General features: G+C 63.8%; 54 protein-coding genes and 2 tRNA genes (2 of these 56 running past the window's edge). 31 read left to right on the top strand and 25 right to left on the bottom strand.

Annotated features, from left to right (window positions below; translation table 11 throughout):
- The 6 genes from purH to htpX form a co-directional block, all read right to left on the bottom strand.
- On the bottom strand, positions 1 to 1,042 hold the 5' portion of the coding sequence (purH, locus tag ACZ5TH_RS10705; protein WP_464793891.1) for a bifunctional phosphoribosylaminoimidazolecarboxamide formyltransferase/IMP cyclohydrolase. The gene continues 548 nt to the left of window position 1, outside the view; only the first 1,042 of its 1,590 coding nucleotides appear in the window; its start codon is at positions 1,040 to 1,042; the stop codon falls past the left edge of the window.
- 96 nt (positions 1,043 to 1,138) lie between these two features.
- A complete protein-coding gene (locus ACZ5TH_RS10700; RefSeq protein WP_464793890.1) occupies positions 1,139 to 2,908 on the bottom strand; it encodes a heparinase II/III family protein in 1,770 nt (589 codons plus the stop codon).
- On the bottom strand, positions 2,905 to 3,567 hold the full coding sequence (gene rpe / locus ACZ5TH_RS10695; protein WP_449474414.1) for a ribulose-phosphate 3-epimerase: 663 nt from the start codon (positions 3,565 to 3,567) through the stop codon (positions 2,905 to 2,907). The genes ACZ5TH_RS10700 and rpe overlap by 4 nt, the downstream gene beginning before the upstream one ends.
- A 91-nt stretch (positions 3,568 to 3,658) precedes the next feature.
- Complete coding sequence (locus tag ACZ5TH_RS10690; protein WP_464793889.1) at positions 3,659 to 4,144, bottom strand: diguanylate cyclase; 486 nt, start codon at positions 4,142 to 4,144, stop codon at positions 3,659 to 3,661.
- Positions 4,145 to 4,197: 53 nt separating this feature from the next.
- Positions 4,198 to 5,484: an RsmB/NOP family class I SAM-dependent RNA methyltransferase gene (locus tag ACZ5TH_RS10685; protein ID WP_464793888.1), complete on the bottom strand. Its 1,287-nt coding sequence runs from the start codon at positions 5,482 to 5,484 to the stop codon at positions 4,198 to 4,200.
- Between the two features lie 156 nt (positions 5,485 to 5,640).
- Positions 5,641 to 6,573 carry a zinc metalloprotease HtpX gene (gene htpX, locus ACZ5TH_RS10680; RefSeq protein ID WP_464793887.1) on the bottom strand — a complete coding sequence of 311 codons (933 nt, stop codon included), beginning with the start codon at positions 6,571 to 6,573 and terminating at the stop codon, positions 5,641 to 5,643.
- 88 nt (positions 6,574 to 6,661) lie between these two features.
- Here htpX and ACZ5TH_RS10675 point away from each other — a divergent pair, with 88 nt between their 5' ends.
- The 3 genes from ACZ5TH_RS10675 (at position 6,662) to ACZ5TH_RS10665 (ending at position 8,445) form a co-directional block, all read left to right on the top strand.
- Positions 6,662 to 6,835 carry a DUF1674 domain-containing protein gene (locus ACZ5TH_RS10675; protein ID WP_196224799.1) on the top strand — a complete coding sequence of 58 codons (174 nt, stop codon included), beginning with the start codon at positions 6,662 to 6,664 and terminating at the stop codon, positions 6,833 to 6,835.
- Between the two features lie 195 nt (positions 6,836 to 7,030).
- A complete protein-coding gene (locus tag ACZ5TH_RS10670) occupies positions 7,031 to 7,459 on the top strand; it encodes a hypothetical protein (protein ID WP_464793886.1) in 429 nt (142 codons plus the stop codon).
- A gap of 86 nt (positions 7,460 to 7,545) precedes the next feature.
- A complete protein-coding gene (locus tag ACZ5TH_RS10665) occupies positions 7,546 to 8,445 on the top strand; it encodes a UTP--glucose-1-phosphate uridylyltransferase (protein ID WP_449474409.1) in 900 nt (299 codons plus the stop codon).
- Between the two features lie 315 nt (positions 8,446 to 8,760).
- On the opposite strand, the gene ssb is transcribed toward ACZ5TH_RS10665, so the two are convergent.
- The 4 genes from ssb to ACZ5TH_RS10645 all read right to left on the bottom strand — a co-directional run bounded on the left by ssb (position 8,761) and on the right by ACZ5TH_RS10645 (position 12,243).
- Positions 8,761 to 9,330, bottom strand: a complete 570-nt coding sequence (ssb, locus tag ACZ5TH_RS10660) for a single-stranded DNA-binding protein (protein WP_464793885.1) — start codon at positions 9,328 to 9,330, stop codon at positions 8,761 to 8,763.
- Positions 9,331 to 9,379: 49 nt separating this feature from the next.
- On the bottom strand, positions 9,380 to 11,239 hold the full coding sequence (feoB, locus tag ACZ5TH_RS10655) for a ferrous iron transporter B (protein WP_464793884.1): 1,860 nt from the start codon (positions 11,237 to 11,239) through the stop codon (positions 9,380 to 9,382).
- Positions 11,236 to 11,490, bottom strand: coding sequence for a FeoA family protein (locus tag ACZ5TH_RS10650; RefSeq protein WP_449474405.1), 255 nt, complete (start codon positions 11,488 to 11,490; stop codon positions 11,236 to 11,238). The genes feoB and ACZ5TH_RS10650 overlap by 4 nt, the downstream gene beginning before the upstream one ends.
- Before the next feature lie 87 nt (positions 11,491 to 11,577).
- Entirely contained in the window at positions 11,578 to 12,243 is a 666-nt protein-coding gene (locus ACZ5TH_RS10645) for a COQ9 family protein (protein ID WP_464793883.1), read from the bottom strand.
- A 153-nt stretch (positions 12,244 to 12,396) separates the two neighbouring features.
- Here ACZ5TH_RS10645 and ACZ5TH_RS10640 point away from each other — a divergent pair, with 153 nt between their 5' ends.
- From ACZ5TH_RS10640 to ribH, 6 genes are all read left to right on the top strand, one after another.
- Positions 12,397 to 13,077, top strand: a complete 681-nt coding sequence (locus tag ACZ5TH_RS10640; protein ID WP_464793882.1) for an energy transducer TonB — start codon at positions 12,397 to 12,399, stop codon at positions 13,075 to 13,077.
- 8 nt (positions 13,078 to 13,085) lie between these two features.
- Positions 13,086 to 13,598, top strand: coding sequence for a hypothetical protein (locus ACZ5TH_RS10635; RefSeq protein ID WP_464771469.1), 513 nt, complete (start codon positions 13,086 to 13,088; stop codon positions 13,596 to 13,598).
- A 38-nt stretch (positions 13,599 to 13,636) separates the two neighbouring features.
- The gene (ribD, locus tag ACZ5TH_RS10630; RefSeq protein ID WP_464795101.1) at positions 13,637 to 14,590 is read left to right on the top strand and encodes a bifunctional diaminohydroxyphosphoribosylaminopyrimidine deaminase/5-amino-6-(5-phosphoribosylamino)uracil reductase RibD; all 954 of its coding nucleotides are present in this window, start codon (positions 13,637 to 13,639) and stop codon (positions 14,588 to 14,590) included.
- Between the two features lie 32 nt (positions 14,591 to 14,622).
- The gene (locus ACZ5TH_RS10625) at positions 14,623 to 15,234 is read left to right on the top strand and encodes a riboflavin synthase (RefSeq protein ID WP_464793881.1); all 612 of its coding nucleotides are present in this window, start codon (positions 14,623 to 14,625) and stop codon (positions 15,232 to 15,234) included.
- A gap of 73 nt (positions 15,235 to 15,307) precedes the next feature.
- Complete coding sequence (gene ribB, locus ACZ5TH_RS10620; RefSeq protein WP_460986949.1) at positions 15,308 to 16,591, top strand: 3,4-dihydroxy-2-butanone-4-phosphate synthase; 1,284 nt, start codon at positions 15,308 to 15,310, stop codon at positions 16,589 to 16,591.
- A 14-nt stretch (positions 16,592 to 16,605) separates the two neighbouring features.
- Positions 16,606 to 17,028 carry a 6,7-dimethyl-8-ribityllumazine synthase gene (gene ribH / locus ACZ5TH_RS10615; protein ID WP_464793880.1) on the top strand — a complete coding sequence of 141 codons (423 nt, stop codon included), beginning with the start codon at positions 16,606 to 16,608 and terminating at the stop codon, positions 17,026 to 17,028.
- A gap of 119 nt (positions 17,029 to 17,147) precedes the next feature.
- Here the strand turns inward: ribH and ACZ5TH_RS10610 are convergent, their stop codons facing one another.
- The 4 genes from ACZ5TH_RS10610 to ACZ5TH_RS10595 all read right to left on the bottom strand — a co-directional run bounded on the left by ACZ5TH_RS10610 (position 17,148) and on the right by ACZ5TH_RS10595 (position 24,018).
- Positions 17,148 to 18,230: an alkene reductase gene (locus ACZ5TH_RS10610; RefSeq protein ID WP_464793879.1), complete on the bottom strand. Its 1,083-nt coding sequence runs from the start codon at positions 18,228 to 18,230 to the stop codon at positions 17,148 to 17,150.
- Between the two features lie 99 nt (positions 18,231 to 18,329).
- On the bottom strand, positions 18,330 to 19,595 hold the full coding sequence (locus ACZ5TH_RS10605) for a DUF445 domain-containing protein (RefSeq protein ID WP_464795100.1): 1,266 nt from the start codon (positions 19,593 to 19,595) through the stop codon (positions 18,330 to 18,332).
- Between the two features lie 67 nt (positions 19,596 to 19,662).
- Entirely contained in the window at positions 19,663 to 22,824 is a 3,162-nt protein-coding gene (locus ACZ5TH_RS10600) for an efflux RND transporter permease subunit (RefSeq protein ID WP_464771465.1), read from the bottom strand.
- 24 nt (positions 22,825 to 22,848) lie between these two features.
- Positions 22,849 to 24,018, bottom strand: a complete 1,170-nt coding sequence (locus tag ACZ5TH_RS10595) for an efflux RND transporter periplasmic adaptor subunit (RefSeq protein WP_464793878.1) — start codon at positions 24,016 to 24,018, stop codon at positions 22,849 to 22,851.
- 175 nt (positions 24,019 to 24,193) lie between these two features.
- Here ACZ5TH_RS10595 and ACZ5TH_RS10590 point away from each other — a divergent pair, with 175 nt between their 5' ends.
- Positions 24,194 to 24,442: a GlsB/YeaQ/YmgE family stress response membrane protein gene (locus ACZ5TH_RS10590; protein WP_460986944.1), complete on the top strand. Its 249-nt coding sequence runs from the start codon at positions 24,194 to 24,196 to the stop codon at positions 24,440 to 24,442.
- A 67-nt stretch (positions 24,443 to 24,509) separates the two neighbouring features.
- Here ACZ5TH_RS10590 and ACZ5TH_RS10585 read toward each other — a convergent pair whose 3' ends face one another.
- The 3 genes from ACZ5TH_RS10585 to ACZ5TH_RS10575 form a co-directional block, all read right to left on the bottom strand.
- Positions 24,510 to 24,764: a GlsB/YeaQ/YmgE family stress response membrane protein gene (locus ACZ5TH_RS10585; protein WP_449474394.1), complete on the bottom strand. Its 255-nt coding sequence runs from the start codon at positions 24,762 to 24,764 to the stop codon at positions 24,510 to 24,512.
- Between the two features lie 210 nt (positions 24,765 to 24,974).
- Positions 24,975 to 25,274, bottom strand: a complete 300-nt coding sequence (gene sciP / locus ACZ5TH_RS10580) for a CtrA inhibitor SciP (RefSeq protein ID WP_097092542.1) — start codon at positions 25,272 to 25,274, stop codon at positions 24,975 to 24,977.
- Positions 25,275 to 25,381: 107 nt separating this feature from the next.
- Complete coding sequence (locus tag ACZ5TH_RS10575) at positions 25,382 to 25,678, bottom strand: hypothetical protein (protein WP_196224785.1); 297 nt, start codon at positions 25,676 to 25,678, stop codon at positions 25,382 to 25,384.
- A 123-nt stretch (positions 25,679 to 25,801) separates the two neighbouring features.
- On the opposite strand from ACZ5TH_RS10575, the gene mnmA reads away from it, so the two are divergent.
- From mnmA to ACZ5TH_RS10490, 17 genes are all read left to right on the top strand, one after another.
- Positions 25,802 to 26,908 carry a tRNA 2-thiouridine(34) synthase MnmA gene (gene mnmA, locus ACZ5TH_RS10570; RefSeq protein ID WP_464793877.1) on the top strand — a complete coding sequence of 369 codons (1,107 nt, stop codon included), beginning with the start codon at positions 25,802 to 25,804 and terminating at the stop codon, positions 26,906 to 26,908.
- Between the two features lie 41 nt (positions 26,909 to 26,949).
- On the top strand, positions 26,950 to 27,612 hold the full coding sequence (gene hisG, locus ACZ5TH_RS10565) for an ATP phosphoribosyltransferase (RefSeq protein WP_464793876.1): 663 nt from the start codon (positions 26,950 to 26,952) through the stop codon (positions 27,610 to 27,612).
- Positions 27,602 to 28,891, top strand: a complete 1,290-nt coding sequence (hisD, locus tag ACZ5TH_RS10560; RefSeq protein ID WP_464793875.1) for a histidinol dehydrogenase — start codon at positions 27,602 to 27,604, stop codon at positions 28,889 to 28,891. Before hisG ends, hisD begins: the two co-directional genes overlap by 11 nt.
- A 93-nt stretch (positions 28,892 to 28,984) precedes the next feature.
- Entirely contained in the window at positions 28,985 to 29,431 is a 447-nt protein-coding gene (nusB, locus tag ACZ5TH_RS10555; protein ID WP_460986942.1) for a transcription antitermination factor NusB, read from the top strand.
- Positions 29,432 to 29,550: 119 nt separating this feature from the next.
- Positions 29,551 to 30,465: a thiamine-phosphate kinase gene (gene thiL, locus ACZ5TH_RS10550; RefSeq protein ID WP_464793874.1), complete on the top strand. Its 915-nt coding sequence runs from the start codon at positions 29,551 to 29,553 to the stop codon at positions 30,463 to 30,465.
- Between the two features lie 252 nt (positions 30,466 to 30,717).
- Positions 30,718 to 32,841 (top strand): sodium-translocating pyrophosphatase, encoded by a 2,124-nt coding sequence (locus ACZ5TH_RS10545; protein ID WP_464793873.1) that lies wholly within the window; start codon positions 30,718 to 30,720, stop codon positions 32,839 to 32,841.
- Between the two features lie 200 nt (positions 32,842 to 33,041).
- Complete coding sequence (locus ACZ5TH_RS10540) at positions 33,042 to 33,722, top strand: DUF2490 domain-containing protein (RefSeq protein WP_460986939.1); 681 nt, start codon at positions 33,042 to 33,044, stop codon at positions 33,720 to 33,722.
- Positions 33,723 to 33,828: 106 nt separating this feature from the next.
- Positions 33,829 to 34,953 carry an 8-amino-7-oxononanoate synthase gene (locus ACZ5TH_RS10535; protein ID WP_464793872.1) on the top strand — a complete coding sequence of 375 codons (1,125 nt, stop codon included), beginning with the start codon at positions 33,829 to 33,831 and terminating at the stop codon, positions 34,951 to 34,953.
- Positions 34,950 to 35,564: a dethiobiotin synthase gene (gene bioD, locus ACZ5TH_RS10530; protein WP_464793871.1), complete on the top strand. Its 615-nt coding sequence runs from the start codon at positions 34,950 to 34,952 to the stop codon at positions 35,562 to 35,564. The genes ACZ5TH_RS10535 and bioD overlap by 4 nt, the downstream gene beginning before the upstream one ends.
- 102 nt (positions 35,565 to 35,666) lie before the next feature.
- On the top strand, positions 35,667 to 37,688 hold the full coding sequence (locus ACZ5TH_RS10525; RefSeq protein WP_464793870.1) for a M13 family metallopeptidase: 2,022 nt from the start codon (positions 35,667 to 35,669) through the stop codon (positions 37,686 to 37,688).
- Between the two features lie 210 nt (positions 37,689 to 37,898).
- Entirely contained in the window at positions 37,899 to 38,294 is a 396-nt protein-coding gene (locus ACZ5TH_RS10520) for a DUF4168 domain-containing protein (protein WP_464793869.1), read from the top strand.
- 66 nt (positions 38,295 to 38,360) lie between these two features.
- Positions 38,361 to 39,650, top strand: a complete 1,290-nt coding sequence (locus ACZ5TH_RS10515; protein ID WP_464793868.1) for an adenosylmethionine--8-amino-7-oxononanoate transaminase — start codon at positions 38,361 to 38,363, stop codon at positions 39,648 to 39,650.
- A gap of 59 nt (positions 39,651 to 39,709) precedes the next feature.
- Complete coding sequence (gene infA, locus ACZ5TH_RS10510; protein ID WP_003049127.1) at positions 39,710 to 39,928, top strand: translation initiation factor IF-1; 219 nt, start codon at positions 39,710 to 39,712, stop codon at positions 39,926 to 39,928.
- Between the two features lie 12 nt (positions 39,929 to 39,940).
- Entirely contained in the window at positions 39,941 to 40,513 is a 573-nt protein-coding gene (locus ACZ5TH_RS10505; RefSeq protein ID WP_449474383.1) for a Maf family protein, read from the top strand.
- A gap of 4 nt (positions 40,514 to 40,517) precedes the next feature.
- Entirely contained in the window at positions 40,518 to 41,507 is a 990-nt protein-coding gene (locus ACZ5TH_RS10500; RefSeq protein ID WP_464793867.1) for a ribonuclease, read from the top strand.
- Complete coding sequence (locus ACZ5TH_RS10495; RefSeq protein WP_464793866.1) at positions 41,497 to 41,691, top strand: DNA gyrase inhibitor YacG; 195 nt, start codon at positions 41,497 to 41,499, stop codon at positions 41,689 to 41,691. Before ACZ5TH_RS10500 ends, ACZ5TH_RS10495 begins: the two co-directional genes overlap by 11 nt.
- 51 nt (positions 41,692 to 41,742) lie before the next feature.
- Positions 41,743 to 41,818, top strand: a tRNA-Phe gene (locus ACZ5TH_RS10490).
- A gap of 45 nt (positions 41,819 to 41,863) precedes the next feature.
- Here ACZ5TH_RS10490 and ACZ5TH_RS10485 read toward each other — a convergent pair.
- From ACZ5TH_RS10485 to ACZ5TH_RS10450, 8 genes are all read right to left on the bottom strand, one after another.
- Complete coding sequence (locus ACZ5TH_RS10485; RefSeq protein ID WP_460986931.1) at positions 41,864 to 42,253, bottom strand: hypothetical protein; 390 nt, start codon at positions 42,251 to 42,253, stop codon at positions 41,864 to 41,866.
- 218 nt (positions 42,254 to 42,471) lie between these two features.
- The gene (locus tag ACZ5TH_RS10480; RefSeq protein WP_449474379.1) at positions 42,472 to 43,158 is read right to left on the bottom strand and encodes a response regulator; all 687 of its coding nucleotides are present in this window, start codon (positions 43,156 to 43,158) and stop codon (positions 42,472 to 42,474) included.
- Complete coding sequence (locus ACZ5TH_RS10475; RefSeq protein ID WP_464793865.1) at positions 43,155 to 45,821, bottom strand: DUF4118 domain-containing protein; 2,667 nt, start codon at positions 45,819 to 45,821, stop codon at positions 43,155 to 43,157. The genes ACZ5TH_RS10480 and ACZ5TH_RS10475 overlap by 4 nt, the downstream gene beginning before the upstream one ends.
- Positions 45,818 to 46,408 carry a potassium-transporting ATPase subunit KdpC gene (gene kdpC / locus ACZ5TH_RS10470; protein WP_464793864.1) on the bottom strand — a complete coding sequence of 197 codons (591 nt, stop codon included), beginning with the start codon at positions 46,406 to 46,408 and terminating at the stop codon, positions 45,818 to 45,820. The genes ACZ5TH_RS10475 and kdpC overlap by 4 nt, the downstream gene beginning before the upstream one ends.
- A gap of 11 nt (positions 46,409 to 46,419) precedes the next feature.
- Positions 46,420 to 48,450 (bottom strand): potassium-transporting ATPase subunit KdpB, encoded by a 2,031-nt coding sequence (gene kdpB / locus ACZ5TH_RS10465; RefSeq protein ID WP_464793863.1) that lies wholly within the window; start codon positions 48,448 to 48,450, stop codon positions 46,420 to 46,422.
- A gap of 14 nt (positions 48,451 to 48,464) precedes the next feature.
- Positions 48,465 to 50,168, bottom strand: a complete 1,704-nt coding sequence (gene kdpA, locus ACZ5TH_RS10460) for a potassium-transporting ATPase subunit KdpA (protein ID WP_464793862.1) — start codon at positions 50,166 to 50,168, stop codon at positions 48,465 to 48,467.
- A 15-nt stretch (positions 50,169 to 50,183) separates the two neighbouring features.
- Positions 50,184 to 50,273, bottom strand: a complete 90-nt coding sequence (kdpF, locus tag ACZ5TH_RS10455; protein ID WP_449474375.1) for a K(+)-transporting ATPase subunit F — start codon at positions 50,271 to 50,273, stop codon at positions 50,184 to 50,186.
- 568 nt (positions 50,274 to 50,841) lie between these two features.
- Positions 50,842 to 50,916: transfer RNA gene (locus ACZ5TH_RS10450), tRNA-Gly, on the bottom strand.
- Positions 50,917 to 51,164: 248 nt separating this feature from the next.
- On the opposite strand from ACZ5TH_RS10450, the gene paoA reads away from it, so the two are divergent.
- The 4 genes in view from paoA to ACZ5TH_RS10430 are tightly spaced (at most 58 nt apart) and all read left to right on the top strand, a layout consistent with a single transcriptional unit that may run on beyond the window.
- Entirely contained in the window at positions 51,165 to 51,800 is a 636-nt protein-coding gene (gene paoA, locus ACZ5TH_RS10445; protein ID WP_460986925.1) for an aldehyde dehydrogenase iron-sulfur subunit PaoA, read from the top strand.
- Positions 51,797 to 52,753 (top strand): FAD binding domain-containing protein, encoded by a 957-nt coding sequence (locus tag ACZ5TH_RS10440; RefSeq protein ID WP_464793861.1) that lies wholly within the window; start codon positions 51,797 to 51,799, stop codon positions 52,751 to 52,753. The genes paoA and ACZ5TH_RS10440 overlap by 4 nt, the downstream gene beginning before the upstream one ends.
- On the top strand, positions 52,750 to 54,966 hold the full coding sequence (gene paoC / locus ACZ5TH_RS10435) for an aldehyde oxidoreductase molybdenum-binding subunit PaoC (protein ID WP_464793860.1): 2,217 nt from the start codon (positions 52,750 to 52,752) through the stop codon (positions 54,964 to 54,966). The genes ACZ5TH_RS10440 and paoC overlap by 4 nt, the downstream gene beginning before the upstream one ends.
- A 58-nt stretch (positions 54,967 to 55,024) precedes the next feature.
- Positions 55,025 to 56,436, top strand: partial view of a TonB-dependent receptor plug domain-containing protein gene (locus ACZ5TH_RS10430; protein ID WP_464793859.1) — the 5' portion only. It continues 601 nt past the right edge of the window; only the first 1,412 of its 2,013 coding nucleotides appear in the window; the start codon lies at positions 55,025 to 55,027; its stop codon lies off the right edge, out of view.

Below are 56,436 nucleotides of genomic sequence, written 5' to 3'. Positions count from 1 at the left end.
AGATCGCCTTGGCGTCCTCGTCAGCGTCGGGCGCGGCGACGACTTCGGTAAAGATGCCGCTGATCGCTTCGGCGGTCGGGCCGTCGAGCGGGCGGTTGACGGCGATGATACCGCCAAAGGCCGAGACGCTGTCGCATGCGAGGGCGGCTTCATAGGCTTCGATCAGCGTATTGCCAGTAGCGACGCCGCAGGGATTGGCGTGCTTGACGATCACCACCGTTGGCGGGCCATCGCGGAACTCGCTGACCAGCTCCAGCGCGGCGTCGGCGTCGTTGTAATTATTGTAGCTCAGCTCCTTGCCCTGAATCTGCTTCGCCTGCGCGATGCCGTTGGTCGAAGGGCCGACGGGCAGATAGAGCGCGGCCGACTGGTGCGGATTCTCGCCATAGCGCAGGGTCGAACCCAGCTTGCTCGACACGGCCAGCGTCTCGGGGAAATCGACGCCCTGATCGGCAAAGGCGAACCAGCTGGCGATCATCGAGTCATAGGCGGCGGTGGCGGCATAGGCCTTGGCGGCAAGCATCCGGCGGAAGTCATAGCTGGTCGCGCCGCCCTTTTCCGTCATCTCCGCGATCAGACGGGCATAGTCGGCCGGATCGGTGACAATGGCGACACTCTCATGGTTCTTCGCGGCGGAGCGAACCATCGAGGGGCCGCCAATATCGATATTCTCGATGATCTCCTCGCGCTCTGCCCCCTTCGCGACCGTGGCGGCGAAGGGGTAGAGGTTGACGACGACAAGATCGATGGCGCCGATTTCATGTTCCTGCATGGAGGCGACATGGTCGGGATTGTTGCGCACGGCGAGCAGGCCGCCATGAACCTTGGGGTGCAGCGTCTTGACGCGGCCGTCCATCATTTCCGGGAAGCCGGTGAGGTCCGAAATATCCTTCACGTCCAGCCCGGCATCGCGCAGAGCCTTGGCCGTGCCGCCGGTGGACACCAGTTCGACGCCATGTTTGCCCAGCGCCTGACCCAGTTCGATGAGGCCGGACTTGTCCGATACGGAAAGGAGGGCGCGTTTGATGGTGACGTCTGACATGATGCTTCCTGCTGTTCGAAGTGCCGCTCAGGCTTGCCGCAGCCCTCTAGTCCTGCCGGGGCGATGCGGCAAGGACAGGATTCGGGGCAAGGGGGCTTAGCTCATCCGCTTGAAGAGCCAGCCGATGGTCGATCCGCCGGGCAGTGCTTCGGCGGTGATGACCAACTGGCGGGTCTCATGCGGGCGGCCTTCTCCATCCACCCAGAGGCTTTCCTCTATGGCGAGCTTCCCGGCATTGGCGCGGAACTGCCAGATAGGCCCCATCTCGATGCGCAACAACGCGCCCATGCCGTCGGCTGTGGCGGTCGGTTCTACTCCGGGCGCCAAGTGAAAGCGTAGCTCGGCGGGCAGCTTCACCGGCCGACGGCGGCGCGCGGCGGGCGTCAGCATGTCTTCGCCCCGGATTTCGCGGCCATCGATGCTGACGAGCAGCAGGCGGCGATGGACATAGCCCATGCGCCGCACATAGCCGTCATGGCTGATCTCTATTCGGCTGCCGCTTTCCTGTTCCTGCCGGTGAAATTCGACTTCGGTGACGCCGCGTCCCAGCGTGCCGTCGGGAAGCAGGGCGGTGGAATTGCTATTGTTCAGCACCAGTGTGCTGTGCGCCGCCGTGGTGCGCAGGCCCTGTGCGAGGCCGCCGGGCATCCATGCGCCCTCAAGCGCCGCGCCGCCGCAATTGACGATCAGCCGCTGCGGCCCGTCGCTGATCTCGATCGCGGTGGTGGAGGCGCATCCCGCCTCGGCCAGTCGGGCGACCGGTGGCGGCGCAGCATCGATCTGAACGATGGTCGAGCCCGCGACGAGCCGCTGATAGCCCCAGTCGCTCGCTTGTCGCAGCGGACGCGCACGCACGCGGCTCGCCCGGATCACGGCTTCTATGATGGCGGGGTCGATGGCGCCCGTGCCCTGCCAACTGCCAAGCCCGCCATCGCCATGGGTAAGGCTTAGCAGCGCGGGAACCATTCGCCCCTGCGCTTCGGCGAGGAAAGGCGGCACCTGTTCGCGGCGAACATCATAAACCGCCCGCACCATTGCCAGCAGCATGATGGCGTCCAATTGGTCACTGGGCGAGCGCGAGACAATGCCGCCATCGCCATGAACCGTGTTTTCGATCGCGCGCTTGAGACCCGCCTCACCGAAAATCTTCCGGGCAGCGCCGCCCGGCAGCAGCATCGAAGCCGCGACGATCCCGCCCCAGGCCACCAGACGAGGCAGGCCAAGCGGCGCCTTGTCCGCGCCGCGATCCAGATGCCGCGCCGTCCGTGCTATGCAGTTCAGCACCAGCGAGCGATAGACCAGATCGCTGGACGACAGGATAAGCGGCGCATGGGCCGACCAGAAAAGCAGCCGCCAACCGGCATTGTCGGCGCGCCATGCCGGTTCGCTCGGCGTTTCGGCATGCGCCTCCAGCCATTTGCGCAGCACGGCTTCGGCAATAGGCGCGCCCTGTTCGCGGGTAGCGGCCGACGACAGGTCGCGCAGCCAGGCAAAGCTGTGCAGATAATCGGCAAAGGCGGGAATGACGCTCAGTCGGTCGAATTCCAGCGTGTTAATCGGCTGCTTCAGCCCACGTAACAGGAAATAACCGGCGCGGATCGCCTGGCCAGCCTTCGCATCACCCGCAATCTCATCATCGGGCACCGCGAGCAGCTTGAGCGGATATTTCCCCTTGAGCCGCCGTCCGTGGATCGGCGTCTTCCAGCTCATCAGGTAAAAGCGGTTGGCGACCCGTTGAGCCAGCGACAGGCCCTTGTCATCCGCGACGCGGATGAGGCGCTTGCCCTGTTCGATTCCGTTTTCGGCTGGTTCTGATTCCGCCGTATCCGCAAGCGATGGGCTGGGGATGCGCCGCTTGTCGCTCACCCGCCCTTGAGCTTCCGGATATTGTCGGCATAGGCGGAAGGCCCGCCACGGAAGGTTGCGGTGCCAGCGACCAGCACGTCTGCGCCCGCTTCGATCGCGCGCGGGGCAGTGGCGAAATCGATGCCGCCATCGACCTGCAGGCGAATGTCACGCCCGCTCTTGTCGATCATCTTGCGGATCGCCTCGATCTTGCGCAGCTGATTTTCGATGAAGCTTTGCCCGCCGAAACCGGGATTGACGCTCATCACCAGGATCAGGTCGATATCATCGATCAGATAATCGAGCATCTTGGCCGGGGTGCCGGGGTTCAACACTACGCCCGCCTGCACGCCCAGCGACTTGATATACTGGATGGAGCGGTGAATGTGCGGCCCGGCTTCCGGGTGGACGGTCAGGATATCGGCACCTGCCTGAGCGAAGGCGTCGAGATACTGGTCCACCGGAGAGATCATCAGGTGAACGTCGAACGGCTTCTTGCTGTGCGGGCGCAGGGCCTTCACCACGGCCGGGCCGATCGTGATGTTGGGTACGAAATGGCCGTCCATCACGTCGATATGGACCCAGTCGCAACCCGCCTCGTCAATCGCGCGGACCTCCTCGCCCAGGCGGGCGAAGTCGGCGGAGAGGATGGAGGGCGAGATAAGGATAGGGCTGGTCATCAACAGTCGGCTCTAGCCGCGCCTTGGGTCAAGGGCAACGGCGCAGTTCGACCTTATCCACAGGCTTTTTCGGCGCTCGTTGGCGCGGGATTCAGGGCAGGTTGAAAATAGTGGGATTAAGGCCGCGTGACGCCACCGATCCGCGCGGCAAAAACTGCTTCACGCCGTGGAGCGCGACGACATGCGCGCCCTCCAATATCGGGGCGGCGATGAGGCGCATGGTGCATTCGCCGCCGTCGAGCGGCCGTATATCGACGTCCACGGTGAAGCCGCGGCGATGGCGAATGGCATAGGCGCGTAGCTGCTCCATCGCCTCGCGAGAGTCGGGTTGGTAGAGCGATGTGGCGAGCGGGCGCTGAACCGTCATGCCCCGTTCCAGGCCAAACAGATCATAGACGCCGCCTGTCCAACACAGGCTGTCGTCGTCAAGATTGCAGTGCCATAGGCCAATGCCCCGCTCCGCCAGCGCCTGATCATCGCGCGCGGTATGATCGTCGAGCGACACCGAGGCGAGATGCTGGTGCAGGTCGTAGAGCGGCCAGCTATGGTTCAGGGCAAGGGGCTCGGTCGGGCGCAAGCGATGCCTTTCAGACGTTGCCAGATCTCAGTTCTTACAGGGTTGATCTTAATTCATTGTGGCGCGCGGGCAAGCCGGGCAACGAAAAATCCGTCCGTTCCGCCTTGGTCGGCCAGCGTCTCGGGCAGGGTGCGCAGCCAACCGTCCGGACGGGCGGGGAGGCCCTGCGGCAATTCGGCCACGTTCGCGCTCTGAATGCTGAAATCGGGATGGGCGTGAAGGAAGGTTTCCAACTGATCTTCGCCTTCCGCTCGTTCCAGGGAGCAAGTGGCGTAGATCAGGGTGCCACCGGGCCTTAGCCATTGGGCCGCGCGGCTCAGCAACTCCGTCTGCAACTCGGCAAGTTCGGCGATCTGGCGGCCCCCAATGCGATGCAGCACGTCGGGATGGCGGCGATAGATGCCGGTGGCGGTGCAGGGGGCATCGAGCAGGATGGCGTCGGCGGGGGTGGCGGGCTCCCACTGGCGCAGATCGGCTTGAACGATCGTGGCGGAAAGGCCGGTGCGCGACAGGTTTTCGCTCAGCCGTTCCAGCCGCTTCTTCGACTGGTCGATGGCCGTCACCTGCCACCCTGCGGCGGCGAGTTGCATCGTCTTGCCACCGGGCGCCGCGCAGAGGTCCAGCACCGTGCGGCCCTCGCCCTGGCCAAGAAGGCGCGCGGGGCAGGAGGCGGCGATGTCCTGCACCCACCATGCGCCTTCGGTGAAGCCGGGAAGCTCCGTCACCGGTCCGTGATCGGGCAGGCGGACATGGCCGGGCGCAAAACTTTCGCCGCCAAGCTTTTCGGCCCAGCTCGCGGTTTCTGCCGGGTCGCGCAGGGTGACATCGACAGGCGGGCGCACGGCATAGGCGCGCGCGGCGGCAGCGGGCATGTCACTGCCCCACTGGCTTTCCCAGCGCGCCACGACTTCGTCCGGCAATGTGGGTGGATCGGGGAGGGTGGGTGTGGCGCGCGTGACAGTGCCGAAGACGCCATGGACCAGCTTGCGCGGGCCGCCATCGACGAGAGGCAGCGCGGTCGCAATGGCGGCATGGGGCGCAGTGCCGAGCGCCAGCACCTGAATGAGGGCGATGCGCAGGACCATGCGCGCCTTGGCATCCGGGGGCAGCGGCTGGCGGGTAGCGCCGTCGATCAGCGCGTCGAGATCGGGCAGGTGGCGCAGTGTCTCGGCGGCGATGGCATGAACGAGCGCCCGGTCGGGAGCGGGCAGGCCCTGTGCTGCGCCTTGCAGCGCCAACTCCAGCGGATCGCCCCGGCGCAGGACGGCGTCGAGCAGGCGCAAGGCGGCGCGGCGGGCGGGGAGGCCGGGAATATCTGTGGGTTGGGAAGGACGAGGCATGGCGATCACCTTACGCCAGTTTCGGCAAGAAAGTCATGACCCTTCCGCACCCTCGCTCACAACATTCGTCATCCCAGCGCAGGCTGGGATCTCAGGCCTTGATGCAGAGCGGCACGAGATGCCAGCTTTCGCCGGCATGACGGCAGAAGGCGGATCTCAGTCCCGGCCCAAAGGATCAAGCGCACTTGACCGCCGACGCGCTGGCGCCGCTACCGGGCTCAACGCCGAGGCCCGCGCCACGGCAGCCACTGGCATTCCCATGTCTCCCGCCATTTCCTCCAGCGCCGCGATGCGCTTTTCGGTCGCCGGGTGGGTGGAGAAGAGTTCGCTCACATGAACAGGGACGATGTAGAGCTGGGCGGCGGCGGGATTGCGCTCGGCCACATGGTTCGGGATCATCCCCGCCTTGCCGGAAATCTTGGCGAGTGCGGATGCGAGCGCGCGGGGATTGCCGCTGATCTGCGCTCCGGCGGCGTCGGCGCCATATTCGCGCGTGCGACTGATCGCCATCTGCACGATCATCGCGGCGAAGGGCGCGACGATGACCGCCATCAGCGTGGCGAGGATGTTGCCATGGTCATTCTCCTCATTGCCGCCACGGAAGAAGAGGCCGAAATTGGCGAGCATCGAAATGGCGCCCGCGATCGTCGCGACCATGGTCATGATCAGCGTGTCGCGATTCTTCACATGGGCGAGTTCATGCGCCATCACGCCCGCTACCTCCTCGCGGTTCAGCATCGAGAGAAGGCCAGTCGTCGCGGCGACGGCGGCATGTTCGGGATTGCGGCCAGTGGCAAAGGCGTTGGGATGAGGCTGGTCGATCAGATAGACGCGCGGCATGGGAAGACTCGCCCGCTGGGCAAGATCGCGCACCAGCCCATAATATTCGGGCGCGCTCTGCGCATCCACCTCACGCGCATTGTGCATCGACAGCACGATCTTGTCGGCGTTCCAGAAGGTGAAGAGGTTCATGCCCGCCGCCACCAACAGCGCGATCATCGCGCCGCCGCTGCCGCCCAGCGTATAGCCCAGCGCCATGAACAGCGCCGTCATTGCCGACAACAGCATCACCGTCTTGAAACCGCTCACTTGTCTTCCACTCCTTTGCAGCCCAGATAGCGGGTCATGCATGAATATGGGGTTGCCTACGCGGCGCCACAATCGAAAGGCTTTGGACATGGGAACATATAACGGCAAGCGTCCCGCGCATGTGAAGCCGCCCGCTCATCTGTCGAAGAGCCCGCCGGTGCCTGCGCCCGACCCGATCGACCACCCCTCGCGCCACGAGGAAGAATTGAGCCCCGTCCGCTACGGCGACTGGGAACGCAAGGGAATCGCTATCGATTTTTGAATGTCAGCAATTGCCCTTCGATCGGTTCATCGCTGATTATGCACGTCTTCCGCTGGCCTGTGCCCTCGCTGCGAGCGGCGCGGCGCGTTCCTCTAGCCTTTGCCATCCGCTTCCGTGCAGGATTCAGCGGGGCAAAGGAAGAAAACAAGCCGGGGGTGGGTCGTGAATCATATAGCCGAGATAAAGGTGAGGGCGGTGTCTGAATATGCGCCGGAAGATGCGGCGCTGCTTTGTGCCGTGGGTCGTCTGGTCTGTGGCTGGACGATGCTGGAACAGAGTCTGGAGGCGAAAATCGCCATGATGCGGGAAGCGATGGGTGACGTACGAACTGTCGGCACCCGGATGCGCCCCGGCATGGCGAAACTGATGACCGAGCTTCGGACGATGGTGGCGATGCGCGACAAGCGCAACGCCAGCGCGCTCAAGGAGATTTCGGATATCGAGCGACACATGCAGAGGATCGATCGCTTCCGATCGCTCATCATTGGCGGCTTTCAGCAGCCCGCGCCTGGCGGCTTTACGTGCCGCGACGCGCGGAACAATCATACGCATGTCTCGCTTGATCATCTCGATGCGGAGATATCTTCGCTCGAAACGGTGGCGCAGCGCCTGCTGGCCGTCTGACCGGGCGAGGTAATCCTCCCGCTATGCTTGACCTTTGACGCGTGGAGGGCGAAGCCTGTCCGCGCGTCTAGCGAGAATGGAGTACCATGCCCTACAAGCCTATCCGCAAAGCCGTGTTTCCTGTCGCAGGCCTCGGCACGCGCTTCCTGCCTGCCACCAAATCGGTGCCCAAGGAACTGTTGCCGGTCGTTGACCGTCCACTGATCCAATATGCCGTTGATGAGGCGCGCGAAGCGGGCATCGAACAGATGATCTTCGTGACCGGGCGCGGCAAAGGCGCGATCGAGGATTATTTCGACATCGCCTATGAAAGCGAAGCCACCCAGCGCGAGCGCGGCAAGGATCTGTCGGCGCTCGACGGCACGCGCCTTGCGCCCGGCAACGCGGTGTTCCTGCGTCAACAGGAACCGCTGGGCCTGGGCCATGCAGTCTGGTGCGCGCGCGACATCGTCGGGGACGAACCCTTCGCTATCCTGTTGCCCGACGAATTCATGAAGGGCGCGCCGGGACGGGGCTGCCTCAAGCAGATGGTCGATGCTTATAATCAGGTGGGCGGCAACCTGGTCTGCGCGCTTGAAGTGCCGATGGCCGATACGCCGAGCTATGGCGTGATCGATCCGGGCCAGCGCGATGGCGCGCTGACCGAGGTCAAGGGGCTGGTGGAAAAACCTGCGCCCGGCACCGCGCCCTCCAACCTTATTCTGCCGGGCCGCTACATCCTGCAACCTGAGGTCATGAAGATTCTCGCGACCCAGGAAAAGGGCGCGGGCGGCGAGATCCAGCTGACGGACGCCATGGCATCGATGATCGGGCAGCAGCCCTTCCACGGCGTGACCTTCGATGGACGCCGCTTCGATTGCGGGTCAAAGGCCGGCTATATCGAAGCGAACTTGGCGCTGGCTTTGGAGCGCGAAGATCTGGGCGAGCATATTCGCAAGTTCGCACTGGCGGAATTGGGCGCAACGACGATCGCTGCTGCTGCCTGAGAGTATTTCACTAAGAGAGTTGGTCCGGTGCTGCCGGGCCACCTTTTTTGTTTGGTACGGAGGGAGCCGTTCCTACCGCAGACCTCTCTATCATCTCCCCTCCCGCAAGCGGGAGGGGTCGGGGGTGGGCCAGCGCAACATCAGCCTTGTTTTAGGAGGGGTTATCGCGAGAGCTTGCCAAGCTCGCGCCCACCCCTAACCTCTCCTGCTTGCGGGAGGAGAATGTCTCCGGGCCGACCCTCCAAATATCCATCATCGACATGAAAAAGGCGGCCCTTCGCAGAGCCGCCTTTCTCATCCTTTCAGCGCGAAGCCTCAGAACGGCACTTCGTCGTCCAGATCATTGTCGAAATTCGGCCCGCCAGCGCCGCCCCGGGCACCACCGGACGAGCGCCCGCCGCTGCCGCCGCCAAAGCCGCCACCGCTGCCGCCGCCACCGCCGAAATCATCATAATCGCCGCCAAAGCCGCCCGAGCTGGCGCCCCAATCACTGCCGCCGCCCTGCGAGCGACCACCGCCCTGGCCACCACCAGGCGCGCCGTCGAGCATGGTCAGCACCGCGCCCGGCCCCTGCAAAACCACTTCGGTGGTGTAGCGGTCGTTACCCGACTGGTCCTGCCACTTACGCGTGCGCAGCTGGCCCTCGACATAGACCTTCGATCCTTTGCGCAGGAACCGCTCGGCGACGCCCGCCAGACCTTCGGAAAAGATCGAGACGCTATGCCATTCTGTGCGCTCCTTGCGCTCGCCGGAATTGCGGTCCTTCCAGCTTTCGGAAGTGGCGATGCGAAGATTGCACACCTTGCCGCCATTCTGGAAGCTCTTCACTTCCGGGTCAGCGCCCAGATTGCCTACCAGAATGACCTTGTTGACCGAACCCGCCATATTTCCTCCGATACTTTGGAGGTTCTTATAGTCGGCTGGCCTGCGGACGCTACCCTAAACCGAGGGCTGTTGCTGTCCAGTAAGTGACTCCCGCCGCGACATAAGCGAGCGCGAAAAGATAGCCGATCATGAAGAGCGGCCATTTCCAACCGTTGGTTTCCCGCTTCGTCACGGCGATCGTCGAGATGCATTGCGGCGCGAACACGAACCAGGCGAGGAAGGCGAGGGCGGTCGGCAGCGGCCAATTATCCTTCAGCCGATCGCCCAGGCTCCGTTCCAGCTTGGTCTCATCTTGATCCGCATCGAGCGAATAGACGGTCGCGAGCGCCGACACTGCTACCTCGCGCGCGGCCATCGCCGGAATCAGCGCGAGGGAAATGTCGCGGTTAAAGCCGATCGGTTCCAGCACGACGTTGAGCCCGTTGGCGATCCGTCCGGCGACCGAATAATTGACCTGGCTGACGCTGCTGTTCTCCGGCGTCTTGGGAAAGCTGAGCAGCACCCACAGGATCACGGTCGATGTGAAGATGATCGTGCCTGCGCGCTTTAGGAAGATCACCGCGCGCTGCCATAGGCCGAGCAATATGTCCTGCGGGCGCGGCCACTGATATTTGGGCATTTCCATCAGGAAGCTGCCGCTTGCGCCCTTGGTGACGGTAGCGCGCAGGATCAGCGCTACCAGCATCGCGCCGACGATCCCGGCGATGTAGAGGCAGAACAGCACGAGTCCCTGAAGGCCGATGCCCAGCCCCACGTTGCGCGCCGGGATGAAGGCGCCGATGATCACCGCATAGACCGGCAAGCGCGCCGAGCAGGTCATGAGCGGCGCGATCAATATGGTCGTCAGCCGGTCCTTCGGATCGGCGATGGTGCGCGTGGCCATGATGCCCGGCACGGCGCAGGCGAAGGAGGAAAGCAGCGGGATGAATGCGCGGCCCGACAGGCCGACACGGGCCATCAGGCCGTCCATCAGGAATGCCGCGCGGACCATATAGCCGGTCGCTTCCAGCATCAGGATGAAGAAGAAGAGGATGAGGATCTGCGGCAGGAAGACGACCACCGATCCGACGCCGTTGATGACGCCATCGACCAGGAAGGATCGTAGCAGGCCATCGGGCAACGCGTTGGTGATGATCTTGCTTGCCGTTTCGGCCAGCCCCTCGATCATGGCGATCGGCGCTGCCGACCAGGCATAGACCGCCTGGAACATGATGAAGAGCAGCCCGAGCAGCAGCAGCAGACCTGCAACGGGGTGGAGCGCAACCCGGTCGACCGCAGCGGTCAGGCGGCGCGAGGGCGTTTCGCGAACCACCGCCGCGCGTGCGATCCTGCGCGCCTCGCTGCGCAGGGCATCGAAGTCGAGAGGCGCGGCGGTAGGCCGGACCTTGGCACTGCCGTCGAACAGCGCGTCCAGTTCGGTGCGAAGATGGTCGAGCCCGCGTTTCCGAACCGCAACGGTCGAAATGACCGGCACACCCAGCTCGCGCGAGAGGATATTTGCGTCCAGTTCCAGCCCGTCGCGGGTGGCAAGGTCCACCATGTTGAGCGCCACGACCGTCGGCAGGCCAAGGGCGATCAACTCGAGCGCGAACCGCAGGTGATTGTCGAGGTTCGAGGCATCGACCACCACCACCAGCGCGTCCGGCAGCCGCTCACCATGTCGCTTGCCGAGGACCACGTCGCGGGTCACCTGCTCATCGGGGCTGGTGGGATTGAGGCTGTATGTTCCGGGCAGGTCGACCAGTTCAAGCGGGCGACCATCGGACAGCGACAGCCTGCCTGCCTTGCGTTCCACCGTGACGCCGGGATAGTTGCCCAGCTTCTGCCGCGCGCCGGTCAGGGCGTTGAATAGGGCGCTCTTGCCGGCATTGGGATTGCCGACCAGCGCGACCAGTGGCAGGCCACTCATGCCGCCTCCGCCGTACCCGTGCGGACGGTAATCGCGGCCGCATGATTGCGGCGCATCGCAATGGTCATGCGCCCGACCTTGCAGGCGATCGGACCCCGGCCGAGCAAACCGCCATGATGCAGCGCTTCGACGCTGGCGCCTTCGCACAGACCGAATTCACGCAAACGCTGGCCGTCCGATGCGGAAAGCGCGTCCCAGTCGATCAGGTCCACATAGGCTGGCTGGCGCAACGGCAGTTCGGACAGGCGCAAGGAAGTAATACTCGCTGAGATCACCTGCGAGTGACTATCAATATAGATAGGAAAAGGCCAGCCGGAATCGCGGCCTTTCGCGGGCAGTCAGATTGCGGGGTAGCGGAGCCTGCCGATGAAGCGAGCAAGGCTCAGCCGCTCGCCGCCGCCTATGCCTTTCCACCTCGCCTTGGCTCGTTCGAAGCGCATCACGCCTTCGATGCGCCGATCGAGGAAGGCGCGGCTATCCGCCCAATCTTCGCTTTCATCGTCCACGAACACCAGCAGCGTTGCGGCATAGACGGCCGCGAGCGTGAGGCGCTTGCTATAGTGATTGAGGTCGGTCGCGCTGTCGCCGGCCGCGCGCCACATCACATCGGCCGATCGCCAGCCCAGGCGGGCTGCGCGGACGCTGTTCTGTGGCAGGGCCATGATAGCGAGCGCGCGGCGCAAGGCTTCCCGGTCGCGCGCCAGCAGCGTCAGCCGTGCCGTGACCAGCGCGATGATACGCTGGCGAATCGACATGGTGACGAGCTTCTCTGGCGTCAGCGCCTCCAGCATGCGCGTGTCGATGCTGGCGAACCAGGCATCGATCATGTCCATCGCCCCCGCCGAAAAGGCAAGATGCGCGATGTCGGCATCCACGCGGCCTTCCGATGCAGCCATGGTGACCGCTTCGGCGTGCCAGCCGTCAAATGCGGCATGGCGAGGCAGGATCGGAGCGAGAAACGCCCGCACTTCGTCGAGGGTCGGGTCTTCAGGCAAGGTCGTCATGCCCCTTATGGTAGGGCGCGGCACGCCTGCACACAAGCGCAGGACTTCGATCAAAACATGATGTTGCAACATATCATGAGATATGATGTAACATCATGTCTGTGACGGGCAGAAGCTCGCGAGGATTCTAGGATGGAGGATGCGATGGCAGTAATGGCAATGCATGCAACTGGCGGCGGGACGCGGCCTGGCTATAGTGGCGGGGGCGGATCGCCCGTCGCGATCGGAGCGACCATCGCCGTCCACGCGCTGGTCGTGGGCGCTTTCATCCTTATACCCAAGGAAGTGATCGCCCCCTATGTGCCGCAGGTCCTGATCGGCAACCAGATTCCGCTCGACCCGCCGCCTCCACCCGAAGCGCAGCCCCAGCCGCCCGAGAGCAGGCTGCCGGTGCGGCCGACGACCGACCCGATCCCGACAAATCCCGATGATCTGGTGAAGCTGCCTGACAGCGAAACGGGGCCAATCGTGCCCGCCGGTGGCACTGGTACTGACACGGGCGGGGGTGTCACCCTCCCGCCGATTGAACCAGTATACGAGCCTCGGCTCGTCGAACCCGGTATCGACCCGCGCGCCATGTCGGCGTTCCAGCCCGACTATCCCGGATCGATGGTCCGCCAGGGGATGGAAGGCTCCGTCACCGTCCGCGTCAGCATCGGCGCAGATGGCAAGGTGACAGCCATCGAACGGCTCTCCGCCACGGACGAGGCCTTCTGGATCGCGACCCAGCGGCACGTCATGCGCAAATGGCGCTTCCGCCCCGCGACTCGGGATGGCGTGGCCGTGCCCGGCACCAAGGTGCTGACCGTCCATTTCAAGCTGACCGACCGTTGAATGCCGCCATGCCGGATGCAAGGCCCGGCTTTGCATCCGGCGCCGCCATCTCCTATATAGCGGCGATGGCGATCTTCCCCCGTCCGGTCTCTCCCAGAAGCGCTCTAGGCGATATGTGGAGCTATTTTCGCGAGAATCGGCCGCATAAATGGCCGCTGCTCGGGCTGTCGATGGCGATTACCTGGGTGATCATGTGGGTGTTCATGGTCGACGCGAACACCAACACGATGCCGACCCGCAACAAGATCATCTACGTCCAGAGCTGGGACGCGAGCCGGTCGGACGCGGCGATCATCCTGCAACAGAAGATCGACCTCGCAAAGAGTGAGGCTGCCTTGCAGAAGCGGCAGAAGCAGATGCAGGGATGGGCCGACTCATTCGGCATCGACTGGCGCACTGAAGAAGCCCGCAACAGCGCCCGGCGCAAGGAAGCGTTGAAGCAGATCAATGCCCAGCTCGATTCACGGCTGGCCAAGGCGGAAGCGGCGGAAAAGGCCGCGCCCCAGACCAGTCAGAATTGAATTTCCCTATGGCCGACCCTGCCGACGACCGCCGTTTCATGGCAGCGGCGATCGCCCTGTCCGAACGCGGGCGGGGTCTGTCCACCCCCAACCCCAATGTCGGATGCCTGATCGTCCGCGACGGCGCCGTGGTCGGCCGTGGCTGGACACAGAAGGGCGGCCGACCCCATGCCGAGGCGCAGGCGCTGGACGGGGCGCAGGATCAGGCGCGCGGCGCGACCGCTTATGTGACGCTGGAGCCCTGCTTCCACCTGTCTGCTCGTGGGCCGCGCTGTGCCGACCTGATGGCGCGAGCAGGCGTCGCGCGGGTGGTGATCGCGCTGCGTGACCCCGATCCGCGCACCGATGGGCAAGGCGCAGGACATCTGCGCGCGCGGGGCATAGAGGTCGAAATGGGCCTGATGGCGCATGAAGCTGCCGCAGCCATGCGTGGCTTCGTGCTGCGGCAGACGCTGGGCCGCCCCGCCGTCACCCTGAAGCTTGGCCTGTCGCTCGACGGCTGCATCGCGCTCAAGGACGGGTCGAGCCGCTGGATCACCGGCGCGGCGGCGCGCGCCCATGCGCATCTGGAGCGGGCGCGGCATGACGCCATCCTGGTCGGCGGCGGCACATTGCGCGCCGACGCTCCGCGCCTCGATGTCCGGCTACCGGGACTGGAGGATCGCTCGCCCCGCCGCCTGCTGCTGACTCGCGGCCGGGCGCTCAAGGGGTGGGAAGCCATTGCGCAGCCGGAGGATATCGCTGCGCTCGATCATGTCGACCATCTGATGGTTGAGGGCGGCGCGGCGGCGGCGGCGGCCTTCCTGCGCGCCGATCTGGTCGATCGCCTTCTACTATACCGCGCGCCGATCATCATGGGCGACGGCCTTGCGGGGATCGGCGACATCGGCCTGTCGGACCTCGCTCAAGCGCACCAGCGCTGGACCCTGACCGACGGACGCCAGCTGGGCGAGGACCGGCTGGAGGTTTACGAACGGCGGCGCGGCGCTTAGGAGCGTCACGGAACCAGCAGGATCGCATACCCATGTTCACCGGCATCATCACCGACATCGGCACCATTCGCTCCGCCGAGCAGCGCGGAGACCTGCGCCTCGTCATCGGCACCGCCTATGACATGGAAGGCGTTGCGATCGGCGCTTCGATCGCCTGCTCGGGTGCGTGCCTGACCGTGGTCGAAAAGGGCGCGGACTGGTTCGCCGTCGACCTGTCCGCCGAAACGATGGAGCGAACCGCGCCCGGCCTGTGGAAGCAGGGCGGCAGGCTGAACCTTGAACGCGCGCTCAAGGTGGGCGATGAACTGGGCGGGCATATCGTGACCGGCCATGTCGATGGCGTGGGCACATTGGTGTCGATCACGCCGGAAGGGGATTCCACCCGGCTGGTGATCGCCGCTCCCTCCGCGCTGGCGTCAGCGCTTGCCGCAAAAGGATCTATCACGGTCGATGGCATCTCTCTGACCGTGAACAGCGTTGATGATCAGCCGGACGGGTCCGTTCAGTTCGGTCTGAACATCATTCCGCATACGGCTGCGGCTACCACGCTGGACGATCTGGCGACTGGCCGGACGTTCAATCTGGAGATTGACGTACTGGCCCGTTATCTCGACCGGATGCAGAGCCTTCGCGGCGCGATGTGATTGGCGCTTGAAATAATCACATCATAATGTGATAACTGTGTCCCGAGGCCGATCTGGTCAAGGAGTCGCAGTCATGTCTTCCGCGCTTATCGATACCGTCCGTACTCTGGTCAACGAAGGCGGCATGTCCCGGTCGGGCCTCGCGCGCGCTGCGGGTCTTCATGCCAATTCACTGCGGAAGCTGGGCGAAACGGACTGGAACCCGACCGCCGAAACGCTGGGCAAGCTCGAAAATTATCTGGCGCGGCGCGAGGGCGGCACTGCGCTTGCCTCCCCGGAAGAAATCATCAACGAAGCGCGCAACGGCCGCATGTTCATCCTGGTCGATGATGAAGACCGCGAAAATGAAGGCGATCTGGTGATCCCGGCGCAGATGGCGACACCCGATGCGATCAACTTCATGGCGACGCATGGCCGGGGCCTCATCTGTCTCGCGATGACCAAGGATCGGATCGATCATCTGGGCATCGACCTTATGAGCCGCAACAACGGCACGCGGCATGAAACTGCCTTCACCGTGTCGATCGAGGCGCGCGAGGGCGTAACCACCGGCATCAGCGCCGCCGACCGCGCGCGCACCATTTCGGTGGCGATCGACGGCTCCAAGGGCCGCGATGACATCGTGACGCCGGGCCACGTCTTCCCCCTCGTCGCCAAGGATGGCGGCGTGCTCGTGCGCACCGGCCATACCGAGGCGGCTGTCGATGTGGCGCGTCTCGCCGGGCTCAACCCGTCGGGCGTGATCTGCGAAGTGATGAAAGACGATGGCACCATGGCGCGCCTCGACGACCTCATCCCTTTCGCGCAGAAGCACAAGATGAAGATCGGCACGATCCGCGACCTCATCGCCTATCGCCGCCGTCATGACCATATGGTCGAACGCCGCGCCGAAACGGTCTTCAACAGCAAGTGGGGCGGCGATTGGAAGGCGATCAGCTTCTATAACAAGGCGACGCAAAGCGAACAGCTGGTGCTGCAAAAGGGCCATGTGTCGCCCGACGAACCGACGCTGGTGCGCGTGCATCAGCTTTCGCTGCTCGACGATGTCTACGGCGCCAGCGGCCCCCGCTGCGAAATCCTGCGCAAGTCGATGGAGATCATCGCCAAGGAAGGCGCGGGCCTCATCGTCGTCCTGACCAGCAATTCGCCGGCCGATTTCCTGACCCGTATCCTGCGCCATCATGCTGGCCAGCCTGGCAGCGGCATGGACGAATTGCGCGACTATGGCGTAGGGGCGCAAATCCTCGCTGAACTCGGTGTGCACGACATGATCCTGCTCACCAATTCCAGCCACAGCCTGATCGCGCTTGACGGCTATGACCTTGCCGTGGTTGGGCATCGACCCGTGGAGCTATAAAAAGGATATCGGCCGTGGCGAAATTCCTGATCGTTGAAGCCCGCTTCTACGAACATCTCAATGACCTTCTGATCGAAGGCGCGGTGGCCGCGCTGGAGGCGGAAGGGCATAAATATGAAGTGGTGACGGTGCCCGGCGCGCTGGAAATCCCCGGCGCGGTGGCGCTGGCGGCGGAGTCCGGGCGCTATGACGGCTTCGTAGCGATCGGCGTGGTGATCCGCGGCGAAACCTATCATTTCGAGGTGGTGTCGAACGAGAGCGCACGTGGGCTGATGGCGCTCAGCATGGACGGCATTCCCATCGGCAATGGCATTCTGACGGTCGAGAATGAGGCGCAGGCGCTGACCCGCGCCAAGCCGGATGAGAAGGACAAGGGCGGCGAAGCGGCCAAGGCCGCGATCGCCATGCTGAGCCTGCGCGAGAAATTCGGCGCCTAGGCGCTTCTCGCTCTACATGGGCACCGCCTCTTAATCCGTTCGCCCTGAGCTTGTCGAAGGGCTTCACTTCTTTTTTGGAGAAAGGGCCGACCCTCGGAGCGGCCCTTTCTCCATAAGGCTCAGCCCGCCTTGGCGAGAACCGGATAATCCACATAGCCCTCGCTTCCCTGCGTGTAGAGCGTATCGGTACTCAAGGGGTTCAGCGGAGCCCCTAGCGACAGGCGATCCGGCAGGTCCGGATTGGCTATGAACGGACGGCCAAAGCTGATCGCCTGGGCAAGGCCGCTGTCCAGATCCTCCTGCGCCCGACCCGCGTCATAATCGCTGTTCAGCACGAGCGGGCCGCTGAAATGGCGGCGGACGAGCGGTGACTGGCGCGGGACGTCGCTAGCGCCTCGGCTGCCGTCCGGACGCAGCTCGCGCATTTCCAGAAAGGCGATGCCGATCGGGTCCAGCGCCTTGGCGATGGCGATGGCAAGGCTGGCGGGATCGCTGTCGTCCGTGCCCTGCGACGCGCCATTGATCGAAATCCGCACCGCCGTCCGGTCGGCGCCGATGGCATCGGCGACAGCTTGCGTGATCTCGCGTAGCAGCCGGACGCGGTTTTCGGGGCTGCCGCCATAGACGTCCTGCCGCTGGTTGACGCCGTCGCGAAGGAATTCGTCGAGCAGATAGCCGTTGGCGGCGTGAACCTGAACGCCGTCAAATCCGGCTTCGCGGGCATTGCGCGCGGCCGTGACATAAGTGGCGATCAGGGCCGGGATTTCCTCTGCGTCCAAAGCGCGGGGCTGTTCATAAGGCTTGTTGCCTTCATAGCTATGGGCGTGACCGGGCGCGGCGATCGGGCTGGAAGACACGGGCTGCTCGCCGCTGACGCTCGAATGGACGAGGCGACCCATGTGCCAAAGCTGCGCGAAGATGCGTCCGCCTGCTTCATGCACGGCCTGGGTGATCGGCTTCCATGCCTCCACCTGCTCAGTCGACCAGATGCCCGGTGCGAAGGGCCAGCCAAGTCCCTGACGGGACACGCCGGTCCCTTCGCTGATGATCAGGCCGGCCGAGGCGCGCTGGCGATAATAGTCGGCCATGATCGGCGTCGGCACATGATCGCGGCTGGCGCGGGCGCGGGTGAGCGGCGCCATCAATATGCGATTGCGGGCCTTGATGGCGCCCAACTGAACAGGATCGAAGAGGCTGGTCATGAAAATCCCCTTATCACGGTTGCAATTTGCAACGCATAAGCTTGCCGACGCCAGCTAGCGATCGGTGATCCGGCTTTCAAGCCTGTTCGTGGTAAAATGTCAAAACAGCGTGTCGATCGCGTGAATGGCCAACCCTACAAGGCCACCGACCAAGGTGCCGTTGATCCGGATATATTGGAGGTCACGGCCGACAGCGCTTTCCAGACGGTTGGTCACGGTTCCCGCATCCCAGCCGCGCACGGTTTCGCTCACCAGCTTCACGATGGAATCGCCATAGGCGGCCGTCGCGCCGACTGCCGCGCGGCGCACGAAGCGGTTGATCAGCAGGCGAAGGCGGGCATCGTCCTGAAGCGTGGTGCCCAACTGGCGCAGCGCCTCGCCCAGCCGTCCCGCCATCGCCTTGCCCGGATCGCGGACGGCGCGCAGCAGGCCGGATCGTGCTTGCTCCCAAAGTCCGTCGATCCACCGCTGCATCGCCGGATTGTCCACGATCTCATCACGAATGCGGGCAACCCGCTCCTGCATCGCAGGGTCGAATTGCAGGTCGCTTGCCAGCTTCGCCATGCCCTCCTCGGCCTTGAGGCGCAGGCTGTGGGCCGGGTCAGCCGCCATCTCGGCCAGCATACGCCGCAGTCCGTCGATAATGGCGTTGGACAGATTTTCATCCAGGCCCGTCCAGCGCAGAACCTTGCCTGCCCGGTCATGCACCATCTGACGGATAAGGTGGTCGTTGGCTTCCAGCGTGCGATCGGCCCAATGGATAATGCCGTCCATCACCGGCGCATGGCGGCCATCGCGCATCGCCGCCTCTATCGCCTGACCGATCAGCGGCGCGATGTTCATGCCCCGCAGCCGCTGCGCGATCGCGCCCTTTACCATGCCGCCAAGCCGTTCCTGATCCAAGGCCTCCAGCATGTCGGCCACCAGCCGCGACGCGCCTTCGCGCAGGCGGCCGTCCCCGCCTGACGGGCTGGCGAGGAAGCGCCCTGCGGCGGCGGCGACGTCCAGCCGCTGCATGCGCCGGGCAACAACGGCGGGGGTCAGGAAATTGTCGCGCAGGAAGAAGGCTAACGTATCGCCGATCCGGTCCTTGTTGCGCGGGATGATCGCCGTGTGCGGGATGGGCAAGCCCAGCGGATGCCGGAACAGCGCGGTGACGGCGAACCAGTCGGCAAGGCCGCCCACCATCGCGGCTTCCGCAAATGCCTGAACGAAACCGATAGCTGGATGCAGATGAACGGTAGATCGCGCGGCGAGGAACAGCAGCGCCATTGCGATCAACATGCCCGTCGCAACCACCCGCATGTCGCGCGGCGGCCGGACAGGCACGTCGGCCGCGATCGGGGGAGCGGGAAGTTGCTTCATCGTCCGTCCAACGGTTACGCCGCCGTTTCGTTCAGCCATGCGCTTCTTTCAGGCGATCCGACTGCCATCATTCCGCCGGTTGTGCATTTCCCTCATGCTTTGCATCGTCCCCCGGCTTGTATGTAAGCAGACGGCGGCTGAGGCGCGGACCCGCCCATCCTTCGATCTGTAGCGCCAGACTGAATGTCGCGGGCACGATCACAAGGGTGAGGAGCGTGGACAGCAGCAAACCGCCGATCACTGTGATGCCCATGGGCGCGCGCCATGCACTGTCGCCGCCAAGGGAAATGGCGGTAGGCACCATGCCCGCGACCATCGCCACGGTGGTCATGACGATGGGCTGAGCGCGCTTGTGCCCCGCATCGATGATCGCGTCGAACCGAGGCACGCCCTTCTGGATTTCCTCCAGCGCGAAGTCGATCACCAGAATGGAGTTCTTCGCAACGATCCCGAGCAGCATCAAGATGCCGATCATCACCGGCATGGAGATAGGGTGCCCGGTAAGATGCAGCGCCAATGCCCCGCCGAGCGGCGCCAGCAGCAGCGATCCCAGATTGACGAACGGCGGCATCAACCGCTTGTAGAGCAGTGTCAGCACCGCGAGCACCAGAAGGATGCCGGAAATGACCGCAACCGTGAAGTTCTTGAGCATTTCTGCCTGCCACTTCGATTCGCCGGTGTTGATCTTCTGAATGCCCGGGATACGGCCTTCACTGATTTCCTTCATCGTGGGCAGCGCGTTGATCTTCTTCATGGCCTGACTGCTGACGATACCGGGTGCGAAGTCGGCATCGACGACGATCCGGCGGATTTGGTTATAGCGACGGATTTGCGTCGGCCCGGCGCCGAATTCGATATCGGCGACGACCTTCAACGGAACCGAACCGCCGCTGACGGTCGGCACGGGCATATTCTCGATCGTCGCGATGTCGCTGCGGCTGTCCTCGGCCACGGCCACGCGGATGGGAATCTGGCGATCCGATAGCGAGAATTTGGCCGTATTCTGGTCTATGTCGCCGATCGTGGCCACGCGAATGGTCTGGCTGAGCGCGGCGGTGGTGACCCCCAGGCTCGCGGCCAGGTCGAATCGGGGTTTGATGATGATCTCGGGCCTATTCATGTCGCCCTGGACCCGGGGCGACCGGACTTCCTTCACGCCGCTCATTTCGGAAACCAGCTTGTTAGCGACACGATCCAGCAGCGCGGCATTGTCGCTGCCGAGCATGATCGTAACGTCACGGCCCATGCCTCCACCCGCTTGCGACTGGAAGTTCACACGGGCATCCGGAATTTGCTGGAAGCGGGGCGCCATGCTGCGTTCCCACTCGACCGAGGAAGCAGGCCGGTCCTTCTTCAGTGTAAGATAGATGTTGGCGCTGGTCGGTTGGATGTCGGCGAAGGCCGCGTTGACGAACTTGGTGTCGGCGGTCAACATGTCCGCAACGCGCCGGGCGACTGCGGTGGTTTGCTGTAGCGTGCTGCCGGGCACGGTTTCGATCTTCACCTGGCTGTAATCGGTGTTCATCGATGGCTGGAATGCCATTGGCAGCGTCCCGAAGGCGAGCAGCGTGGCGATGAAGGCCAGCCCCCCGATGCCGACGGTCCAGATGCGGTGGTCGCGCAGCCAGGCCGCAAAGCGGGGGCGGGCGCCTGATGCGCGATAGGCTTTGGCCCGGCTTTCATCGAGCGACCAGTGCAGCACACGCATATAGACGTCCATCAGCCAGCCCTCGCCATGGCTTTCCTTGCCGTGCGCCTTGAGGAAATAGGCCGCGACCATGGGCGTAATGAGGCGAGCGACGGCCAGGCTGAGCAGCACCGCGACCACGACGGTCATGCCGAACTGGATGAAGAACTGGCCCGAAACGCCGGGCATCAGCGCAACTGGCAGGAATACCGCGACAATAGCCATCGTCGTCGCCAGCACTGCCAGGCCGATCTCGTCGGCCGCGTCGATCGATGCCTGATAGGCTGTCTTGCCCATGCGCATGTGGCGCACGATATTTTCGATCTCCACGATGGCATCATCGACCAGCACGCCCGCGACCAGGCTGAGCGCCAGCAAGGAGGTCACGTTGAGCGTGAAGCCCATCATGTCCATGAACCAGAATGTCGGGATGGCTGACAGCGGGATTGCCGTGGCGGCGATAATCGTCGCGCGCCAGTCACGCAGGAACAGGAACACGACGACGACCGCCAGCACCGCGCCTTCGATCATGGACTGCATCGCCGCATGATATTGGCTCTTGGTATAATCGACGCTGTTGAAGAGTTCCTTGTAGCGGATCTTCGGATTTTCTTTCTTAAGCTGGTCCAGCACCTTGATCGCATTGTCGAACACGGTGACGTCGGATGACCCCTTCGCCTTTTCCAGGCTGAAGCTCGTCACCTGCATGTCATTCATCAGCGAAAGCGACCGTTGTTCGCCATACATGTCGCGCACATCGGCAAGGTCGGACAGCTTGACGGTGCGGCCGCCGGAGATGGCGATCTGGGTCTGGCCCAGGGCATAGGCGTCCTGCGCATTGCCGAGCACGCGGATCGCCTGCTCGGCTCCCGCGATTTCGGTGCGGCCGCCCGCCGCGTTCAGGTTGACCTGTTGTAACTGCTGATTGACTTGCGCAGCCGTGACGCCGTGCGACTGCAGCTTGGCGGGGTCGAGGATAACGCGAATTTCGCGGGTGACGCCGCCACCACGCCTGACCGCCGCCATGCCCGGCACGGCAAGCAGACGCTTGGCGACAGTATTATCGACATACCATGACAATTGTTCCAGCGTCATGTCGGTCGCTTCGGCACTGAAATAGGCGATCGGACGATCGGCATCGAGCCGCGTCACCTGCGGTTCCAATATGCCTTCTGGCAGTTCGCTACGGATCTGGTCGACAGCGTTCTTGACGTCGGCAACGCCCCGATCGATCGGCGTTCCGATCTGGAACTGCACGATCGTCATCGAATTGCCTTCGGAGACGGTCGAGGTGATTTCGTCAACGCCGCTGATGCCGCGCACGGCGGCCTCGACACGCTGCGTCACCTGGGTTTCCAGTTCCGGCGGCGCGGCGCCCGGTTGTAGTACCAGCACTTGAGCGATGGGGAAGGTGACGTCGGGCTGCTGGTTGATGTCCATGCGGCCAAAGCTGACCATCCCCGCGAGAAGCAGGGCGACGAATAGCACGAGCGGGGACACCGGGTTGCGGATGGCCCAGGCCGACATATTACGAAAACTCATGACGGCTTCCTCGCCTGCGCGGGCTTACCCGGCCTTTTGAACTTGCGGCCGCACCTTCTGCCCGGGCCGCAGAAAGGCGCCTGCCGACGCGACAATACGTTCGCCGCCATTCAGGCCTCGCGTAACCGCGACGCCCTTCGGGGAGACCTGTCCGACCTCGACGCCGCGCCGTTCGGTCTCGTCCTGCGCGTTGACGATGTAGACAAACTGTCCCTTGGCATCGGTCTGCACGGCGGACTCCGGCAGCAGCGGGGCCGTTGCCGTGCCGCTGACGATGCGGGCAGCGGCAAATCCGCCGGGGCGGATCGCCTTGTTATAGGGTATGGAGATGCGCGCGATGCCCTGCCGCGTCTGTGGATCGACGACCGGAGAAACCTGCCAAATGCGTCCGGTGAATTCCGTCTGGCCACCGACAGGGGTGACCGTCGCGCTGTTTCCCGGCCGCAACGTGGCGAGATCGCTCTCGCTCAGTTGGGCCAGAAGTTCCATCTCGCCATCCTTGGCCATGCGGAAAAGCACGCCGCTGCCCGAACCGACAATCTGACCGGGTTCGACATCGCGGGTCAGGATCAGCCCGGATGCAGGGGCGCGAATATCAAGCCGTCCCGTCCGGGCACGCTGTTCGGCCAATTGTGCAACCGCGACATTCACTCGGGCGTTGGCGGCATCACGCGTGGCTATGCGCTGATCGATATCGGCCCGGCTGATGAAGCCGCGCTTCACAAGGGCCTGGGCACGGTCGAGCTGCGCCTGAGCCAGCTTCGCATCGGCGCGATTTACCTCTACCTGTGCGGCAAGCGAACGAACCTGCTCCGCCTGTACCGACCGCTCGATCACCGCAAGCACCTGCCCGGCGCGAACCCAATCGCCCGGTTGCACCAGCACGCGCGTCACCTGCCCGCCCTCACCGACGACTCCGACAGGCATTTCCACACGCGCGGCCAGTGATCCCGTGCCGCTGACGGTGCGGGCCACGACGGACCGGCCTGGCACGAGGACGGTGACGACCGGCGCGTCTTCCGCAGGGGCTGCCCTATCCCCTTTCTTGCCATGCATGCTGATCCAGGCTGCAACGGCAATCAGGATGATCGCAATCACCGCGCCAATCGTCAGCGCCCGCCGCCTTGAAGGGCGCGGTTCTTCGCCAAAGACGCGCGCCGGAACATCTCCGGCCACCTGAGTTTCGTAATTCATCCTGATTCCATCATTCGGCCGACGGGCCGACCGGCGCTGTGTTATATGAATACATCACCCGGCTCAACCCTCAATACACTTTGCGCATCGGCGGAGCAACGCGGGCTGGCCGCCTTTGCTTGCCAAATTCATGCGCCTGTGGCGCTATGCGGCATGAAGTGGATGGGAGGCTAGGATGGAATTACTAGGTTGGATCATCGTCGGCCTGTTCGCAGGAGCGATTGCCCGGTTTGTGATGCCGGGCAGAAATCCCGGTGGATGCGTGGTTACGATCCTGCTGGGAATAGCGGGGGCATTATTCGCCGCTTATGTCGGTCGATTATTGGGTGTCTATGAAGCGGACGAACAGGCGAGCTTTCTTGCGGCCGTATTGGGCTCGATAGCCGTTCTGGCCATCTATCGCTGGTTTGCGGGGCGCGGCTGAACGAACGGCAAAAAGGGCCGCGTCGAAACGCAGCCCTTCATACCCGCCAGCGTAGCTTCCGGGGTGGTTAACGCATTGATCCGCGACGGACCAGGTTGACGATGGCAAGCAGCACGATCGCACCCACGAGGGACACGAGGAAGCTGTACAGCGTCAGACCCTCATTGATCGAACCGCCACTGAAAATCAGGCCGCCGATAAAGGCGCCGACTATGCCCACCACGATGTTTAGAAGGATGCCCTGCTGCGCATCGGTGCGCATGACCATGCTGGCAAGCCAGCCGATGATGCCGCCGACAACAAGCCACAAAATGATACCCATTTCACACTCTCCTTGGACCACCGCCCCCAGCGGGTTGGCTGATGTATTTAACGGCGAAGTCGGCTTCGCGTTCCCTGGGAAATGTTTCTGGCTTGACAATGGCCGGTGAATCGGTGCGCGATCCAAGTGAAAGGGCCGCCGGATTTGCATCCGGCGGCCCTTGATGTGCCTGCATCCTTCGCTGTCCGGCGTTGAGCCGGACGAGAAGGATCAGTATTTCTGCTGCCGTTCGTAGAGCGACTTGTAATATTGGATCCGCGTAACGCGCAGGCCGTGCATGCCCGAACGATCGACAGCGCGCTGCCAGCCTGCAAATTCCTCAAGCGTCAGCGAATAGCGCGCGCACGCTTCATCGACGGTCAACAAACCACCATTGACGGCGGCGACCACCTCAGCCTTGCGACGGACGACCCAACGCGTCGTATTCGCGGGAGGCAAGCTCTCCAGAGTCAAGGGTTCCCCGAGCGGCCCGACGACCTGAGCAGGTCGGATTTTCTGATTTTCTATCATTCTCACCCTCAAAAAGCGGCACTGGCGTTGCCGAATTCAGCAGCGGCAACCGGTATGCGCGTCAGCCCTGAAGATCAGCTAAAGCGCCACGGTAAACGCCTCCTTCATCATCCTTGTCCCACTCTTAAATGCTGTGCGATCAACGGGTTGAAGCTTCCCGTTGGGCGTGCGGCCTCGATCATGCCGCCCGGACGTGGCGCGAACACTTCGGCCAAATCCTGGATCCAGTCGCTCGTCTCATCCTGCCCCCGCAGGACCCCGGCAACCGCCCGCGCGGTCGGGCTGGCCGCCTGCTCCGCCGCCGAAGCGGCGCGCAGCAGCGGCCAGACCGGCGCATGCGGCCGACTGACGGGTCTGGCATTGGCGGGTTTGAGCCCGCCTGCCCGAAGGAAACCAAAATCCATGGGAAGGGAGGTAGCGAAAAAAGGATAAGGTCCGGTAAACTCGCGGGGCCGAAACGACGCTTTGCAGCGCGCGGCGTGGAATCCCGCTGGAATGCAACGGCGCGGACGATTATATGCCCGGCCATGCAGCCCCAGTTCCAGTTGCCCGAACCGCTTGCGAAGCGGCGAATCGTCGTTGCCATGTCTGGCGGCGTCGATTCGAGCGTCGTCGCCGCCCTTGCCGCGCGTACGGGCGCCGAAACCATCGGCGTGACGCTACAGCTTTACGATCACGGCGCCGCTGTCGGCCGCACGGGCAGCTGTTGCGCGGGGCAGGATATACGGGACGCGCGCGCTGTCGCCGACCGTATCGGCATCGCCCATTATGTCTTCGATTATGAAAGCCGTTTCAGGGATTCCGTCATCGCCGACTTCGCCGATGAATATATGGCGGGGCGGACGCCCATCCCCTGCGTCAAATGCAATATGGGGGTGAAGTTCACCGACCTGTTCCAGATCGCGCGCGATTTGGGCGCCGATTGCCTGGCAACCGGCCATTATGTCCGCCGCGTCGAAGGCGCGCAGGGCGCCGAACTGCACCGCGCGGCCGATCCGGCGCGGGACCAGAGCTATTTCCTCTTCGCTACCACCCCGGCACAACTTGATTATCTGCGCTTTCCGCTGGGCGGTCTCCCCAAGCCGCAGGTCCGCGAAATCGCCGCAGAACTTGGCCTGTCGGTGGCGCTGAAGCCGGACAGCCAGGACATCTGCTTCGTGCCCGATGGCGATTATGCTGGCGTGGTTCGCAAAATTCGCCCCGACGCGGACGAAGGTGGCGAGATCGTCCATATCGACGGCCGCATCATGGGCACGCACAAGGGGCTGATCCACTACACCGTAGGCCAGCGAAAGGGGCTAGAGATCGGTGGGCAGGCCGAGCCGCTCTATGTCGTCCGTCTGGAAGCCGATGCTCGGCGGGTGATTGTCGGACCCAAAGCGGCGCTCGCGGTATCAGCGGCGCGGCTGAGCGACATAAACTGGCTTGGCGGCGACTTCAGCGGGCCGTTGACCGCCAAGGTGCGGTCGATGGCAAAGCCTGTTCCGGCAAGGCTGGAGGGTGATCGCCTGATGTTTGACGCCCCCGAATATGGCGTGGCGCCAGGTCAGGCCGCCGTGCTCTACGCGGGCGACCGGGTGCTGGGCGGCGGCTGGATCGAGGCCACCGAGGCTGCACTGGCGCAAGCTGCATGAATATTGTCCTTTGTGGCGCGCGCGGCTAAGGCCCGCCGGTCATGACTCGTCCACTCACACTCGCCATTCCCAAGGGCCGCATCCTCGATGAAGCGCTGCCGATGCTCGCGCGCGTCGGTATCGAGCCTGAAGCGGAATTTCATGACAAGAAAAGCCGGGCGCTGCGCTTCGCCACCAACCGGCCCGATATTTCGATCATCCGCGTGCGCGCCTTCGACGTCGCGACCTTTGTCGCCCACGGCGCGGCGCAGATCGGCATCGTCGGTTCGGACGTGGTCGATGAGTTCGATTATTCGGAACTCTACGCGCCGGTCGATCTCGACATCGGTCATTGCCGTCTGTCGGTCGCTGAACCCGTTGACCTTGCGGGCGAGGATGAGGCCGCGATGAGCCATGTGCGGGTCGCCACCAAATATCCTTACCTCACGCGCCGCTATTATGAGGCGCGCGGCATCCAGGCCGAGTGCGTGAAGCTGAATGGGGCGATGGAACTCGCGCCCTCGCTCGGCCTGTCGCGCCGGATCGTCGATCTTGTGTCATCAGGCGCGACGCTCAAGGCGAACGGTCTGATCGAAACCCATGTCATCATGCAGGTGTCGGCGCGGCTGGTTGTCAATCGCGCCGCCTACAAGATGCGCTCGGCCGAACTGGCGCCGCTGGTGGAAAGCTTCCGCAAGGCCGTGGGGAAGCGCGATGCCGCTTAGGCTCGACAGCCGCGATGCTGACTTTGCCGCTGCCTTCACGGCGCTGGTCGATGCCCGGCGCGAGGCCGATGAAGACGTATCGCGCGACGTCGCGGCAATCCTGAAGCGCGTCCGCGCCGAAGGCGACGCCGCGCTGGCCGATTACACCAGCCGGTTCGACCGGCACGATCTGGAGGCAAGCGGCTGGGCGGTTACCCCCGCTGAGTGCCGCGCCGCGTTGGACGGCATCTCGCCTGAGTTGCGCGGGGCGCTGGAACTCGCGGCGGCGCGGATCAGCGCCTATCACGAAAAGCAGCGACCGCAGGACAGCGACGGCACCGATAGCGCTGGCGTACGGCTGGGCGCGCGCTGGCAGCCGGTGGATGCGGCTGGGCTTTACGTGCCGGGCGGCCGGGCGGCCTATCCCAGCTCGCTGTTGATGAATGCCATTCCCGCCAAGGTGGCAGGTGTGTCACGCATTGCCATGGTGACGCCCACGCCCAACGGCGTGATCAGCCCGCTCGTCCTTGCTGCTGCCAGCATCGCGGGGATAGAGGAAATCTGGCGCGTGGGCGGCGCGCAGGCCGTGGCTGCGCTCGCCTATGGCACGGAACGGATCAAGCCGGTCGATGTCATCACCGGTCCCGGCAATGCCTGGGTCGCCGAAGCCAAGCGTCAGCTTTACGGCGTAGTCGGCATCGATATGGTCGCAGGACCGTCCGAGATCGTCGTCGTCGCCGACGGGAAAAATGATCCGGACTGGATCGCCGCTGACCTGCTCAGCCAGTCGGAGCATGATCCGACCAGCCAGTCGATCCTCTTCACCGACGATGCCGCTTTCGCCGATGCCGTGGCGGCGGCCGTCGAAAAGCGACTGCCGCTATTGTCGACGCAAGCAGTCGCCACGACCAGCTGGGCGGCAAACGGCGCGATCATCCTCGTGCGCGATCTGGAAGAAGCGATGCCGCTGGTGAACCGGCTGGCCGCCGAACATCTGGAATTGGCGGTGGATGATCCCGACGCCCTGTTCGCGCAGGTCCGTCATGCCGGATCGGTTTTTCTCGGCCGCATGACCCCCGAAGCCGTCGGCGATTACGTCGCAGGCCCCAACCATGTGCTGCCCACGGGTCGCCGTGCACGCTTTTCCTCAGGGCTTTCGGTACTCGACTTCATGAAACGCACCAGCTTCCTCAGCCTGGATCAGGCTGCGATCGATGCGATCGGCCCGGCGGCGGTCGCGCTGGCGGAGGCGGAGGGGTTGCCTGCCCATGCCGCCTCGGTGGCGGTGCGGCTCAAATAACTTCCGTTCGCCCCATGCTTGTCGAGGGGCAGTATTTTCTTCAAGAAGGGCAGGGCTTCGACAGGCCAGCCCGCACGGCTATATGGAATCCTGATGACCGAACGCTCCAAATCCCGCTCCGCAGCCCGGCTTGCCGCGGTGCAGGCGCTGTACCAGCTGGAAATGGAAGGGACGCCTCTCGCTACCCTGCTGCATGAATTTCATCAGCACCGACTGGGCGCGACCATCGAAGACGTGACCTATGCCGATGCGGAAGAGAGCTTTTTCGACGATGTCGTGACCGGCGTGGACAAGCGGCGCGGGGAAATTGATGCCATGATCACCGCCCGCCTGTCCAAGGGCTGGAGCCTTGAGCGGCTCGACAAGCCGATGCGCCAGATCTTGCGCGCAGGCGCCTATGAACTGATCGCGCGCAAGGATGTGCCGACCGGCACGGTCATCAGCGAATATGTCGATGTCGCTCATGCCTTTTACGACAAGCGCGAGGCGGGTTTCGTCAACGGCCTGCTGGACGGCGTCGCGAAGGACGTGCGCCAGTAACGAACCACCTCCGTTCGGGCTGAGCCCTTCGACAGGCTCAGGACAGGCTTGTTGAAGCCCTTAACTTCTTTAAAAGAAGAAAGACCCTTCGACAGGCTCAGGGCGAACGGAGGTCAATTATGTCCGCTGAATCCCGTTTCCTGACCCTCTTGCGCCTGCTGGCCAATGATCCCGCCGCGCGCGGCTTGCAGGACGATGTAGCGGTGCTGGACGTGGGCGGCGCGCGCCTGATCCTCACCAGCGACACGATGGTGGAGGGGGTGCATTATCTCCCCGGCGATCCCCCTTTGGACATCGGCTGGAAACTTGCCGCCGTGAACCTCTCGGACCTTGCCGCCAAGGGCGCGCGGCCCGTAGGTTGTCTGCTCAATTACGCGCTGTCGGGCGACGATGGCTGGGACGCGGCGTTTCTAGAGGGGCTTGGCGAGGCGCTTAGCCGTCATGCCATGCCGCTACTTGGCGGCGACACGGTGCAGATGCCGCTGGGCAGTCCGCGCAGCTACAGTCTGACGGCGATTGGCGAGACAAGCGGCCTCGTGCCCGCCCGTAGCGGCGCGCGCGCAGGTGATCGTCTCTATCTGACGGGTCCAGTTGGCGATGCCGGAGCGGGGCTTGAACTGCTCCGCGCGAACGCCGCCGCTTCCGGGCCGCTGGTGGAGGCTTATCGCCGCCCCCGGCCTCGGCTCACCGAAGGCGCGCTGCTTGCAGGCCAAGTCCATGCGATGATGGATGTGTCCGACGGCCTGCTGATCGATGCCGCGCGCATGGCGCAGGCTAGCGGATTGGCTGTCACCATCGATCATGTTCCGCTTTCCCCGGCGCTGGAGGCGGTCAGCGGCGGCAGCACTGCCGCTCAGGTCGCAGCGGCGCGGGCGGGCGATGACTATGAACTGCTGTTCGCACTGCCGCCCACGACAAATCCGCCAGTACGGGCCATTCCGGTTGGTCGTTTATCATCGGGATCGGGGCTGAAGCTGATCATCGACGGCGCAGAGATGCCGTTGCCCGACCGGCTAGGCTGGGAACATGGCTGAGCTGGGAGCCCGCCAAGCCCTGATTCTGGTGCGTTTTGTAACGGCTTGACGCCGCCCGTCCTGTCTGTAGCTTCCGTCCATCCTTTTCTCAGCCCGGTTGGACGCCCATGACGCGCGTAACCTTGATGCTGATTGACGCGGTGCCTGATGCCGGATGCGTGAATTCCGGCCGCCCGCGCTTATGCCTTTCGCCCGCCCGTTTTTCCCTGCGGAGCGGCCGATGACAGCAAAAACAGGGGGAGAGGAACATCCATGCAGATTGTCTATATCGCCATAGGGTGCGGGCTATTAGCCCTGCTCTACGGCCTGATAACCAGTCGTCAGGTACTGGCGGCCTCCGCCGGCAATGAAACCATGCAAGCGATCGCGGGGGCGATCCAGGAAGGGGCGAAGGCCTATCTCAGCCGCCAATATATGACCATTGGCATGGTCGGGGTCGTGGTTGCGGCGATCGTCTTTTTCTTTCTGGGCGCAACGTCCGCAATCGGCTTCCTGATCGGCGCAATCCTGTCCGGGTCGGCTGGCTTCATCGGCATGAACATTTCGGTGCGCGCCAATGTCCGCACCGCCGAAGCCGCACGCACGACTTTGCAGAGCGGCCTCACCGTCGCCTTTCGTGCTGGCGCGATCACCGGCATGCTGGTGGCGGGATTGGCGCTGCTCGCGATCAGTGTCTTCTTCTGGTATCTCACCGGACCCGCAGGTCATGCGCCGGACGATCGACTGGTGATCGACTCTCTGGTCGCGTTGGCTTTCGGTGCCAGCCTCATCTCGATCTTCGCGCGCTTGGGCGGCGGCATTTTCACCAAGGCGGCGGACGTTGGCGCCGACCTTGTTGGCAAGGTGGAAGCGGGCATTCCCGAGGATGACCCACGCAATCCCGCCGTGATCGCTGACAATGTGGGCGACAATGTCGGCGACTGCGCCGGTATGGCGGCCGACCTGTTCGAAACCTACGTCGTCACCGTTGGTGCGACCATGGTGCTGACGGCACTGCTGGTGAGCGGGGTCGATAACATCTTCCTGCAACGGCTGATGGCATTGCCGCTGATCGTCGGCGGGGTGTGCATCATCACGTCGATCATCGGCACCTATATGGTGCGTCTTGGTGCCAGCCAGTCGATCATGGGTGCGCTCTACAAAGGCTTCTGGACGACAGCGATCCTGTCGATCCCCGCGCTCTATTTCGTCACCCAGTTCACGCTGGGCGATCTTCAGACGCGCTTCGGCACCGATCTGGATGGCAATGGCGGCTATTCCGGCATGGAGTTGTTCTGGTCGATGATGGTGGGCCTCGGCGTGACGGGTCTCATTGTATGGATCACCGAATATTATACCGGGACCAACTATCGCCCGGTGCGCAGCATCGCCCGCGCATCGGAAACTGGCCATGGCACCAATGTTATCCAGGGCTTGGCCGTCAGCCTGGAGGCGACCGCGCTGCCGACCCTGGTGATCGTGGGCGGCATCATCGTCTCTTATAGTCAGGCGGGCCTGATCGGCATTGCCTTTGCGGCTACGGCGATGCTGGCGCTGGCGGGCATGGTCGTGGCGCTCGACGCCTATGGTCCCGTCACCGACAATGCGGGCGGCATCGCGGAGATGGCGCATCTGGATGACAGTGTGCGGAGCAAGACCGACGCGCTGGACGCAGTGGGCAATACGACCAAGGCGGTGACGAAGGGCTATGCGATCGGGTCAGCCGGGCTTGCTGCGCTGGTGCTGTTTGGCGCTTACACGGAGGATCTGAAATTCTACAACTCGGCCCTCGGCCTGACCGAGCCGGTCGATTTCAGCTTGTCCAACCCCTATGTCATCGTCGGCCTGCTGCTCGGCGCATTGCTGCCCTATCTGTTCGGCGCAATGGGCATGACGGCAGTGGGCCGCGCCGCAGGTGACGTGGTGAAAGACGTTCGCGATCAGTTCGCCACCAACAGCGGCATCATGGAAGGCACCTCACGGCCCGACTATGCCCGCACTGTCGACCTTGTCACCCGCGCGGCGATCAAGGAGATGATCATCCCCAGCCTGCTGCCAGTGCTGGCGCCGATCGTCGTCTATTTCGCCATTTCAGCCGTGGCCGGAACGCCCAATGGCTTTGCGGCGCTCGGTGCATTGCTGCTGGGCGTGATCGTGTCCGGACTGTTTGTCGCCCTTTCCATGACATCGGGCGGCGGCGCATGGGACAATGCCAAGAAATATATCGAAGACGGCAACCATGGCGGCAAAGGATCGGAAGCGCACAAGGCGGCCGTGACCGGCGATACCGTGGGTGATCCCTACAAAGATACCGCCGGGCCTGCGGTCAACCCGATGATCAAGATCACGAACATCGTCGCGCTGCTCTTGCTCGCCGCTCTGGCGCACGGCGTCTGACGGCATTTCGCAACGAAAAGGATATGACCCCGCCCTACCATGGGGCGGGGTCATTTTTTGTGCGGGAGGCGGATTTGACGGTTGCCGCTATCGGTCACGCCGCAGAAACAATCGTCACAAATATTACATAAAAGAGAAATGACGTTGTCACATAAAGGTCATAGTCGCGCCCCGACGCCATGGGGCGGAGGGAGATTATGATGCGACCGATTTTGAAACTGGCGCCTGCGCTGGTGGCTTTGGCCATTCCGGCTGTGGCGCATGCCACGGAGGATGACCAGCTTTGGACCGGCGTTAGCGCCACTGTGAAACTGAGCGACAAATGGCGCTTCTCGCAGGAGGTGATCGCCCGGTTCAGCAACGACCGCGACGGTCTGTACGAGGTCGAAATGAACTCGTTGATCGGCTACAAGGTCAGCAAGAAGGTGACGGTTTGGGCGGGTTATACCCATGATCCCAACTACAATGCCGGTGACTTCTCGGTGATGGAACATCGCGGCCGCCAGCAGGTGACGTTCGACAATATCGTGAAGATCGGCCCCGGCCAGCTCAGCGCCCGCCTGCGCCTTGAGGAGCGCTGGCGCGAAGGCGTCGATGGCACGGCCTGGCGCTTCCGCCCCTATGTCAAATATGTGCTGCCCTTCAAGGAAGGCGGCAAGACCGCGTTGGTGCTGAGCCATGAAAGCTTCATCGACCTCAACACCACCAATTTTCAGCGGGTCGAGGGCGAAGAGCGGATGCGTAACATGATCGCCATCACGACCCCGATCGCGAAGAATGTGAATGCGGAAATCGGTTATCTGCATCAGCATGGCTTCCGTCCGAATGCCGACGACGCCAACGACAATGTGGCGTCGCTATCGCTGAGCTTTTCTTTCTGATTGTCGGCACCGGAGCGGGGGAGGGCGGTGCCTTTCCCCGCCCGACGGATGAAGCGGCGGCGCTCCAGCTTGCCCCTCTGCCCCTCGCGGGCCTATAGGGCGCGCCATGACCAGCGAACCCTTCCGATCGCAACTGGCGGCCCTTGAAAAGCGCGGCCGCCTGCGCCGTCTGGTGCCGCGCGCCGGGCGCGACTTTGCCTCCAACGACTATCTGGGCCTGGCGTCCGATCCGCTGATCGGTCAGGCGGTGGCGGATGCGGTGGCGCGGGGCGTGCCGGTGGGATCGGGTGGCTCGCGCCTGCTGCGCGGTAATGCGCCCGAGCATGAAGGGCTGGAGGCGAAGGCGGCGGCCTTCTTCCGGACACAGGCGGCGCTGTTTCTCGCCAATGGCTTTGCCGCCAACTGCGCCTTGTTTTCGACATTGCCGCAGCGTGGCGACCTGATCGTCGCGGACGAGCTGATCCACGCCAGCGTCCATGACGGCATCCGCCTGTCCAAGGCCGCCACTGTCTTTGCCCGACATAATGATGTGCAGAGTTTCGCCGACCTGATCACCGCCTGGCGCGAGGAAGGTGGCAAGGGCCGCATCTGGATCGCGGTCGAAACGCTTTATTCGATGGACGGCGACACCGCTCCTCTCACCGATCTCGCAAAACTGGCCGCGCAGCATGACGGGATGCTGATCCTGGATGAAGCGCATGGAACGGGTGTGTTTGGTCCAAGCGGCCGGGGCCTGTCCGCCGGGTTGGACGGGCTGCATAATGTCGTGACGCTTCACACCTGCGGCAAAGCCATGGGCGTGGAAGGCGCGCTGATTTGCGGGCCGCAGATCATCATCGACTATCTGATCAACCGAGCGCGCCCCTTCATCTTCTCCACAGCGCCATCGCCGCTGATGGCGGTGGCGGCGTCGGCCGCGCTCGACCGGATAGAGCAGGCGGATGACCTGCGCGCGCGGCTGAAGACTCTGTGCGTCGATGCCGCCGAAGTCATCTGCGCGCCACTGGGCTTGCCTGCGCCGCGCACCCACATTGTCCCTGTGCTGCTGGGCGAAGACCGGCGCACCATGGCCGCCGCCGCCGCGCTGCAGGAGGCAGGCTTCGACGTGCGCGGCATCCGCCCGCCAACGGTCCCGCCCGGCACCAGCCGCCTGCGCATCTCCCTGACATTGAATGTCGGCCGCGCCGATGTGGCGGCTCTTGGCGAAGAACTGCAAAGGGTGATGGCATGACGCGCTTCGTCGTCACCGGGACCGATACGGACATCGGCAAAACAGTCTTCGCTGCCGGGCTCGCGGGCGCCCTTGGCGCTTATTATTGGAAGCCTGTTCAGGCGGGGATCGACCCCGAAGGCGACAAGGAAACGGTCGCACGGCTAGGCGGCATCCCCAATGCGCGCATCCTGCCGGAAGCCTACCGCCTTACCACGCCCGCCTCGCCCCATTTGGCGGCTCGCCTCGACGGGGTTGAAGTCCGCCTCGACAATCTCGCTTTGCCGCAAGTGGACGGCCCGCTGGTCGTGGAAGGCGCAGGCGGCGTGCTGGTGCCCCTCAGCGAAACTTTGTTGATGGCCGATCTCTTCGCACATTGGCAGCTGCCCGTCATCCTGTGCGCCCGCACTGCGCTCGGTACGATCAACCACAGCCTGCTCAGCATCGAAGCGCTGCGCAGCCGGGGCGTGCCGCTGGCGGGTATCGCGTTCATCGGCGATCCCCATGAGGAGAATGAGCGGATCATCCCGCAACTCGCCAAGGTGCCAAGCCTCGGCCGCTTGCCGCGCCTCGACCCGCTGGATGCCGCCAGCCTGAAGGCTGCTTTCGCCGAGAATATCCGCCTGCCCTGAAGAGGGGCGCAGCCGCTTTTGCACGATTTTCGACAAAGGACATGGACTTGTCGCCCTGCGCCGGGTCAATTGCCATGATCGGATCAAGCAAGGGATGCTTCGATGAAAAATCTTTTGATGAGCGTCGCTGTTGGCGCTCTGCTGTTCGCCGCAAACACCGCGCAGGCTGACCAGGCGTCATCTGCCAAGCCGACCTATGGCAGCTACGGCTTTGACGAGAAGGGCATGGACCCGGCCGTCAAGCCGGGCGATGATTTCTACCTTCATGCTAATGGCGGCTGGGCCAAGGCCACGCTGATCCCTGCCGACAAGTCCAACTATGGCGCGTTCAACGTCCTTGACGACCTGTCGCGCGAACGCACCCGGGGCATATTGGAGGAGGCAAGGAAAGACCCCGCCAGCCGTATCGGCCTCGCCTATGCCAGCTATCTGGACGCCCCCACCGTGGAAGCGAAGGGCCTGACCCCCATCAAGCCCTGGCTCGCGAAGATCGCGGCGGTGAAGGACAAGGCAGGCTATGCTCGTCTCGCGGCGGAGGCTGCACGAGCCGGTATCGCAGGCCCGTTCACCTTCTATGTGGGACAGGATGACAAGGCGCCCGACACTTACATCCTGAACCTGCGCCAATCGGGCCTAGGCCTGCCGGATCGAGACTTCTATCTACAGCCCGACGAGAAGATGGCGGCAATCCGTACCGCCTATCTCGCGCATCTCGAACAGATGCTGACACTGGCGGGCGCGAGCGACGCAAAGGCGCGCGCCACTGCCCTGATGGCGTTTGAAACGGAAGTGGCAAAAGTCCACTGGACCCAGGTCGACAGCCGGGACGCGGACAAGACCTACAACCGCATGACACTCGCCGACTTGCAGAAAGCCGCGCCCGGCTTCGACTTCTCGGCCTATTTCGCCGCCAACGGCCTGAAGCCGCAGGCGCTGATCGTCGCGCAGCCGACGGCGATCGCGGGCGAAGCAGCACTGATCGCGCGGACACCGATAGGCGTGCTGAAGGACGCCTTGCTCCTGCGTAGCCTCCACAGCTACGCCACTTATCTTCCCGATCGGATCGCCGACGCCGACTTCGCCTTTTACGGCACCACCCTGTCCGGCACGCCGCAGCGCGAAGATCGGTGGAAGCGCGCCGTTGGCTTCGTGAAAGAGGCGATGGGCGAGGAAGTCGGCAAAATCTATGTCGCCCGCTATTTCCCGCCGGAAACCAAGGCGGCAATGGACCAGCTCGTCAAAAATGTGATCGCCGCCATGGGCCGCCGCATCGATGGCCTCAGCTGGATGAGCGATGGCGCGAAGGCGAGGGCGCACAAGAAACTGGCCGCCTTCACGCCCAAGATCGGTTATCCCGACAAATGGCGGGATTATAGCGGGCTTACAATCACCGCGGGCGACCTGTTCGGCAACGCGCTGCGGTCGAACCAATATGAATTCGACTATCAGATGGGAAAGCTCGGCAAGCCCATCTACCGCTGGGAATGGCAGATGACGCCGATGGAGATCAACGCCTATGCGGACTTCTCCATGGTCGAGATCGTCTTTCCGGCCGCCATCCTGCAACCGCCCTTCTTCGACCCCCATGCCGATCCGGCGGTGAATTATGGCGGCATCGGTGCGGTGATCGGCCATGAACTCAGCCACCATTTCGACGATCAGGGCGCCAAATATGATGAAAGCGGCAAGCTCAACCAGTGGTGGAGCGATGCTGATGTCGCTGCCTTCAAGGCTTTGACCGGCAAGCTGATAAAGCAATATGACGCCTACGAGCCTTTCCCCGGCGCGCATGTGAAGGGCGACTTTACCCTGGGCGAGAATATCGGCGATCTGGCAGGCGTCGCAGTGGCGCTGGACGCCTATCATGCGTCACTCGGCGGCAAGCCCGCGCCGGTGATCGACGGCACCACCGGCGATCAGCGCTTCTTCCTCGGCTGGGCGCAAGTATGGCGGCGCAATTATCGGGAGCCCAACTTGCGCCAGCGGCTGGTCACCGACCCGCATTCGCCGTCGCAATATCGGGCGGATACCGTGCGTAATTTCGATCAATGGTACGCCGCGTTCAACCCGGTGCCCGGCAGCAAGCTCTATCTCGCGCCTCAGGATCGGGTGAGAATCTGGTGAAAAGATGAGCATCAGTAACGATTCTGCCCTGCGATGAACCGTGATGGTGCGAGTGATGAGCTGCGCCGCGCCCGGCCGTCGTCCCTCAAATCTCACGTTTCGCCGGAACACTCTTTAAACCTCGTGCGCTCTTCCACAGCTTTGAGACATCAAATCGCAAGGAGAAGCATGTTGACGGGTTTTCGTTCATCACTGGTTTTGAAGACGGCAATGGCATCGGTCGCTTTGTTGGCAGCGGCTCCAGTTCTGGCCCAGGGCGCCGCCGCCCCGGCTACGTCCGCGACGCCTGCCACTACGGCGGCCCCTTCGGCCGCTGCGGGCAAATTTAGCGAAGCTGACATCAAGCTGTTTGCGGCTGCTGCGGTCGAAGTGACCAAGATCCAGTCCGACACTAGCATCGCTGACGCGGAAAAGCAGCCCAAGATGCTCGCCGCCTTGCAGGCATCGGGCATCGCGCCGGAAAAATTCAATGAGATCGGTCAGGCCGCCGCCGCCGACCCGGCGTTGCAGCAGCGTATCCAGGCCGCCGCGCCTGCGGCACCGGCTGCTCCCGCCACCCCGGCGACGCCAGCCGCCCCTGCAGCCCCGGCCACCCCGGCCAAGTAAGCGGGAGCCGCATAATATAGGGGAGGGTGCTTGGCCTGACGCTTGGGCTAATCTAAGCGTCTCGCCATGACCTCCCTCATATGGCACCCCTTCACCCAGCACGGCCTCAACGAACCCATCCCGCAAGTCGTTCGTGCGGAAGGCTCCCTGTTGCATCTGGCAGATGGCGGCACGTTGATCGACGCCATCTCCAGTTGGTGGGTGACGACCCACGGCCACTGTCACCCCCGCATCGCCGCGGCCATCGCTCAGCAGGCCGGGCAGCTCGACCAGCTGATCTTTGCAAATTACACGCATGAGCCTGCCGAAGAGGTTGCGCGCGGCCTGATCGAACTCGCCCCCCGCGCGGAAGGGCGCGACCCGCTCGCCCATGTCTTCTATTCCGACAGCGGATCGACCTCCGTCGAAGTCGCGCTGAAGATGGCGCTCGGCTACTGGCACAATCGCGCGCTGGATGGTTTGTCCGCACCCCGGCATCGCATACTCGTCCTCGAACATGGCTATCATGGCGACACGATCGGCACGATGTCGGTGGGCGAGCGTGGCGTGTACAATGCCGCATGGACGCCCTTGCTGTTCGACGTTGGCACCATTCCCTTCCCTGCGCCGGGAACGGAGCAACAGACGCTCGACGCGCTGGAAGCGGCTTGCAAGGAGCATCCGGCGGCGTTCATCGTTGAACCTTTGGTGCTGGGTGCTGGCGGGATGCTGATCTACCCGCCTGCCATTTTGCGGCAGATGGCGGAAATCTGCGCCCGACATGATGTTCTCTTCATTGCCGACGAAGTAATGACCGGCTGGGGCCGCACCGGCACAGTCTTCGCTTGCGAGCAGGCGGGCGTCGTGCCGGACATCATGGCCGTCGCCAAAGGGATCACCGGCGGCTCCGTACCCCTTGCGGCGACGCTCGCCACGGCGCGCATATTCGACGCGCACAAGTCGCAGGACCGGGCGCGGCTTTTCTACCATTCGTCCAGCTACACAGCGAATGCCATCTCCTGCGCGGCGGCCGCGGCCAACATCGCCATCTGGCGCGAAGAGGATGTGCTCGGCCGCATCGCCGCGCTCGAACAGAATATGGCGGAGCGACTCGGAAAACTGGCGCTTCATCCCGCCTTCGAAAATGCCCGGCAGCTTGGCACGATCGTGGCGATTGACCTGATCGCGCCGGACGCCGGTTATCTGTCCGACCTTGCGCCGCGCCTCCGCGCCTTCTTCCTTGATCGGGGCATTTTGCTGCGTCCTTTGGGCAACAGCATCTACCTGATGCCGCCCTTTTGTACGGATGTGGATCAACTTGATCACATCTTTGCGGCCTTGTCTGACGCGGGCGATGTATTTGGCGTGTCAGCCTGACTTTCATTTTCCGCATTTTGCCGCTATGGCGGCGCGATTTTTGGTTTCCCCAGGATATTATGGCAAAAGAAGAACTGCTTGAAATGCGCGGACAGGTTGTGGAGCTTCTCCCCAACGCCATGTTCCGCGTCCGGCTTGAAAATGATCACGAGATCCTTGGCCACACGGCGGGCAAGATGCGGAAAAACCGCATTCGCGTGCTGGTGGGCGACGAAGTGTTGGTCGAACTGACCCCCTACGACCTGACCAAGGGTCGGATCACTTACCGCTTCAAATAAGCCGCTTAACGCATGCGGCTCATCCTTGCTTCGGCTTCTCCCAGACGGTGTGAACTTCTGGGTCAGATCGGCGTGCGTCCCGACGCTGTGGACCCCGCCAATCTTGATGAAACCCCTTTGAAAGGCGAATTGCCAGCCGCCTATGCCGCGCGCGTGGCCGGTGAAAAGGCTGCGTTGGTGGCTACCCGTCATCCCGGCGCGCTGGTGCTTTCCGGCGATACGGTCGTCGCGGCAGGCCGCCGCATCCTGCCCAAGGCAGAGACGGAGGGTGAAGCGCGAGCCTGTCTTTCGCTGCTCTCCGGCCGCCGTCACCGCGTGCTGAGCGCTATCACGCTCATCGATGGCGAGGGCAGGGCAAGGCATCGCCTTTCCACCAATATCGTTATCTTCAAACGTCTGGAGCGCGCCGAGATCGACGCCTATATCGCCAGCGAAGAATGGCACGGCAAGGCAGGCGGCTATGCGATTCAGGGCCGTGCCGCCGGGCTGATCCGCGCGATACAGGGCAGCCATAGCGCGATCATGGGCCTGCCCCTTTACGAAACCCGCGCGCTGCTGAAGGCAGCGGGCTACCCATTGGACTGACAAGATGGCCGAATGGCTCTATGAAGAAGGGATTGGCGAGGCCCGCGCCGCGCTGATCGAAAAGGGCCGTTTGGTCGAGGCACAGATCGAGCGTGAGGGCGATGGCGCCCGCGCAGGTGCCATCATGCAGGGCAAGCTCGTCCGGACGATCATCCCCAAGAAGCGCGGCATCGCCCGCCTGATCTCGGGCGAGGAAGTGCTGGTCGAGCCCATCCCACCAAAAACCGCAGAGGGCGCGACCGTCCTCCTCGAAATCCTGCGCGAAGCCATCCCGGAGGAAGGTCGCCCCAAGCTGGCCAAGGGCCGCATCGCCCAGCCGGGTTCCAAGGTGCATCCGGCCCCCAGCCTCCTACAGCGCCTGCGCGCCACGGGTCTGCCCATCACCCCCTGCCCGGCCCATGGCGAGGATCGCTTCGAAGCCCATGGCTGGAGCGAACTGATGGAAGAGGCGATGTCCGGTGAAATCGGCACGGAGGAAGCGGCGCTCCGCATCTTCCCGACGCCCGCGATGATCCTGATCGACGTAGACGGATCGCTGCCGCCCGCGAAGCTCGGCCCCAAGGGCGCGAAACTGGCGGCGCAGGCGATCCGTCGCATGGGGCTGACCGGATCGATCGGCATCGATCTGCCCACCATGAACAACAAGGATGAGCGCGCCGTCGCCTCCGCGCAGATCGACAAATATCTGCCGCTTCCTTTTGAGCGTACGGCGGTCAACGGCTTCGGCTTCGTCCAGGTCATCCGCCGCCGCGAGCGGATGAACCTCATGGAGTTGTTGCGGGCTGATCCGATCGAAACGGCGGCTCTCGCATTGCTCCGCCGTGCCGAACGGGAAGGCAATGGCGGGCCGGTGACGATCACCGCCGCGCCCTCCATCATTGACCGCCTGTACAAGGCAGCCGACTGGCTGGAGCAGCTCGCTCGCCGCCGTGGCGGCGCCGTCAGCTTGAAGGCGGACCCGGCACTTGCCATATCGGCGGGCCATGTCGCCTAAATCATCCTCCTGCCCGATCTGCGGCCAGCCAGCGCATCCCGACACGCGGCCTTTCTGCGGAAAGGCCTGCCGTGACCGCGACCTGCTGCAATGGCTGGGCGAAGGCTATCGCGTCCCCGGAACCCCCACCGCCGACGAGATGAAAAAAAGCGACGATGATGGGGTGGACAACCCCCCGGATTGATGCCTATAGGCACGCCTCTCAACGCCGCCGGTGGTCCTCCCCGGCGCTCGTGCCCGGGTAGCTCAGTTGGTAGAGCATGCGACTGAAAATCGCAGTGTCGGCGGTTCGACTCCGTCCCCGGGCACCACTAACTCACTGAAAATAAAGATTTATTCTCGCGAATTGCCCGGAATTATGGTGACGCGTGTGAACTCTGTGAGTTTGCAGAGGTAGTTTTCGATGAGATGCGGCCATCGGTACGTCTCTGCGTCGATCGGGACGGGAATAGCGCGGCGCGCCGTCGCTCATTCTTTACATGATGATCCGGAGCGCTGACCCAGAGAGCCGATAGTGGAACGGGGTCGAAGATATGCGCCCCGATCACCGACAATGCGACCCCGCTCGTTGCGCCGAGGAAGCTCGCCGCCGCCACACCCATTTCTGCCATGGTCGCCTCATGTTCCGGCGGAAGATTCACCACCCGGGACAGAAGCCTGACGCCGAACCAGCTCGCGCCAATCAGGGAAATTCCGGCCAGTCGCAGGCCCATATCCTGTTGTAAGCTTGTTTTCCTGGCCTGCATGTCGCCCTCCATCGTGGCGGCATGAGACTTACGGATGGGCGCATATGCTTTCGAGCGGCCGGATCTCCGATCGCCATAGTATTATCATAGCATTTGCAGGGCGGAGGCGGGGCGGGCCTAGAGCATCGTGCGCAAAAGTGGGAACCGGTTTTGCGCAAAAACGATGCGACAACAGTAACTAGAGCGCGCGCCTTGCGTCCGATTTAACGCAGCGCGCTCTAATCCGCCATCAGTCGATAGCCGATGCCAAGTTCATTGACGATCATGGACGGTCGCGCGGGGTCCTTTTCCAGCTTCTGCCTCAAATTGCGCACGACGATTCGCAGATAGTCGATCCGGCGATCATGATCGTGCGGCCAGGCGGCTGCCAGAATTCGCTGATGCGTTACGACGCGGCCGGGGTGCATTGCCAACTGGGTGAGGACCTCAAACTCCTTGCGGGTCAGATGCACTTCCTCGCCGTCACGCATGATGCGCCGATTGGCGAGGTCGATTTCCACGAGGCCGGACTGAACCACGGGCGCGGCCCCTTGCGCCGCGACGCGCTCGCGCAGCGCGGCACGAAGGCGCGCGAGCACTTCCTCGCTATCGAAGGGCTTGGTGACATAGTCATGCGCGCCCAGATCGAGTGCGGCGACCTTTTGCTCGGTCGCTTCGCGGGCAGACACGACGATGATGGGCGCGGCTACCGCCGCCTTGAGCAACTGGACGATCTCCAACCCGTCGCGGTCGGGCAAGCCCAGGTCGAGGAGGATGGCATCGGGTTTGGTCCGCCGGGCTTCGTCCAGCGCTTGTGCCGCGTTCACCGCTTCGGCGACGTCATAGCCTGCGCGCGTCAACGTACCGTGCAACAGACGCCGGATATGCACCTCATCGTCTACGACGAGAATCCGCTGGCTGCTCATATATGCTGGTCCTGCTCGCTAGCGCGGGTGAGGAGGGATTCAGGAAAATGCAGGCTGAACCGGGCGCCTTTGCCATCTGGCCGATTGCCCGCATCCACATTCATGCCCATCGCCTCGGCGAAACCCTTCACGATGGCGAGGCCAAGACCGGTGCCGCTGACCGACCGATCGGACCCCTCCAGCCGCTTGAACGTCTCGAATACCTCCTTCTCCTGTCCGGTGGGAAGTCCCGGCCCTTCGTCCAGCACCGACAGGATGAGTTCGCTGCCGGAGAGTTCGGCGCGGATGGTGATTGCTGTGCCGGGGTCGCCATAGCGCCCGGCATTGTCGAGCAGATTGAGCAGGCAATGGTGGAAAAGCTGGGCATCGACATTGACGAGCGGCAGGTCAGGTGGGACGTCAAGCTGGATCGGATGCCCCTCCAGCGATCGGCGCGTGTCATGGACGGCCCCGCCCACGGCGTCGGTCAGGTCCACCGGCTCGATATGCAGGCGCAGCGCTCCCGCCTCTACCCGCGCCATGTCGAGCAGGTTCGCCACGAAGCGATTGAGCCGCACGGCCTCACTCTCGATCGTGTCGAGCAGGGGATCGCCGTTGCGCTGGCGCAATTCGGCCGCCGCGCCCAGGATCGCCGTCAGCGGCGTGCGCAGGTCATGGCTGACGGAGGATAGCAGCGCGGCGCGGAGCCGGTCGCGCTCGCGCACCTTGTCGACGTCGCGCATCTCGCTTTCCAGGCGCAGCCGTTCGAGCGCGAGCGAGGTCTGGTCCAGCAGGCTGGTGAGCAGCGGAAGTTGGTCCGAACGGATAGGATCGCTGCCGTCGTCGCGCGCTAGACCCATGACCGCCAGAATATGCTCTCCCGCGCGCAGCGGCTGAAACTGCCAGTCCGATGCCGCAAGGCTGCCCGTGCCACGCCCGGCGGGTTGGCCGGTGTCCAGCACCCACTGCGCGGCGGCCAGTTCCATCGTTTCCACATTGATGCCCGGTTCACTCGCCGCCTGGACGACCAAGCCCGTTCGATGCCGTTCCAGGATCAGCACGCGGAGTTTGAGCAGGCGCCCGATTTCCTGGCAGGCGGTGCGCCCCACTTCCTCCCGGTCGCCGAGAGCCGTCAGTTGCCGCAGATAGCCAGCGAGCGCGGCGTTGGTCCGCGCGCTGGAAGCGGCGAGGTCCGCCTGCGATCGAACGCGCGAGGTCAACTGGCTGGTCACGATCGCCACGCCCAGCAGGACGAAGATGGAAATGACATTTTCCGGATTGCTGATCGTCAGCGTGCCGGTGGGGGGCAGGAAGAAGAAATTATAGGCAAGGCTGGACACGATCCCGGCAAACAGCCCGGTGCGCAGGCCGAACAGGCTGGCGGCGACCATGACCGGCAGCAGATAAAGGAGGCCAACATTGCCCAGGTTGAGGATGTGGAAAAGGGCCGATCCAAGGGCTGTCACGCCCACAACCAGTAGCGCGGTCCAGAGATATCCCGCGGGCTTGCCCCAATGGTTCAATGGGCGTGTGCGCGCAGGGCTGGCCGGGGCGCTTTCATCCAGCGGCAAGACATGGACCGCCACGCCCGGCGTTTCCCGCACCAGCCGATCGACGATCGAGCCGTGCCGGAACTCGAACCAGCGCGATCGGATGGATTTGCCGACAACCAGCTGGGTTGCGCGCGCCTCGTCGGCGTAGCTTTTCAGGCCCTCGAATACCGTGGAGGCGGGCACCGTGGCGACCGTCGCGCCCAGACTGGATGCCAGGTTGAGCGCAGAGGCAATCCGGCGCATTTCCGCTTCGCCGAAATATTGCGCCCGGGGCGTTTCGATATGGACCGCGCTCCAAGGCGCGCGGGCGGCGTCGGATATGCGCTTGGCCGCGCGCACCAACGTCTCGGCGCCGGGCAGTTCGCTGACGGCAACCAATATGCGTTCGCTGCCTGCCCAGGTGCCGCCGAGCGCCTGAGCCCGAAGATCCTCTAGCATCTGCGTATCGACAGCCTGCGCGGCCCGGCGCAGCGCCAGTTCGCGCAGCGCCGACAGATTGGTCTTGGAAAAGAAATGGGCAAGGGCGCGGGTCGCCTCCTGCGGGAGATAGACCTTCCCCTCCTTCAGCCGCTCGATCAGTTCGGCTGGCGGAATATCGACGACCTCGATCTCTGCCTGTTCCAGAATGCCGTCGGGCACAGTTTCGCGCACGCGCACGCGGGTGAAGGAGGCAACGACGTCGTTCAGGCTCTCCACATGCTGGATGTTGAGTGTCGAATAGACGTCGATCCCGGCGTCAAGCAGTTCCTCGACATCCTGCCAGCGTTTGGGATGACGGCTTTCCGGCGCATTGGTGTGGGCCAGTTCATCGACGAGCGCCAGCGCCGGTCGGCGCTCCAGCAGGCCGTCGATGTCCATCTCGGTCAGGACATGGCCCTGATAGTCGATGGATCGGCGCGGGAGAATCTCCAGCGCCTGCGTCAGTGCCTGCGTTTCGACACGGCCATGGGTCTCGACGACACCGACGACGACATCGACGCCCGCCTTCTGCCGAGCCGCGCCCTGCACCAGCATTTCATAAGTCTTGCCGACGCCGGGCGCCGCGCCGAGAAATATCTTCAGCCTGCCTCGCCCCTCCTGCGCGGCGGCGCGCAGAAAGGCTTCCGGGGCAGGCCGTTCCCGTTCGTTCAACGCGCGCCGCCGCCCAGCTGGTCAAGCTGCCGGTTCAGCGCCAGCACATTGACGCGCGCCTCACCCAGAAAGCCCAGCAATGGGCGTTCGACATTGCGGCTGACGAGATCGCGCACCCGCCGTTCGTCAAGCGCGCGAACGCGGGCGACACGGGACACCTGCGCCATGGCGGAAGCAGGCGACAGGTCGGGATCGAGGCCGGAGCCGCTGGTCGTAACAAGATCGGCCGGAACCGGTCCGGCAACACCCTCGGCGCGCCGCTTTTCGACGTCGGCCTTCACCCGATCCGCCAGCGCCCGGGAGGTTGGGCCAAGGTTGGAACCAGCGGAGGCGAGGCCGTCATAGCCCTTGCCCGCCGCCGAAGGACGTGTCTGGAAATAGCGGTCGGCGGTGAAGGCTTGTCCGATCAGGGTCGATCCTATCACCTGGCCCCTGTCGTCGCGAATCAGGCTGCCATTGGCGGCGCGGGGGAAGATCGCTTGTCCAATACCCGTCATGGCGAGAGGATAGGCGATCCCGAGCAGAATGGCGAACAGGATCGTCATGACGATCGCCGGACGCAGCGAAGAAAGGATGTCCTTGCCCATCATATGTTCCTTTATGCGAGGCCGAGGCCGCCGACGATTATGTCGATGATCTTGATGCCGATGAACGGCGCCACCAGCCCGCCAAGGCCGTAGATCGCAAGGTTGCGCGCCAGCAGCGGGCCAGCACCCATCGGCCGATACGTCACGCCTTTCAGCGCCAGCGGCACGAGCAGGGGGATGATGAGCGCGTTGAAGATGATGGCGGACAGGATCGCGCTTTGCGGCGTGGATAGCCCCATGACGTTGAGGACGCCGAGGCCCGGATAGAGCGCGACGAACATCGCCGGGATGATCGCGAAATATTTGGCCACGTCATTGGCGACGGAGAAGGTTGTGAGCGCCCCGCGCGTCATCAGCATCTGCTTGCCCAGACCCACCACCTCGATCAGCTTGGTCGGATCGCTGTCCAGGTCCACCATATTGCCCGCCTCGCGCGCCGCCTGCGTGCCGGTGTTCATCGCAACGCCGACATCGGCCTGCGCCAGCGCGGGCGCGTCGTTGGTGCCGTCGCCGCACATGGCGACCAGCTTGCCCCCTTGCTGCTCCCTGCGGATAAGGTCCAGCTTGTCCTCCGGCGTCGCCTGCGCGAGGAAGTCGTCCACGCCCGCCTCGGCCGCGATGGCGGCGGCGGTCAGCGGATTGTCGCCGGTGATCATCACGGTGCGGATGCCCATGCGGCGAAGCTCCGCGAACCGCTCCCGGATGCCCGCCTTCACGATGTCCTTGAGCGCGATGGCGCCCAGCAGCCGACCGTCCTGCGCAACCGCCAGCGGGGTCATGCCTGCCCGGGCTATTTCGTCGGTGATGCGCCGCAGTTCGGTCGCTGCGGCGGTTTCGTCCAGACCGGGATTGGCCTTCAGGATCGAGTCCACCGCGCCCTTCTGGATCAACGTTCCGCCCACCCTGACGCCGGAGATGCGCGTCTGGGCGGTGAAGGAGATAACCTCCGCGTCCTCGGGCAGGGACGCTGTCCCGACGCCGAATTTCTCGCGCGCCAACACTACGATGGAGCGTCCCTCCGGCGTTTCGTCGGCCAGACTGGCGAGCAGGGCGGCTTCGGCCAGCTGGCCCGGCTGCGCGCCGCCCACCGTCCGGAATTCGGACGCCTGCCGGTCGCCGATGGTGATCGTCCCGGTCTTGTCGAGCAGCAGCACGTCGATGTCCCCCGCCGCCTCCACCGCCCGGCCCGACTTGGCCAGCACATTGAAGCGCACCAGCCGGTCCATGCCCGCAATACCGATGGCCGACAGCAGGGCGGCGATGGTGGTGGGAATGAGCGTGATGAGCAGCGCCGCGAGAATGGCCACGGGGATCGCCCCGCCGGCATAGCTGGCAAAGCCCGGAACAGTGCCGACCGCGATCAGGAATATGATGGTAAGGCCGACCAGCAGGATGGTGAGCGCAATCTCGTTCGGCGTCTTCTGCCGCTCCGCACCCTCGATCAGGGCGATCATCCGGTCGAGAAAGCCCTGCCCGGGATCGACGGTCACCCTGACCCTGATCTCGTCGGAAATGACGCGGGTGCCCGCCGTCACGGCCGAGCGATCTCCGCCCGCCTCGCGGATCACTGGCGCGGATTCCCCTGTGATGGCCGATTCATTGACGGATGCGACGCCTTCGATCACTTCGCCATCTGCGGGGATCAGGTCTCCGGTGGTGACCAGCACGATGTCGCCTGCGCGCAACTGGCTGGCGGGGATCTCCTCGACCCGGCCGTTCTTCTCGCGCCGAGCGACCAGCTCCGCCTTGGTGGCGCGGAGAGACGCGGCCTGCGCCTTGCCGCGCCCTTCGGCCAGCGCCTCGGCAAAGGTGCCGAACAACACCGTCAGCCACAGCCAGATGACCAGTTGAAACTTGAAACTAACGCCCAGCGTATCGGTGCCGACGACGAGCAGGATCGTCAGCAGCAAGGCGACGCTTGCCGTCACGAACATCACCGGGTTGCGGATCAATTGCCTGGGATGGAGCTTGAAAAAGGCGTCGCGGATCGCGGGTGCGATCAACTCGGCGGTGAACAGGGATTTGCTGGTTGCGCGAGCCATTGGGCGCTCCCCTTCTAGAAAAATTGCCCGCGGATCATGGCGAGATGATCGGCGATGGGACCAAGCGCGAGGCTCGGCAGGAAAGTGAGACCGCCAACGATCAGGATGATCCCGACGAGCAGCCCGACCCAAAGGCCGCCGGTCGTGGGGAAAGACCCGGCGCTTTCGGGCGTATGCCTCTTCGCGGCGAGGCTGCCCGCGATTGCCAACATGGGCACGACGACGAAGAAGCGTCCCAGCCACATCGCCACGCCCAACAGCGCGTTGTAAAAGGGCGTGCCCGCCGTCAGCCCGGCAAAGGCGGACCCGTTATTGCCGGTGGCCGAAGTATAGGCGTAGAGGATTTCGCTAAATCCGTGCGGTCCCTTGTTGAGCGGCCCGGCTAGTCCGGCAGGCAACACCGCGCTGACCGCCGTCAGGCCGAGGATGCAGAGCGGCAGGATGGCGATGGCGAGCACCGCCAGCTTCACCTCCCGCGCCTCGATCTTTTTGCCGACATATTCCGGTGTCCTGCCGACCATCAGCCCCGCGACGAACACGGCGAGGATGGCGAACAGCAGGAACCCGTAAATGCCCGCGCCGACGCCGCCGATGACGACTTCCCCCAGCTGTATGTTGAACAAGGGGATCATGCCGCCCAGCGCGGTGAAGCTGTCATGCATGGCGTTGACAGCACCGCAACTTGCCGCCGTGGTGACGACCGAGAAAAGGGCGGAGGCGGCGATGCCGAACCGGACTTCCTTGCCCTCCATATTGCCACCGGCAACACCAAGATTGTGAAGAACGGGATTGCCCGCCGCCTCCTGCCAGTAAGTGACGGCCACGCCCAGGAGGAACAAAAACGTCATGGCCGACAATATCGCCCAGCCCTGCCGGGTGTTGCCAACGGCCTTGCCGAAGCACCAGGTAAGACCGAAGCCGATCACGAATATGGACAGCATCTGGATCAGGTTGGTGAGCGCGGTCGGATTTTCGAACGGGTGCGCCGAATTCGCGTTGAAGAAGCCGCCGCCATTGGTGCCCAGCATCTTGATCGCTTCCTGGGAGGCGACCGGGCCGAGCGCCAGCACTTGCTTCGCGCCTTCCAGCGTGGTCACATTGACCGAAGCGGCCAAGGTTTGCGGCACGCCCGAAGCGATCAAGTAGACGCCGTAAACCAGGCTGATCGGCAGCAGCAGGTAGAGGGTGACACGGGTCACGTCCGCCCAGAAATTGCCGATGCTCGCTGTCTCACGCCGTGCGAACCCGCGGAAGAAGGCGAAGGCAAGCGCGATGCCGGTCGCCGCTGACAGGAAATTGTGCAGCGTCAGCCCCAGCATCTGCGACAGGTTGGACATGGCCGCCTCGCCCGAATACCATTGCCAATTGGTGTTGGTGGTAAAGCTGATCGCGGTGTTGAACGCGCCATCGGCGCCAATCCCTGCGTAGCCTAGGTCGTTGAGTGGCAGCACCCCCTGCAACCGCAACACGGCATAGGTGAAGATCAATCCCGCGAAGTTGAACAGCAGCATATGCGCCGCATAACGGCGCCAGCTCTGCTCTTCGTCGGGATTGATGCCGGACAGCTTGTAGAAGCCGGTTTCGATCGGCCCGAGCACGGCATGAAGGGGCGTCCGGCGGCCTTCAAAGAGCGCGAACAGCCAGAGGCCCATCGGCTTGGTCAGCGCCAGCAATATGCCCACGAAGGCGAATATCAGGATCCAGCCCTGGATAGTCATGGTCCGGGCTCCTCGTCAGAAGCGTTCGGGGCGAATGAGCACCGCCACCAGATACAGAAGAAGGCCGATCGCCGTGATCGCCGCGAGAGTGAGGTCAAGCGTCATCCCCGCCCCCCTCACGCCTGATCGCACAGGCGGACATAAGCCAGCGTTGCCGCCAGCAGCCCGGCCAGTGCGCCAATCCAGAGCAGGTCCTGCATCATCACGCTCCTTCCCCCGGCGCTGGCGCGGCCGAACGGCTGGGCAGGCACTCAAATGCTGCGGTTCTGGTCATGTCCGATCTTCCCCAAATACACGCCACCCGGCTGCGGCGATTCGTGAGGGGTTGCAGATATGACCGGTCGCCATTTCTTATCGAGATCGAGAAGCGGCGATCTTCATAGTATTTGCATAGGGTAGCGTCCTGTTCTCACAGGGACGGGAGGCGCTTACCGGGCCAAGCAAGCGATCAGCGCAGGTCCCGGGGCGGCGTTCTTCGCCAGTCAAAACCTTGCACTTGGAGAAAACCCCGCCGGGCGGGAAGGCGTAAGGCTGAATACCGAAGGGAGCGCCTCGCGGAGGAATCTGCGGCTGGCTTCTTTCACATCCGGCGCACGGATATCCTTGACAGCAATCCCGGGACATCGAACCCCGAGTATTACCGCGAAATACGCTGCTAAAATCTTCGAAAATCTGGAGCGGGCGAAGGGATTCGAACCCTCGACCCCAACCTTGGCAAGGTTGTGCTCTACCCCTGAGCTACGCCCGCTCTGGCGGCCGGAGGAAGTCCCTCTCGGCGGGTGAGGCGGGCAACTAGCAGCGGTTGGGGAGGTCGGCAAGGGAGAATTTGGCCCCGGCCCAAATTTATCCCGCTGGCGGACTTTTGGGCGGGGGCAGAAGGACTGCGCTTGGCTGCGGAAGGCGCGCGCCCTATCTGAGCGACGCTGCATCTTTTATGACCGTGGCGGATCATCCGGGAATATGCTTCGTATTGGCTACGGCAGGAGGAAGGACGATATGGCGCCAGATGATCTGACTCGTCGTGCCGTGTTGCAGGGCGGGGGAGCGGTGATGGCGGTTCCGGTCGTGGCGGACGCGGCAACCGGGGCCATGCGAGTGCCTAAATCTAACGAGGGAAGACACATGACCACCGTAGAGCTTACAGTGAACGGCCGTCAGGTGCATCTGCCACTCGATCCGCGCACGACATTGCTGGACGCCCTGCGTGAGCATCTGCACCTCACCGGCACCAAGAAGGGCTGCGACCATGGTCAGTGTGGCGCCTGCACGGTGATTGTCGAGGGTCAGCGGATCAACAGCTGCCTCACGCTGGCCGTCATGCATGAAGGCGAAACCGTCACCACGATCGAGGGCCTCGGCACGCCGGAAAAGCTTCATCCGATGCAGCGGGCCTTCATCACGCATGACGGATATCAATGCGGTTACTGCACGCCCGGACAAATCTGTTCCGCCGTAGCCGTTCTGGGCGAGATCAAGGCGGGTATTCCCAGCCACGTGACGGAAAATCTGGAACAGGTCGCCTTCTCGGACGCGGAATTGCGGGAGCGGATGAGCGGTAACATCTGCCGCTGCGCCGCGTATCCCAACATCATCGCTGCCATTCGTGATGTCGCCGGGGAGGACAAGGCATGAGGCCATTCACCTACAGCCGAGCCGACAGCGTCGAAGATGCCGTGAAAGCCGCTGCGGATACGAAAGGCGCGCGCTTCATCGCAGGCGGCACCAATTTGCTCGACCTCATGAAGCTCCAGATCGAAACACCCTCGCATCTGATCGACGTCAATCATCTCGGCCTCGATCGGATCGAGCGGACGGCCGAGGGCGGCTTACGGATCGGGGCGATGGTCCGCAACACGGCACTTGCGGCGGACAAAATGGTGCGGCGCGACTATGCAGTGCTTAGCCGTGCGCTGCTTGCGGGCGCATCGGGCCAATTGCGCAACAAGGCAACGACTGCCGGAAACCTGCTCCAGCGCACCCGCTGCCCCTATTTTTACGACATACGCATGCCCTGCAACAAAAGGAAACCGGGCAGCGGATGTGGAGCATTGAAGGGGATCAGCCGCAGTCTGGCGATCATCGGCACCAGCGACGCCTGCATCGCGCAGCATCCTTCCGACATGGCCGTGGCGATGCGCGTGCTGGATGCGACGGTGGATACGGTGGCCCCGGACGGGACGCGCCGCTCCATTCCCATAGCGGATTTTCACCTGCTGCCGGGGGATACGCCACATGTCGAACATGCGCTGCAACCGGGCGAACTCATAACGTCGGTGACATTACCCCGGCCGATTGGCGGCACCCATGTCTATCGCAAGGTGCGCGATCGCCATTCCTATGCCTTTGCCCTTGTTTCCGTGGCGGCAGTGTTCGACGGGGATGGCGGCGCCCGCTTCGCTTTTGGCGGCATCGCGCCCAAGCCATGGCGCGTCCCGGCCGCGGATGCGGCGGCCAAGGCTGGTCCGGCTGCGGTTGCTGAAGCCGCGTTGGCAGGCGCACGGCCCACCGATCAGAACGCGTTCAAGCAGCAACTGACCGCCAGGACGCTGGCATCCCTCTTCCGCCAGAAGGAGGCGCGGCCATGAAGTTCGACAAGCCCGCTACGATCAATCCCATCGATCGCGGCCGCGTAGTCGGGATTGCGCATGATCGCATCGACGGAGCGGCAAAGGTCACAGGAACCGCGCCCTATGCCTATGAACGGCATGATGCCGCGCCCCATGCCGCCTATGGCTGGATTGTCGGATCGTTAATCGCGAAGGGCAAGATCGACGCGATGGACCTGCGTGCCGCTCAAGCGGCACCGGGCGTTCTGGCCATCGTCACGCATCAAAATGCCGGGCCGCTCGCGAAGGGCGGGAGGAACACCGCTCACCTGCTGGGCGGACCCCTGATCGAACATTATGATCAGGCGGTGGCGTTGATCGTCGCCGATACGTTTGAAAATGCCCGCGACGCCGCACGGCTGCTGCGCATCGACTACAGCCCGGAAAAAGGGCGTTACGATCTCGCTACCGAACGCGGGAATGCCATCGTGCCGGAAGAGGGGTTTGGCGGCCCGGCCGACACGCGCGCGGGGGATTTCGACGCGGGTTTCGCCAGCGCGGCGGTAAAGATCGACCGGAGCTACACGACGCCCGACCAAAGCCATGCGATGATGGAACCCCATGCGACCACGGCTGCATGGAATGGCGATCAGCTGACCTTATGGACATCCAACCAGATGGTCGCCTGGACCGTCGAGGACATGGCGGCCACGCTGAAGATCCCGAAGGAAAAGGTCCGGGTCGTCTCCCCCTATATCGGCGGTGGCTTTGGCGCGAAGCTGTTCCTGCGCGCCGACGCATTGCTGGCGGCTCTGGGCGCACGGATGGCGGGTCGGCCGGTCAAGGTGGCCCTCGCCCGGCCGCAGGTGCCCAACAACACCACCCACCGCGCCGCGACCATTCAGCGTATTCGCATCGGTGCGGACAAGGATGGCGTCATCGACGCGATCGCCCATGAAGTCTGGTCCGGCGATTTGCCGGGCGGTGGTCCGGAGGTCGCGGCGCAACAGACGCGGCTGCTTTATCGCGGTGCCAATCGGCTGACCGCGCACCGGCTGGCGGTACTGGACCTGCCCGAAGCCAATGCGATGCGCGCTCCGGGCGAAGCCGTGGGCCTGCTGGCGCTGGAAGTCGCCATGGATGAACTGGCCGAAGCCTGCGACATTGACCCGGTCGAACTGCGCATCCGCAACGATGTGCAATATGATCCGGAAGCAGGACCGCAGCGCCCCTTTTCCAGCCGCAAGTTCGTCGAATGCCTGCGTCAGGGCGCGGAGCGGTTCGGATGGGAGAAGCGTCATCCGCAGCCCGGCCAGATACGGGACGGCCGCTGGCTGATCGGCATGGGCGTCGCCGCCGCTTTCCGCAACAATCTCGTCGCGCCCTCCGGCGCACGGGTCGGCGTGGACCGGCGCGGCCATGTCATTGTGGAAACCGACATGACGGACATCGGCACCGGCAGCTACACCATCCTCGCCCAGACGGCGGCGGAAATGCTGGGCGTGCCGATCGAAGCGGTTACGGTGCGTCTGGGCGACAGTCGCTTCCCCATATCGGCTGGATCGGGCGGCCAGTTCGGCGCGAACAGCGCAACCGCAGGACTTTATGCTGCCTGCGTTGCTTTGCGAGCCAAGCTGGCCGCCAAGGCTGGCTTCCCGGCGGACGACGTCATTTTCGAAGACGGGCTGGTGCGATTTGGCAATCAGTCGCAGCCCATCGGCAGTCTCGCGGAAGAGGGCGGCCTGTGGGCGGAGGATCGGATCACCTTCGGCAAATTGACCAAAGACTATGCGCAGGCGACCTTCGGAGCGCATTTCTGCGAAGTCGGGGTAGACATCGACACGGCGGAAGTGCGGGTCAGGCGAATGGGCGGGGCGTTCGCGGCGGGCCGCATCCTCAATCCAAAATCGGCCCGCAGCCAGGTCATCGGCGCCATGACGATGGGTGTTGGCGCGGCATTGATGGAGGAGCTGCATGTCGACACGCGATTTGGCTTCTTCGTCAATCATGACATGGCCGAATATGTGGTCCCCGTGCATGCCGATATTCCCGAGCAGGATGTGCTTTTCCTTGATGAACTGGACGACAAATCCTCTCCGATGAAGGCCAAGGGCGTGGGCGAACTCGGCATCTGCGGTGCTGGCGCAGCGGTTGCCAATGCCATCTATAACGCCACGGGAATCCGCCTGCGCGACTATCCGCTCACCATCGACAAGCTGCTGGCCGGGCGGGAAGGGTCGGCGCTGGCCTGACGCCGCACGGCGGGCGGCGTCGTTGTCAGGGGCAGGGTGCACCGCTATCAGCGGCGCCATGAAAGCCGCGCCCCTTTGCCTATTGCCTGCATTGCTGTCCTCTGCCGCGCTCGCCCAACCGGCGGCATCTGACAATGCGCAGGCACGCATCGTCATCACGGGAGCGGGCTTGCCACTGCCGCCCGGCACGCCTGCCTATGGGTCGGTGGAGATCGAACGGCAACGCCTGCTAAACAGTGCGTCCGGCAGGATCGAAAGCATCCTGACCGACATAGCCGGGTTCCAGCAGTTTCGCCGATCCGACAGCCGGTCGGCAAATCCTTCGGCCCAAGGGGCGAGCTTGCGCGCCTTGGGCGGCAATGCGTCCAGCCGTACCCTGCTTTTGCTGGACGGCGTGCCGATGGCCGACCCGTTTTTCGGCTATATCCCTTTCAGCGCGCTGGTGCCCGATCGGCTTTCAGGCGCACGCGTGACGCGTGGGGGCGGCGTCGGCGCTTTCGGATCGGGCGCGGCCGCAGGGACCATCGAACTGGCAAGCGCCACACGTGAACAATTGCCCATGCTGGCCGCCAGCGCCCTTTATGGCAGCCGCGACGCGACCGAACTGTCCGCCAGCCTCACGCCTGATCTTGGCGGCGGCTTCGTCTCCCTCTCCGGCCGTTGGGACAGAGGAGATGGCTTCCAAACCACGCCATCGGACCAGCGCGTGTCAGCGACGGTCCCTGCCACCTATGACAGTTGGTCGGCCAATCTGCGCGCCGTGGTTCCGGTTTCCGCCAGCCAGGAACTGCAATTCCGCACGATATTGTTCCACGACGATCGGACGCTTCGCTTTCGTGGCGCGGACAGTGTGAGCGAAGGGCAGGATGTAAGCATCCGTTACGTGTCGCGGGGCCGGTGGCAGGTCGACGCCCTTGCCTATGTTCAGGCGCGCAACTTTTCGAACATCGTGATTTCCTCCAATCCGCCTTTCCGCAAGACGCTGGATCAGCGGAACACGCCTTCCACTGGTCTTGGTGGCAAAGTCGAACTGCGTCCGCCGGTTGGTTCGGATCATCTGCTGCGCATCGGCGTGGACAGCCGCTTTGCCAGTGGCGACATGTTCGAGGATGCCTACAGCGCCACCACCGGATTGGTTACCGCGCGCCGCCATGCGGGGGGGCGACAACTCACCACGGGCATGTTCGCCGAAGATGACTGGACGCTGGGTCGCCTTGTCCTGACGGGAGGGGTCCGAGCCGACCGTTGGACGATATCCGACGGCTTCTTCCGCGCGGCGGGTGCTGGCGCGACCGACCGGGATTTTAAGAATCGCTCCGACTGGCAGATGTCGGGCCGGACCGGGGTACTATGGCATGCCGGGGAGGGAATTTCCGTGCGAGGCGCGGCGTATACCGGCTTCCGCTTGCCGACGCTGAATGAGCTTTACCGGCCTTTCGTCGTCTTTCCGGTCACGACGCAGGCCAACGA

It is taken from the genome of Sphingobium sp. TomTYG73 (genome assembly GCF_055394245.1).
This window is presented reverse-complemented; position numbering and strand designations above follow the sequence as displayed.

Coding starts and splice junctions, on each gene's coding strand:
- ACZ5TH_RS10595 (WP_464793878.1), bottom strand. CDS start 24,018: ATGAATTACGAAACTCAGGTGGCCGGAGATGTTCCGGCGCGCGTCTTT.
- ACZ5TH_RS10540 (WP_460986939.1), top strand. CDS start 33,042: ATGCGACCGATTTTGAAACTGGCGCCTGCGCTGGTGGCTTTGGCCATT.
- ACZ5TH_RS10625 (WP_464793881.1), top strand. CDS start 14,623: ATGTTCACCGGCATCATCACCGACATCGGCACCATTCGCTCCGCCGAG.
- ACZ5TH_RS10665 (WP_449474409.1), top strand. CDS start 7,546: ATGCCCTACAAGCCTATCCGCAAAGCCGTGTTTCCTGTCGCAGGCCTC.
- ACZ5TH_RS10505 (WP_449474383.1), top strand. CDS start 39,941: ATGCGGCTCATCCTTGCTTCGGCTTCTCCCAGACGGTGTGAACTTCTG.
- paoA (WP_460986925.1), top strand. CDS start 51,165: ATGGCGCCAGATGATCTGACTCGTCGTGCCGTGTTGCAGGGCGGGGGA.
- ACZ5TH_RS10545 (WP_464793873.1), top strand. CDS start 30,718: ATGCAGATTGTCTATATCGCCATAGGGTGCGGGCTATTAGCCCTGCTC.
- thiL (WP_464793874.1), top strand. CDS start 29,551: ATGTCCGCTGAATCCCGTTTCCTGACCCTCTTGCGCCTGCTGGCCAAT.
- ribB (WP_460986949.1), top strand. CDS start 15,308: ATGTCTTCCGCGCTTATCGATACCGTCCGTACTCTGGTCAACGAAGGC.
- ACZ5TH_RS10675 (WP_196224799.1), top strand. CDS start 6,662: ATGGGAACATATAACGGCAAGCGTCCCGCGCATGTGAAGCCGCCCGCT.
- infA (WP_003049127.1), top strand. CDS start 39,710: ATGGCAAAAGAAGAACTGCTTGAAATGCGCGGACAGGTTGTGGAGCTT.
- ACZ5TH_RS10535 (WP_464793872.1), top strand. CDS start 33,829: ATGACCAGCGAACCCTTCCGATCGCAACTGGCGGCCCTTGAAAAGCGC.
- hisD (WP_464793875.1), top strand. CDS start 27,602: ATGCCGCTTAGGCTCGACAGCCGCGATGCTGACTTTGCCGCTGCCTTC.
- ACZ5TH_RS10590 (WP_460986944.1), top strand. CDS start 24,194: ATGGAATTACTAGGTTGGATCATCGTCGGCCTGTTCGCAGGAGCGATT.
- ACZ5TH_RS10495 (WP_464793866.1), top strand. CDS start 41,497: ATGTCGCCTAAATCATCCTCCTGCCCGATCTGCGGCCAGCCAGCGCAT.
- ACZ5TH_RS10515 (WP_464793868.1), top strand. CDS start 38,361: ATGACCTCCCTCATATGGCACCCCTTCACCCAGCACGGCCTCAACGAA.
- ACZ5TH_RS10500 (WP_464793867.1), top strand. CDS start 40,518: ATGGCCGAATGGCTCTATGAAGAAGGGATTGGCGAGGCCCGCGCCGCG.
- kdpF (WP_449474375.1), bottom strand. CDS start 50,273: ATGACGCTTGACCTCACTCTCGCGGCGATCACGGCGATCGGCCTTCTT.
- ACZ5TH_RS10600 (WP_464771465.1), bottom strand. CDS start 22,824: ATGAGTTTTCGTAATATGTCGGCCTGGGCCATCCGCAACCCGGTGTCC.
- ACZ5TH_RS10575 (WP_196224785.1), bottom strand. CDS start 25,678: ATGGATTTTGGTTTCCTTCGGGCAGGCGGGCTCAAACCCGCCAATGCC.
- ACZ5TH_RS10585 (WP_449474394.1), bottom strand. CDS start 24,764: ATGGGTATCATTTTGTGGCTTGTTGTCGGCGGCATCATCGGCTGGCTT.
- kdpB (WP_464793863.1), bottom strand. CDS start 48,450: ATGGCTCGCGCAACCAGCAAATCCCTGTTCACCGCCGAGTTGATCGCA.
- ACZ5TH_RS10640 (WP_464793882.1), top strand. CDS start 12,397: ATGGCAATGCATGCAACTGGCGGCGGGACGCGGCCTGGCTATAGTGGC.
- ACZ5TH_RS10525 (WP_464793870.1), top strand. CDS start 35,667: ATGAAAAATCTTTTGATGAGCGTCGCTGTTGGCGCTCTGCTGTTCGCC.
- rpe (WP_449474414.1), bottom strand. CDS start 3,567: ATGACCAGCCCTATCCTTATCTCGCCCTCCATCCTCTCCGCCGACTTC.
- ACZ5TH_RS10480 (WP_449474379.1), bottom strand. CDS start 43,158: ATGAGCAGCCAGCGGATTCTCGTCGTAGACGATGAGGTGCATATCCGG.
- ACZ5TH_RS10520 (WP_464793869.1), top strand. CDS start 37,899: ATGGCATCGGTCGCTTTGTTGGCAGCGGCTCCAGTTCTGGCCCAGGGC.
- kdpC (WP_464793864.1), bottom strand. CDS start 46,408: ATGGGCAAGGACATCCTTTCTTCGCTGCGTCCGGCGATCGTCATGACG.
- kdpA (WP_464793862.1), bottom strand. CDS start 50,168: ATGACTATCCAGGGCTGGATCCTGATATTCGCCTTCGTGGGCATATTG.
- ACZ5TH_RS10645 (WP_464793883.1), bottom strand. CDS start 12,243: ATGACGACCTTGCCTGAAGACCCGACCCTCGACGAAGTGCGGGCGTTT.
- ssb (WP_464793885.1), bottom strand. CDS start 9,330: ATGGCGGGTTCGGTCAACAAGGTCATTCTGGTAGGCAATCTGGGCGCT.
- bioD (WP_464793871.1), top strand. CDS start 34,950: ATGACGCGCTTCGTCGTCACCGGGACCGATACGGACATCGGCAAAACA.
- hisG (WP_464793876.1), top strand. CDS start 26,950: ATGACTCGTCCACTCACACTCGCCATTCCCAAGGGCCGCATCCTCGAT.
- ACZ5TH_RS10685 (WP_464793888.1), bottom strand. CDS start 5,484: ATGCCTCGTCCTTCCCAACCCACAGATATTCCCGGCCTCCCCGCCCGC.
- nusB (WP_460986942.1), top strand. CDS start 28,985: ATGACCGAACGCTCCAAATCCCGCTCCGCAGCCCGGCTTGCCGCGGTG.
- ACZ5TH_RS10485 (WP_460986931.1), bottom strand. CDS start 42,253: ATGCAGGCCAGGAAAACAAGCTTACAACAGGATATGGGCCTGCGACTG.
- ACZ5TH_RS10605 (WP_464795100.1), bottom strand. CDS start 19,595: ATGAAGCAACTTCCCGCTCCCCCGATCGCGGCCGACGTGCCTGTCCGG.
- ACZ5TH_RS10635 (WP_464771469.1), top strand. CDS start 13,086: ATGCCGGATGCAAGGCCCGGCTTTGCATCCGGCGCCGCCATCTCCTAT.
- sciP (WP_097092542.1), bottom strand. CDS start 25,274: ATGATAGAAAATCAGAAAATCCGACCTGCTCAGGTCGTCGGGCCGCTC.
- feoB (WP_464793884.1), bottom strand. CDS start 11,239: ATGAGTGGCCTGCCACTGGTCGCGCTGGTCGGCAATCCCAATGCCGGC.
- paoC (WP_464793860.1), top strand. CDS start 52,750: ATGAAGTTCGACAAGCCCGCTACGATCAATCCCATCGATCGCGGCCGC.
- ACZ5TH_RS10610 (WP_464793879.1), bottom strand. CDS start 18,230: ATGACCAGCCTCTTCGATCCTGTTCAGTTGGGCGCCATCAAGGCCCGC.
- mnmA (WP_464793877.1), top strand. CDS start 25,802: ATGCAGCCCCAGTTCCAGTTGCCCGAACCGCTTGCGAAGCGGCGAATC.
- ribD (WP_464795101.1), top strand. CDS start 13,637: ATGGCAGCGGCGATCGCCCTGTCCGAACGCGGGCGGGGTCTGTCCACC.
- ACZ5TH_RS10440 (WP_464793861.1), top strand. CDS start 51,797: ATGAGGCCATTCACCTACAGCCGAGCCGACAGCGTCGAAGATGCCGTG.